General features: G+C 68.5%; 50 protein-coding genes (1 of these 50 cut by a window edge). 28 read left to right on the top strand and 22 right to left on the bottom strand.

Features of this window, described 5'->3' with window-relative positions; genetic code table 11:
- The 3 genes in view from LRA98_RS01910 to LRA98_RS01900 are tightly spaced (at most 6 nt apart) and all read right to left on the bottom strand, a layout consistent with a single transcriptional unit that may run on beyond the window.
- On the bottom strand, nucleotides 1–773 hold the 5' portion of the coding sequence (locus tag LRA98_RS01910) for a DUF1302 family protein (protein ID WP_238633208.1). It extends 574 nt beyond the left edge of the window; the window shows 773 of its 1,347 coding nt (coding positions 1–773); its start codon is at nucleotides 771–773; its stop codon lies beyond the left edge, outside the window.
- Nucleotides 774–779: 6 nt separating this feature from the next.
- Nucleotides 780–1,634, bottom strand: a complete 855-nt coding sequence (locus LRA98_RS01905) for an outer membrane lipoprotein-sorting protein (RefSeq protein WP_238633209.1) — start codon at nucleotides 1,632–1,634, stop codon at nucleotides 780–782.
- A 3-nt stretch (nucleotides 1,635–1,637) separates the two neighbouring features.
- Nucleotides 1,638–4,235, bottom strand: coding sequence for an efflux RND transporter permease subunit (locus LRA98_RS01900; protein WP_238633210.1), 2,598 nt, complete (start codon nucleotides 4,233–4,235; stop codon nucleotides 1,638–1,640).
- 126 nt (nucleotides 4,236–4,361) lie between these two features.
- On the opposite strand from LRA98_RS01900, the gene LRA98_RS01895 reads away from it, so the two are divergent.
- The 8 genes from LRA98_RS01895 (at nucleotide 4,362) to LRA98_RS01860 (ending at nucleotide 12,567) form a co-directional block, all read left to right on the top strand.
- Nucleotides 4,362–4,697 (top strand): ArsR/SmtB family transcription factor, encoded by a 336-nt coding sequence (locus tag LRA98_RS01895; protein ID WP_238633211.1) that lies wholly within the window; start codon nucleotides 4,362–4,364, stop codon nucleotides 4,695–4,697.
- 79 nt (nucleotides 4,698–4,776) lie between these two features.
- Nucleotides 4,777–6,087 (top strand): ATP-binding protein, encoded by a 1,311-nt coding sequence (locus LRA98_RS01890; RefSeq protein ID WP_238633212.1) that lies wholly within the window; start codon nucleotides 4,777–4,779, stop codon nucleotides 6,085–6,087.
- A 42-nt stretch (nucleotides 6,088–6,129) separates the two neighbouring features.
- The gene (locus LRA98_RS01885; RefSeq protein WP_238633213.1) at nucleotides 6,130–6,666 is read left to right on the top strand and encodes a response regulator transcription factor; all 537 of its coding nucleotides are present in this window, start codon (nucleotides 6,130–6,132) and stop codon (nucleotides 6,664–6,666) included.
- 93 nt (nucleotides 6,667–6,759) lie between these two features.
- On the top strand, nucleotides 6,760–7,197 hold the full coding sequence (locus tag LRA98_RS01880) for a DsrE family protein (RefSeq protein WP_238633214.1): 438 nt from the start codon (nucleotides 6,760–6,762) through the stop codon (nucleotides 7,195–7,197).
- A gap of 109 nt (nucleotides 7,198–7,306) precedes the next feature.
- A complete protein-coding gene (locus LRA98_RS01875; RefSeq protein ID WP_338018538.1) occupies nucleotides 7,307–7,966 on the top strand; it encodes an ABC transporter ATP-binding protein in 660 nt (219 codons plus the stop codon).
- The gene (locus LRA98_RS01870) at nucleotides 7,963–10,494 is read left to right on the top strand and encodes an ABC transporter permease (RefSeq protein WP_238633216.1); all 2,532 of its coding nucleotides are present in this window, start codon (nucleotides 7,963–7,965) and stop codon (nucleotides 10,492–10,494) included. Before LRA98_RS01875 ends, LRA98_RS01870 begins: the two co-directional genes overlap by 4 nt.
- A complete protein-coding gene (locus LRA98_RS01865; protein WP_238633217.1) occupies nucleotides 10,487–11,653 on the top strand; it encodes a lipocalin-like domain-containing protein in 1,167 nt (388 codons plus the stop codon). The genes LRA98_RS01870 and LRA98_RS01865 overlap by 8 nt, the downstream gene beginning before the upstream one ends.
- An 11-nt stretch (nucleotides 11,654–11,664) precedes the next feature.
- Nucleotides 11,665–12,567, top strand: coding sequence for a universal stress protein (locus LRA98_RS01860; RefSeq protein WP_238633218.1), 903 nt, complete (start codon nucleotides 11,665–11,667; stop codon nucleotides 12,565–12,567).
- A 15-nt stretch (nucleotides 12,568–12,582) separates the two neighbouring features.
- Here the strand turns inward: LRA98_RS01860 and LRA98_RS01855 are convergent, their stop codons facing one another.
- A complete protein-coding gene (locus tag LRA98_RS01855) occupies nucleotides 12,583–12,999 on the bottom strand; it encodes an acyl-CoA thioesterase (protein WP_238633219.1) in 417 nt (138 codons plus the stop codon).
- Nucleotides 13,000–13,050: 51 nt separating this feature from the next.
- Nucleotides 13,051–13,920 carry a MotY family protein gene (locus LRA98_RS01850; RefSeq protein WP_201170500.1) on the bottom strand — a complete coding sequence of 290 codons (870 nt, stop codon included), beginning with the start codon at nucleotides 13,918–13,920 and terminating at the stop codon, nucleotides 13,051–13,053.
- A 441-nt stretch (nucleotides 13,921–14,361) separates the two neighbouring features.
- On the opposite strand from LRA98_RS01850, the gene pufB (LRA98_RS01845) reads away from it, so the two are divergent.
- Entirely contained in the window at nucleotides 14,362–14,589 is a 228-nt protein-coding gene (pufB, locus tag LRA98_RS01845) for a light-harvesting antenna LH1, beta subunit (protein ID WP_011814200.1), read from the top strand.
- A gap of 12 nt (nucleotides 14,590–14,601) precedes the next feature.
- Nucleotides 14,602–14,796, top strand: coding sequence for a light-harvesting antenna LH1, alpha subunit (gene pufA, locus LRA98_RS01840; RefSeq protein ID WP_011814199.1), 195 nt, complete (start codon nucleotides 14,602–14,604; stop codon nucleotides 14,794–14,796).
- Nucleotides 14,797–15,063: 267 nt separating this feature from the next.
- Here pufA and def read toward each other — a convergent pair whose 3' ends face one another.
- From def to LRA98_RS01805, 7 genes are all read right to left on the bottom strand, one after another.
- Complete coding sequence (gene def / locus LRA98_RS01835) at nucleotides 15,064–15,552, bottom strand: peptide deformylase (RefSeq protein WP_238633220.1); 489 nt, start codon at nucleotides 15,550–15,552, stop codon at nucleotides 15,064–15,066.
- A gap of 90 nt (nucleotides 15,553–15,642) precedes the next feature.
- Nucleotides 15,643–15,858: a light-harvesting protein gene (locus tag LRA98_RS01830; protein ID WP_238633221.1), complete on the bottom strand. Its 216-nt coding sequence runs from the start codon at nucleotides 15,856–15,858 to the stop codon at nucleotides 15,643–15,645.
- Between the two features lie 14 nt (nucleotides 15,859–15,872).
- Complete coding sequence (gene pufB, locus LRA98_RS01825) at nucleotides 15,873–16,052, bottom strand: light-harvesting antenna LH1, beta subunit (protein WP_011814196.1); 180 nt, start codon at nucleotides 16,050–16,052, stop codon at nucleotides 15,873–15,875.
- Between the two features lie 600 nt (nucleotides 16,053–16,652).
- Entirely contained in the window at nucleotides 16,653–19,397 is a 2,745-nt protein-coding gene (gene acnA, locus LRA98_RS01820; protein WP_238633222.1) for an aconitate hydratase AcnA, read from the bottom strand.
- 65 nt (nucleotides 19,398–19,462) lie between these two features.
- Nucleotides 19,463–20,092, bottom strand: a complete 630-nt coding sequence (gene hflD / locus LRA98_RS01815) for a high frequency lysogenization protein HflD (protein WP_238633223.1) — start codon at nucleotides 20,090–20,092, stop codon at nucleotides 19,463–19,465.
- Nucleotides 20,089–21,237, bottom strand: coding sequence for a tRNA 2-thiouridine(34) synthase MnmA (mnmA, locus tag LRA98_RS01810; protein ID WP_238633224.1), 1,149 nt, complete (start codon nucleotides 21,235–21,237; stop codon nucleotides 20,089–20,091). Before mnmA ends, hflD begins: the two co-directional genes overlap by 4 nt.
- Before the next feature lie 84 nt (nucleotides 21,238–21,321).
- Nucleotides 21,322–22,329, bottom strand: coding sequence for a LysR family transcriptional regulator (locus tag LRA98_RS01805; protein ID WP_201170487.1), 1,008 nt, complete (start codon nucleotides 22,327–22,329; stop codon nucleotides 21,322–21,324).
- 272 nt (nucleotides 22,330–22,601) lie between these two features.
- Here LRA98_RS01805 and aceA point away from each other — a divergent pair, with 272 nt between their 5' ends.
- From aceA to clpA, 3 genes are all read left to right on the top strand, one after another.
- The gene (gene aceA / locus LRA98_RS01800) at nucleotides 22,602–23,870 is read left to right on the top strand and encodes an isocitrate lyase (protein WP_201170483.1); all 1,269 of its coding nucleotides are present in this window, start codon (nucleotides 22,602–22,604) and stop codon (nucleotides 23,868–23,870) included.
- 129 nt (nucleotides 23,871–23,999) lie between these two features.
- The gene (gene clpS / locus LRA98_RS01795) at nucleotides 24,000–24,320 is read left to right on the top strand and encodes an ATP-dependent Clp protease adapter ClpS (protein ID WP_201170480.1); all 321 of its coding nucleotides are present in this window, start codon (nucleotides 24,000–24,002) and stop codon (nucleotides 24,318–24,320) included.
- 83 nt (nucleotides 24,321–24,403) lie between these two features.
- Entirely contained in the window at nucleotides 24,404–26,674 is a 2,271-nt protein-coding gene (clpA, locus tag LRA98_RS01790; RefSeq protein ID WP_238633225.1) for an ATP-dependent Clp protease ATP-binding subunit ClpA, read from the top strand.
- Between the two features lie 53 nt (nucleotides 26,675–26,727).
- Here clpA and infA read toward each other — a convergent pair whose 3' ends face one another.
- From infA to aat, 3 genes are all read right to left on the bottom strand, one after another.
- Complete coding sequence (infA, locus tag LRA98_RS01785) at nucleotides 26,728–26,946, bottom strand: translation initiation factor IF-1 (RefSeq protein WP_201170476.1); 219 nt, start codon at nucleotides 26,944–26,946, stop codon at nucleotides 26,728–26,730.
- Between the two features lie 111 nt (nucleotides 26,947–27,057).
- Complete coding sequence (locus LRA98_RS01780) at nucleotides 27,058–27,768, bottom strand: arginyltransferase (protein WP_238633226.1); 711 nt, start codon at nucleotides 27,766–27,768, stop codon at nucleotides 27,058–27,060.
- Nucleotides 27,765–28,508: a leucyl/phenylalanyl-tRNA--protein transferase gene (aat, locus tag LRA98_RS01775; RefSeq protein ID WP_201241951.1), complete on the bottom strand. Its 744-nt coding sequence runs from the start codon at nucleotides 28,506–28,508 to the stop codon at nucleotides 27,765–27,767. The genes LRA98_RS01780 and aat overlap by 4 nt, the downstream gene beginning before the upstream one ends.
- A 54-nt stretch (nucleotides 28,509–28,562) precedes the next feature.
- Between aat and LRA98_RS01770 the strand changes: the two genes are divergently transcribed.
- The 4 genes from LRA98_RS01770 to serS all read left to right on the top strand — a co-directional run bounded on the left by LRA98_RS01770 (nucleotide 28,563) and on the right by serS (nucleotide 34,462).
- Nucleotides 28,563–31,130 carry a DNA translocase FtsK gene (locus LRA98_RS01770; RefSeq protein WP_238633227.1) on the top strand — a complete coding sequence of 856 codons (2,568 nt, stop codon included), beginning with the start codon at nucleotides 28,563–28,565 and terminating at the stop codon, nucleotides 31,128–31,130.
- 49 nt (nucleotides 31,131–31,179) lie between these two features.
- Nucleotides 31,180–31,815 (top strand): outer membrane lipoprotein chaperone LolA, encoded by a 636-nt coding sequence (gene lolA / locus LRA98_RS01765; protein ID WP_238633228.1) that lies wholly within the window; start codon nucleotides 31,180–31,182, stop codon nucleotides 31,813–31,815.
- Nucleotides 31,812–33,095, top strand: coding sequence for a replication-associated recombination protein A (locus LRA98_RS01760; protein ID WP_274519813.1), 1,284 nt, complete (start codon nucleotides 31,812–31,814; stop codon nucleotides 33,093–33,095). Before lolA ends, LRA98_RS01760 begins: the two co-directional genes overlap by 4 nt.
- Before the next feature lie 89 nt (nucleotides 33,096–33,184).
- Complete coding sequence (gene serS / locus LRA98_RS01755) at nucleotides 33,185–34,462, top strand: serine--tRNA ligase (RefSeq protein ID WP_238633229.1); 1,278 nt, start codon at nucleotides 33,185–33,187, stop codon at nucleotides 34,460–34,462.
- Between the two features lie 140 nt (nucleotides 34,463–34,602).
- Here the strand turns inward: serS and LRA98_RS01750 are convergent, their stop codons facing one another.
- On the bottom strand, nucleotides 34,603–35,283 hold the full coding sequence (locus tag LRA98_RS01750; RefSeq protein ID WP_238633230.1) for a Bax inhibitor-1/YccA family protein: 681 nt from the start codon (nucleotides 35,281–35,283) through the stop codon (nucleotides 34,603–34,605).
- Nucleotides 35,284–35,495: 212 nt separating this feature from the next.
- Between LRA98_RS01750 and thrH the strand changes: the two genes are divergently transcribed.
- The 4 genes from thrH to LRA98_RS01730 are packed head-to-tail and all read left to right on the top strand — an operon-like array spanning nucleotide 35,496 to nucleotide 42,712.
- Entirely contained in the window at nucleotides 35,496–36,104 is a 609-nt protein-coding gene (gene thrH, locus LRA98_RS01745) for a bifunctional phosphoserine phosphatase/homoserine phosphotransferase ThrH (protein ID WP_201170466.1), read from the top strand.
- Nucleotides 36,105–36,137: 33 nt separating this feature from the next.
- The gene (locus tag LRA98_RS01740; RefSeq protein ID WP_238633231.1) at nucleotides 36,138–36,674 is read left to right on the top strand and encodes a metallophosphoesterase family protein; all 537 of its coding nucleotides are present in this window, start codon (nucleotides 36,138–36,140) and stop codon (nucleotides 36,672–36,674) included.
- Between the two features lie 9 nt (nucleotides 36,675–36,683).
- On the top strand, nucleotides 36,684–40,619 hold the full coding sequence (gene hrpA, locus LRA98_RS01735; RefSeq protein WP_238633232.1) for an ATP-dependent RNA helicase HrpA: 3,936 nt from the start codon (nucleotides 36,684–36,686) through the stop codon (nucleotides 40,617–40,619).
- Nucleotides 40,616–42,712: a tRNA(Met) cytidine acetyltransferase TmcA gene (locus LRA98_RS01730; protein WP_238633233.1), complete on the top strand. Its 2,097-nt coding sequence runs from the start codon at nucleotides 40,616–40,618 to the stop codon at nucleotides 42,710–42,712. The genes hrpA and LRA98_RS01730 overlap by 4 nt, the downstream gene beginning before the upstream one ends.
- Here LRA98_RS01730 and LRA98_RS01725 read toward each other — a convergent pair.
- Nucleotides 42,698–43,975, bottom strand: a complete 1,278-nt coding sequence (locus LRA98_RS01725) for a hypothetical protein (RefSeq protein WP_238633234.1) — start codon at nucleotides 43,973–43,975, stop codon at nucleotides 42,698–42,700. The genes LRA98_RS01730 and LRA98_RS01725 overlap by 15 nt on opposite strands.
- Nucleotides 43,976–44,100: 125 nt before the next feature.
- On the opposite strand from LRA98_RS01725, the gene LRA98_RS01720 reads away from it, so the two are divergent.
- The 3 genes from LRA98_RS01720 (at nucleotide 44,101) to LRA98_RS01710 (ending at nucleotide 47,425) form a co-directional block, all read left to right on the top strand.
- Nucleotides 44,101–44,664, top strand: coding sequence for a hypothetical protein (locus LRA98_RS01720; protein WP_238633235.1), 564 nt, complete (start codon nucleotides 44,101–44,103; stop codon nucleotides 44,662–44,664).
- A 21-nt stretch (nucleotides 44,665–44,685) separates the two neighbouring features.
- Nucleotides 44,686–46,260, top strand: a complete 1,575-nt coding sequence (locus LRA98_RS01715) for a BCCT family transporter (protein ID WP_238633236.1) — start codon at nucleotides 44,686–44,688, stop codon at nucleotides 46,258–46,260.
- 82 nt (nucleotides 46,261–46,342) lie between these two features.
- On the top strand, nucleotides 46,343–47,425 hold the full coding sequence (locus LRA98_RS01710) for an SO_0444 family Cu/Zn efflux transporter (protein WP_238633237.1): 1,083 nt from the start codon (nucleotides 46,343–46,345) through the stop codon (nucleotides 47,423–47,425).
- 67 nt (nucleotides 47,426–47,492) lie between these two features.
- On the opposite strand, the gene LRA98_RS01705 is transcribed toward LRA98_RS01710, so the two are convergent.
- From LRA98_RS01705 to LRA98_RS01695, 3 genes are all read right to left on the bottom strand, one after another.
- On the bottom strand, nucleotides 47,493–48,290 hold the full coding sequence (locus tag LRA98_RS01705; RefSeq protein WP_201170447.1) for a response regulator transcription factor: 798 nt from the start codon (nucleotides 48,288–48,290) through the stop codon (nucleotides 47,493–47,495).
- Nucleotides 48,291–48,350: 60 nt separating this feature from the next.
- On the bottom strand, nucleotides 48,351–48,893 hold the full coding sequence (msrA, locus tag LRA98_RS01700; protein WP_238633238.1) for a peptide-methionine (S)-S-oxide reductase MsrA: 543 nt from the start codon (nucleotides 48,891–48,893) through the stop codon (nucleotides 48,351–48,353).
- 72 nt (nucleotides 48,894–48,965) lie between these two features.
- Entirely contained in the window at nucleotides 48,966–50,297 is a 1,332-nt protein-coding gene (locus LRA98_RS01695) for an OmpP1/FadL family transporter (RefSeq protein ID WP_238633239.1), read from the bottom strand.
- A 290-nt stretch (nucleotides 50,298–50,587) separates the two neighbouring features.
- Here LRA98_RS01695 and LRA98_RS01690 point away from each other — a divergent pair, with 290 nt between their 5' ends.
- From LRA98_RS01690 to LRA98_RS01680, 3 genes are read left to right on the top strand one after another with little or no spacing between them, the layout of a single operon-like run.
- Entirely contained in the window at nucleotides 50,588–51,046 is a 459-nt protein-coding gene (locus LRA98_RS01690) for a PaaI family thioesterase (protein WP_201241945.1), read from the top strand.
- On the top strand, nucleotides 51,039–51,503 hold the full coding sequence (locus tag LRA98_RS01685) for an acyl-CoA thioesterase domain-containing protein (protein ID WP_238633240.1): 465 nt from the start codon (nucleotides 51,039–51,041) through the stop codon (nucleotides 51,501–51,503). Before LRA98_RS01690 ends, LRA98_RS01685 begins: the two co-directional genes overlap by 8 nt.
- Entirely contained in the window at nucleotides 51,500–53,590 is a 2,091-nt protein-coding gene (locus LRA98_RS01680; protein WP_238633241.1) for a S9 family peptidase, read from the top strand. Before LRA98_RS01685 ends, LRA98_RS01680 begins: the two co-directional genes overlap by 4 nt.
- A gap of 52 nt (nucleotides 53,591–53,642) precedes the next feature.
- On the opposite strand, the gene LRA98_RS01675 is transcribed toward LRA98_RS01680, so the two are convergent.
- Together LRA98_RS01675 and LRA98_RS01670 are read right to left on the bottom strand one after the other, a co-directional pair.
- On the bottom strand, nucleotides 53,643–54,098 hold the full coding sequence (locus LRA98_RS01675; RefSeq protein ID WP_238633242.1) for a NapC/NirT family cytochrome c: 456 nt from the start codon (nucleotides 54,096–54,098) through the stop codon (nucleotides 53,643–53,645).
- Nucleotides 54,099–54,118: 20 nt separating this feature from the next.
- Nucleotides 54,119–55,720: an ammonia-forming cytochrome c nitrite reductase subunit c552 gene (locus tag LRA98_RS01670; protein WP_238633243.1), complete on the bottom strand. Its 1,602-nt coding sequence runs from the start codon at nucleotides 55,718–55,720 to the stop codon at nucleotides 54,119–54,121.
- A gap of 155 nt (nucleotides 55,721–55,875) precedes the next feature.
- Between LRA98_RS01670 and LRA98_RS01665 the strand changes: the two genes are divergently transcribed.
- Nucleotides 55,876–56,328: a hypothetical protein gene (locus LRA98_RS01665; RefSeq protein WP_201170431.1), complete on the top strand. Its 453-nt coding sequence runs from the start codon at nucleotides 55,876–55,878 to the stop codon at nucleotides 56,326–56,328.
- The last annotated feature ends 22 nt before the right edge of the window (nucleotides 56,329–56,350 follow it).

The following is a 56,350-nucleotide window of genomic DNA, read 5'->3' as shown; positions in this document are numbered from 1 at the left end:
CCGCGGTAGAAGTACCCGGCCAGCTCGGCGCTGCCGATGCGGTGGGTCAGCCGTGCCGCCAGCTCGCCGTCGTCGGGGAACGTGTCTGGGTCGTCCGCGGGGGGGGATGTTGCCGTTCTCTCGCCGTCTAACGGATTGAAAAAGCTCAGCCGCTCCCCGTCGGGGTAGTCGTCGGGCTCGAAGACCGGGGTCCAGACCAGGTCGAGGGTCACGTTGTCGCCGTACCAGGTGCCGCGTACCGCGTCGGACGGGCCCTGCAGATAGTCTTCGTCGCGGCCGGTGAGAAACGAGTTGAAATCCTTGGGGAAGAGGTCGTTGATGAAGAGCAGGTCGCCGGTGCCCCAGGCCAGCACCTGGCGGCCGACGCGCATGTCCAGTCGCTGCCCAAGCGGGAAGGCCACCCGGGCCTCGCGCAGTTCCCCGCGTACCTCCTCGGTGACCTGATCGGCAACGGCGTCGCCGCGGACGCGGAGATCGAAGCGGCGCCAGTCGCCCCGTGCCTCCAGGCGCAGGCGGGTCTCGGCCAGGTTGTAGTCCTTGTCGAGGAGGCGGTTGTCCCGGAGGTGGTGGCCGCCGGCGAGCTCCACGAAACCGTCCACTTCGAAGGGCAGCCACTGCTCTTCCTCCTCCCAGGGGTCATCGGCCCACGGGTCGTCGTCCCAGTCGGCGAGGGCCGGTGTGCCGGTCCCGGCCGCCAGGGCCAGGCCGGCCAGCCAGCCGGGCAGGGCGTGGCGTCGGCGGAGACGGACGCTTCTCGCGTGTGCCGGGCTCATCCTCGCTTACCTCCTCAGCCAGTCGCGGGGCGGGTTGCGCAGGCTGCGTTGGGTGAAGACGCTCTCCGGCAGGCCCAGGTCGTACTCCTGGCCGCGGAACTGGACCTCGGTGTGGCCCCCCATGCGCTCGTCCTCGACGCGCATGCGCATCGCGGTGGGGTAGCCGTCGATCTCTTCCACATCGGAGCTCTCGATGCGCCGGTAAACGGTGCCATCGTCGTCCTCGTACTCCGTGGTCAGTGGCAGGTAGGTCTCGCGGTCAATCCACGTGGTGTAGGCCGCGAACTCCACATTCCCGCCATCCCGCGGGGTAGAGCGCACCTTGTAATGGTCGTCGGTGACCTCCACCAGCTCGTGGTCGTCGTCCTCCAGGTGGCGGCCGGAGACGTCCTCGTAGAAGACGTGGGAGCCGACGAAGCTGGTCCGCTTGTCGCCCGGAGCGATGCGCCGCTCCAGGTCCTGATCCGGGAGGTAAAGCCAGCGGTCGTCATCACCGCCGGGGTGTTTCTCCACCAGGAAGACGACGCCGCGGAACTCCGACGGCCGACTGAAGACCACCAGATACTGCTGATCGCCGCCGTCCTCGACATCCCGGCGCAGGATGGTGAACTGCCGGGTCTGGGTGCGGTCGCGTTCGTCGACGATGCGCATGCGCGCCTCGGACCGGCCGTCCTCGCCGGCGTAGTAGGCGGCGAGGTTGGCCCGCTCGACGATGTCCCCCACCTCCGGCGTCTCCGCGGCCAGGGTGGCGAGGCCGGGGAAGGCGAGCAGCAGGGTCGTGAGCAGCGCGTTCCGCCCGCGCCGGCGCGGCGGGTTGCCTGCCGGGACGGAGTCCTTGGGGCTGTGCAGGGTTCGGTCCATGGCTTACACCTCCTGTTGCGGTTGCGCCGGTTGCCGGGCGTGGGGGAAGAAGAGGCCGGGGGCGAAGCTGATGATCGCCGGCAGCGCCAGCAGGGTCACCAGCGCCGAGGCGGCCATGATGCTGGCTAGGAAGGTGCCGACGGTGATGTACGGCACCAGCGGGGCTGCCAGCAGGGGCAGGAAGCCCACGGCGATGACGATGGCGTTGCGGGTGATGGCGCAGGCTGGCTCGCGGAAGACCTGGGTCAAGGCGCTGCGCCACTCGCCGGTCTGCTCCAGGGCCATGCGCAGGCGCTGGATGAAGTGGATGGCGAAGTCCACCGACAACCCGATAGACAGCGACGAGAGCACCGCCACCGGCATGTCGTAGTCCTTGCCCACCAGCCCCATGACCCCGTAGATGAAGGCGATGGTGACCGTCAGCGGGAGCATCGCCAGCAGGCCCAGTGTCAGGGAGCGGAATAGGGCGATCATCATCACCAGCACCACCGCGAAGGCGGAGAGCAGGGCGAAGAGCATCCCCTCGACCATCTCGCCCTGCCAGACCAGATTGATGTAGGTGGCGCCGGCCCAGTCTAGCTCGACGCCTTCCGGCGGCGGCTGGTCGGCGACGAAACGGTCCACGGCCTCGAGCACCCGGGCCATGTCCTGGTTGTCGCCGCTGGGCAGTTGGAGCCAGACGTTGGCCTCGGTGTAGTCCGGGGTCACGAAGCGCCACAGGTCGTGGGGGCGGTGGGAGCCCTGGAAGCTCAGGATCGCCTGGGAGACGCCGCCGGAGGTCCCGGGCAGGCGGTAGTCCTCCGGCTCGCCGCTGATCAGCTCCCGGTTGACAGTACGGACCAGATCGGCCAGCGAGTTCGCCTTGCCGACCACGCCGGCCCCCACGAGGTGCTCCTGCAGATCGATGATCCAGCCCAGGTGCTCCGGGCTCTGGAAGGCACGGGTCTCGGTCCGGGCCGCCTCGACGGCGTCGAGCAGGTCCTCCCAGTGCTCGGCCTCGTCGCGATCCACCTCGAAGAGCAGGTCATCGATCTCGGTGGCCAGTGCCTCCATGCGGTCGCCGATCGGGCCCTCGTCGGTCGTCTCGGCCTGCAGCCGATCCCAGCGCTCCGCCAGGTCGTATCCCTCGGCTTCGGCCGCCTCGAGGATCGCCTGAGCCTCGGCATCGAGCCGCTCGGCGACCTCCTCGAGGCCGGTCTGGCGCAGCCGGATGTACGCCTCGTAGGTCCCGGCGAATCGGTCATTGAGGACCTCGTCGGCGACACGGATATCGTGGTTGGCCTTGAACCAGCGGGTTGGATTGTCGTTGATCTGGATCTGGGTGATGCCGAAGACCGCGATGGCCACCAGGCCCACCAGTCCGCCCACGATCCAGGCGCGGCCGCGCACGGCCAGGCGGCCGGTGGCGTCGAGCACCGCGCACATGCGGGATCCTTCCGTGTCGTTCTGCTGGCGCCGGACCCGCTCGGCCATGCGATCGAGGTTCTTGCGCGAGAGGCTGCCGACATAGGCCGGGATGAAGGTCAGAGTCAGCACCAGGGCGAGCAGCACGCCGAAGCTGATAAAGCCGCCGAAGACCTGCACCGGCGGGATCGGCGTGAACATCAGCGAGGCGAAGCCGACGCCGGTGGTCAGGGCGGTGAACAGCACCGGCTTGTAGAGCCGCTCCATGACGCCGGCCATCACCGCACGCGGGTCGTCACCGGGTCGGTAGCGGTCGGCGAAGTTCGACAGCACGTGGATGGAGGCGACCACGGCGATGGGCATGAGGAAGATGGGGATCATCGAGCTCATGATGTGCACCGTGAAGCCGGTGCCGATGAGCAGTCCCATGGTGGCGATGACCGTGGTCAGGGCCAGGAGCATGGGGGCGATGACCAGCGGGATGTTGCGGAAGAAAAAGAGCATCACCAGGAAGATGATCAGCCCGGCCAGCGGTGCCGAGACGGCCATCTGCTGGAACATCTCCACGCCGAAGGTGTCCTGGGCGACGGGCTGCCCGGTGATGTGGAGCTCGTCCTCGACGCCGATCGCCTCGGCTGCGGCGCGGATCTCGGCGGCGATGCGGTGGCTGTGATCCTTGCTCTCGATGGGCACGAATATGCCCGCCGCGGTGCCGTCCTCGGAGGCGAGCGTGCCCTGGTACATGGGCAGCCGCTCCACGGCGGCGCGGATGCGGTCGGCCTCCTCCTGGCTCTCCGGTGGCGCCGGGATCAGCCAGTCGTAGTCGATGGTCCCCGGTGCCGCCTGCTCGACATTGTCCACGGCGGCCATGGAGAGCAGATCACGCCGGACGACGCCGTCGATCTGCTCGATAGCCCGGGTGAGCTGGTAGTGGGCGGCGAGGGAGTCCGGGTTGAAGACACCCTCGGAGTGGTCGTCGTTGACCTGGCCGACGACGATCATGTCGTGAAGGTTGAACTGCTCCTGGACCTGGTCGTGGAGCACGCGGTCGGCCTGGTCTGCCGGGAGCATGTTCTCGGGGTCGGTATCGATCTGGATGCGCGGGATCAGGGCGCCCAGGGTGATCACCAGCAGAGCCATCGCCGCGAAGATCCATCGCCGGTGGTCGACGCACCAGCGTGCCAGCCTCTCGCCCATCGGGAACTCCCTTTTCGATCTGCTCGCATTCAAGCGCCGTAATATGAGAGTATACGCATATTAGAGTTCACGCATCAATGAGGCCCTGCGTCGGGCCGGCGCACTGCGAAAAGCGAGGTCATGGGCATGGCACATTCGGAACCGGACGCGGAGACCCTGGCGTTCATTGCGGCTCAGTTCCGGGCTCTGGGTGAGCCGCTGCGCTTGCAGCTGCTCCACGCCCTGCGCGACGGCGAGAAGAGCGTCGGCGAGCTGGTAGCGCTGACCGGCTCGTCGCAGCCGAACATCTCCCGGCATCTGGCCGTGCTGCGCCAGCACGGGCTGGTTCGACGGCGCAGCTGCGGTACGTTGGCCTACTTCGCGATTGCCGCCCCGCACGTGTTCGATCTGTGTGATGCCGTCTGCGGCGTCGATGGCCGCATGCGCTCGGCGACCCCGCACGGGCCGTCCGGCGCGACCTGACCGCCGCGGGCCTGTCCGGTGGATCGCGCTTACCTGTTAGACTGAGCCGCCATCGACGGGTCGACAGAAGGCGAACAACATGGCCGCAGGAAAGGAGGGCGTGCCGCGTTTCGAGCCCGCCCAGGCGGTACGCATCCTGGCGTGGATGCGCATCACCGCCACCACAGGGCAGATGATCACCGTCCTCTTCGTCCACTTCGGACTGGGCCTGACCCTGCCGCTGGTGCCCCTGCTGCTGACCATCACCGTTCTGGCGTCGTGGAACGTCTTCGCTTTCTGGCGTTTGCGCAACACCCCCGAGCAGATCTCCCAGTCGGAGGTCGTGTTCAACGTCCTCATCGATGTCGTGGCACTGACGGTGCTGCTCGGGCTCACCGGGGGGCCCTCGAACCCGTTCGTCTCCCTCTACCTCGTCCCGGTTGCGCTGTCCGCCGTCGCCATGCCGGCCAATCTGGCGCTGGTGGTGGCGATCCTCTGCGTCGTGCTCTACGGCCTGCTGCTGGCGGTCTATCTGCCCATGGACGGGCCCCACCCGATCATCGGCGGGGATTTCAACCTGCACATGATCGGCATGTGGGTGAACTTCGTGATCTCTGCATGGATGATCACGGTGTTTGTCCGTTTCATGTCTTCGGTGCTGCGCCGCCAGGACTGGCGCCTCTCCAGGGCCCGGGAGCATACCCTGCGCAACGAGCAGATCGTGGCCCTTGGCACGGTGGCCGCCGGGGCCGCCCATCAGCTGGGCACGCCGTTGTCGACGATGTCCATGGTCGTCGACGAGTTGCGCCAGGAACGCCGGGACGATACCGAGCTGCAGCAGGATCTCGAGCTGCTGCATTCGCAGCTTGCGGTGTGCAAGGAAACGCTGGAAGATCTGAAGGACGCGGGCGCAGCCGGGAGCGATCAGGGCGGGCGCACGGTCTCTCTGCAGCGGCATGTGGCGCGTATCGTGGATACTTGGCGCCTGATGCACCCGAAGATCGAGCCGAGCGTGGCGTACCAGGAGCCTTTCGTGGACGTCGAGATCAGCCAGGATCCGACCCTCATGCATGCGCTGCTCAACCTGCTGAACAACGCCGCCGAGGCGTCTTTGGAGAATCACCGCAGCGGGGTCGAGGTCTCGATCAGCAGCGACGGCGAAAGGCTGACCCTGGTCATCGACGACGAGGGCACCGGCCTCGATTCCGAGCGAGTGCGCCATGCCGGCCGGGTGGTCCAGACAACGAAGCCGTCGGGCATGGGCATCGGGCTGGTGCTGGCCAACGCCACGGTGGATCGTTTCGGCGGGAGCGTCACCCTGATGGATTCGCCGAAGGGCCAGGGTGCGCGAACGAGGATCGAAGTCTCCCTCGAGCTGCTGCGGGCGGACAACAACCGCGGCGTTGAATGAGGGAGGGAGCCGGTGAGGCTTGAGGAGGAGAGGAGGTAGACCATGTTGAACGGGCCATCGATTCTGATCATCGATGACGATATGACGTTCTCCCAGGTGCTGGGGCGCTCGCTCTCGCGCCGGGGCTGTCAGGTGGATTCGGCAGAAGAGCCGGAGACCGCCTTGCAAAAGGCGCGCAGTCAGCAGCCGCAGTACGTGGTGCTGGATCTGAAGCTCGGCGAGCACTCCGGACTGAACCTGGTCGAGCCACTTCGGGATGCGCTGCCGCAGGCACGCATCTTGGTACTGACCGGGTATGCCAGCATCCCCACCGCCGTGGAGGCTATCAAGCGCGGGGCTTACAACTACCTGCCCAAGCCCACGGACGCGGACACCGTGCTTGCCACCCTGGAGGGCAAACCCACTGCAGAGCCGGAAAAGCCCCCGCAGAAGCCGATGTCGCTGCGGCGGCTGGAGTGGGAGCAGATCCAGCGGGTGCTCAACGAGCACGACGGCAACATCTCGGCGGCGGCCCGGGCACTCGGGATCCATCGGCGCACGCTGCAGCGCAAGCTCAGCAAGCGACCGGTCAAGCAATAGTCGCGCGCTGTTTGCACGGGCGTGAATGCTCCGATATGTTCCGGGGAGGGTCGCCGAGCGACCCGATCCGTGAACTCAAGGAGCGATGCCCAGATGCGAGCTTTTAACAAGGTTTTGGCAGGGGCCGCAATGGCCGCTGCCGGGGTAGGGCTGGCCCAGGCCGACGGTCACGGCCCGGACAAGCTGTTCGTCAGCGTGACCTCTGACGATCTGCAGACCCAAGGCATGTCCATGATCCTCGCCACCCAGGGTATGCAGCAGGGCCAGGAACCACGCATCCTGCTCTGCGGCCCCGGGGCCGAGATGGCCACGGACGACTACTCGGCCGATGCCCTGGAGCCGGCCGGTGCCAATCCGCAGCAGATGATGCGCAACCTGATCGATGAAGGCGTTCAGGTCGAGGTCTGCGCCATTTTCCTGCCCAACACCGACTACACCGAGGACGACCTGATCGAGGGCGTCGGTGTGGCGGAGGCGCCGGAGGTGGCCGAGTACATGGCTGACCCGAGTGTCCGCCACTTCTCCAACTGACGGCCAGGCTGCCGGCCCCTGCCCGACGAAGGGCCGGCAGCCGCCGCGATCGCCGGCGCAGGGCGGTGCGGAGCGGTCCGCGCAGGATCTGCTGATCCAGTTGCAGGGCGTGTGCAAGGGCTACCCGGAGGGCGGGGGCGTGCGCCTGGTCCTCGAGGATCTGGATCTGGCCATCCGTCGCGGCGAATCCGTGGCCGTGATCGGTCCGAGCGGCTCGGGCAAATCCACGCTGCTCAACCTGATCGGGGCCATGGAGGCACCGGATCGCGGGGCGCTGAGGTTCGACGGCATGGATCTGGCGAGGCTGGACGAAACCGCCCGAACGCTCTTCCGGCGCCGTCATCTCGGTTTCATCTTTCAACAGCTCAATCTCGTCCCGACGCTGACCGTGCTCGAGAATCTGCTCCTTCCGCTGGAGCTCAATGGGGCCCTGGATCGGGACGGAAGGCGCCACGCCCGGGCGCTGCTGGAGCGCGTCGGACTGCAGGGACGGGAGGGCACCTTCCCGGAACACCTCTCCGGCGGCGAGCGGCAGCGGGTTGCCGTCGCCCGGGCCCTGGTGCACGGCCCCGGGCTTCTCCTCGCCGACGAGCCCACGGGCAGCCTCGACAGGGAGACGGCCCGAACCGTACTCGGGTTGTTCAATGAGCTCCGCCGTGAGCGTGGCATGACCGCCCTGATCGCAACCCACGCCAGCGAGGTGGCGGCCGCCGCCGATCGGGTGGTTGCACTGCAGGGTGGCCTGCTCGATGAGGTGTCTGCAGCGTGATCCTGGCCCGGGCTGGATGGCGCCATCACCTGCGCCACCCCTGGCAGGCGGCGCTGGCGATCCTCGGCGTGGCGCTCGGGGTGGCGGTGGTCGTTGCCGTCGAACTCGCCAACGCCTCCTCGGAGCGGGCATTCACGCGTTCGGCGGAGGCCCTCACCGGGCAGGCTACCCACCGGATCACGGCCGGCACCGCCGGGGTGGAGGAAAGCCTTTACACCCGGTTGCGGCATGCCGGTATTCGCCCCTCGACCCCGGTGGTCGAAGGACACGTCACAGGTCCGGACGGGCCGTTGCGAGTGCTCGGCATCGATCCCTGGGCCGAGTCGGGGGTCCGCGAGGCGGTAGCCGGTGCCGCTCGTGCGGTGGATGCTGCCCTCTGGCTCGATCGGGACGATCTGGTGGTGCTCTTCCGGGACGATGCGCGGCGGCTGGGGGTGACTGAGGGAGACCCCTTGGCGGTGGAGGTCGCCGGGCGCGAGCACCGGCTGGAGGTGGCTGCGGTGGTTGAGGCTCCGGATCGCCTGACCGCTGAGGGGCTGCGGGATACCGTCGTAGTGGACGTGGCCACCGCTCAGGAACTGCTCGACCGGCTCGGGCGCCTCGACCGCATCGATCTGGTGATCCCCGAGGGAGCAGCCGGAGCGGTTCGCCTGGCTCGCGTGCAGGAATTACTGCCCGATGGCGCAGTGATCGGCGAGGCCCAGGAAGGCGCGGCTGCCCTCGACGAAATGACAGCGGCCTTTCGCCTCAACCTGACCGCCTTCAGCTTGCTGGCCCTGCTGGTGGGCGCGCTGCTCATCTACAACGCAATCTCCTTCTCCGTGGTCCAGCGCCGGGCGTTGATCGGTCGGCTGCGAGCCCTCGGAGTCGGTCGCGGGCGGCTGTTCCGCGCGGTGGTTACCGAGGGGGTCGTGCTCGGGATCGCCGGAACGCTGGCGGGTCTGCCCCTCGGCTACCTGCTGGCTGACGGATTGCTCGAACTCGTGACACGGACCATCACCGACCTCTACTTCGTCCATAACGTCCGTGAGGTTGCGCTTGCACCCACGGCGCTTTTCATGGCCGCGGCGCTGGGGGTGGTGGCGGCCGCACTGGCGGCCCCCGCGCCGGCCTGGGAAGCTGCCTCGGTTGCCCCGCGCACGGCCTTGGACCGCGCCACGCTGGAGGGGCGTGCACGTCGCTGGGTGCGCCCGCTGGCCGGGGGCGGGCTGTTGCTCGGTGCCGCCGGAGTCGGTCTCCTGTGGGGTGGCAGCGGCGGCCTGGTGGTGGGTTTCGGTGGCGTCTTTGCCCTGCTGGTCGGTGCTGCGCTCTTGGTGCCCTGGGCCGTGGGAGGGCTGGCCGACGCGCTTGCCGGTCCGGCCGGTTGGCTGCTCGGGGCGCCGGGACGCATGGCCGCGCGGGGCGTGGCGGCCGGGCTGTCGCGCAGCGGGGTGGCGGCCGTGGCGCTGGTGGTTGCGGTGACGGCGGTCATCGGGGTGACCGTCATGATCGACAGCTTCCGCGGCAGCCTGGCTACCTGGTTGGACAGCACGCTGTCGGCGGATGTCTATGTCAGCGCCCCGTCCCAGACCGGCGAGCCGCCGCCGGAGTTGCCGCCGCAGCTGCACGAGCGTTTGGCCGAAGTAGAAGGGGTCGAGTCGGTGGCGACCTCGCGCCAGTTGCGGGTTCCCTCCGAGTTCGGCGAGATCCAGCTCCGTGCCTTTGATCACGGTCCGGTTGGTGATGCCGGCATGGCGTACAAGGAGCGGGGGCCGGCGGCCTGGGACCGTTTCGAGCGGGGAGAGGGTGCCTACATCACCGAGCCCTTCGCTGCCCACCACAATCTCGAGGTCGGCGATCGGGTGGCCATCCGGACGCCCGCCGGCGAGCGGCACCTCCCGGTGCTCGCCGTGGTTCACGACTACACGACGAGTCAGGGTGCTGTGTTCGTGGCGCGGGGGTTCTACGACGAGCACTGGCAGGACGACGCCGTCGACGGCCTGGCCGTCCACGCCGGGGCGGGGATCGACACCGACGCCCTGATCGCTGCGCTGCGCGAGGCCACCGGTGACGAGGCCGGAGTGCTCACCTTCCGCTCCGATGCCGAGATTCGGCGCCTGTCGCTTGAGGTGTTCGACCGCACCTTCGCCGTGACGCGGGTTCTGCAGTTGCTGGCCACCATCGTCGCGGCTGTCGGCGTCTTCGGTGCTCTGCTGGCGCTCGCACTGGAGCGCAGTGGCGAGGTGGCGGTCCTGCGTGCCTTGGGACTGACGCCGGCGCAGGTCTGGACGCTGGAACTGGCCCGCACGGGATTGCTGGGTGCGTTTGCCGGCGTTCTGGCCATCGTGCCGGGCCTTGCCCTGGCACTTGCCCTGACCGACGTGATCAACCAGCGCGCGTTTGGCTGGAGCCTGCAGTTCCAGGTGGATCCGGCAGTGCTGGCACAGGCCGTGGCCCTGGCGACCGTGGCCGCCTTGCTCGCCGGGCTCTATCCCGCCTACCGTGCAGCCAGAGTACCCCCGGGGGAGGCGATGCGTGAGGATGGCTGAGCGACTCGGCAGGCTACTCCGCGGCGGCGTGGCTGTCGTCACGGTCTTGCTGCTGGCCGGGTGCACGGATCCGCCGGAGCAAAACGGCGCAGCCGGGCAGCAGGGGGTCACGGTTGCCGGGGCGCTCTCCGGCGAACAGGATGCGCAGGGCTTCGCCCGGGCCTTGGGGCCGCGGCCGCTGGTCTTTCCCCGGGATCACGGGCCGCACCCCGACTACCGTCACGAATGGTGGTATATCACGGGCAATGTGTTCGACGAGGACGGTCGTCACTTCGGATTCCAGGTCACCTTCTTCCGTTTCGCCCTGTCCCCCGAGCCGGCCCCGCGCCGTTCGGCCTGGGGGACCAATCAGTTGTGGATGGCCCACTTCGCCGTGACGGACACCGAGGGGGAGACCTTCCACCACTTCGAGCGGCTGGCGCGGGGCGCTGTCGGCCTGGCTGGGGCCCGACCCGACCCGTTCCGGGTGTGGTTGGAGGACTGGGAAGTCCGCGGTGCGCCAGGCCAGGGGCTGAACCGGTTGCGGACCCGGCTCGAGGCCGAGGGGGTCGAGCTGGAACTGGATCTGCGGGCGCGCAAGCCGATGGTGTTCCAGGGCGAGGACGGCTACAGCCGCAAGGGCGACGACCCCGGTAACGCCTCCTACTACTACACGCTCCCTCGGCTACAGGCGGCTGGGCGTCTGGCGGTCCCCGGCGGCGAGCACACGGTCTCGGGGAGCGCCTGGATCGATCGGGAGTGGGGCAGCAGCACCCTGAGTGAGGAGCAGACCGGATGGGACTGGTTCTCGATTCAGCTCGACGATGACCGCGAACTGATGTTCTATCACTTGCGCCGGGAAGATGGCAGCATCGATCCGAGAAGCAAGGGCGGCTGGGTGGAGGCCGATGGTCGTCACCGCGTGGTCACTCGAGACGACGTGCACCTCGAGGTGCTCGAGCACTGGACCAGCCCTGACGGCGAGGCCACCTACCCGGCGCGCTGGCGGCTAGAATACCCGGAGGAGGAGTTGACCCTGGAGCTCGAGCCTGTGCTGGCGGATCAGGAGCTGCGCGACGGGTTTCGATACTGGGAGGGTGCGCTGCGCGGTCGTGGCGAGGCTGCCGGCCGCCCGGTGAGCGCGGTCGGCTATGCGGAACTGACTGGCTACGTCGATTAGGAGGGGGAGTCGTGCGCAAGATCCTATATGCCACCGATCTCAGCGAACGGACCGAGGCAGCGGCGCAGCGCAGTCTGGATCTGGCTCGCTTGCACGGGGCTGAACTGCGGGCCCTGCACGTCATCGAGGCCGATCTCGAGGAGGAGACCTTGCGCCTGCTGTTCCGCGAGCAGGGCGGCGGCGCGCAGCAGGCGACCCGTGAGCTGGAGCGGGCCAGTGAGGCGCGAATTAACGAGCAGCTCAGTGCCATCGCCGGCGGTGGGGCGGACCCGGCGTGGTCGGTCGGTTGCCGGTGGGGACGTGGTGCGGCGGAGATCGCTGCAGAGGCGCGGGAGTGGGGAGCCGATCTGGTCACGATTGGTGCCCACGGGAGGCGCGTGGTACGGGATCTGTTCCTCGGCGCAACCGCGGAGCGCCTGGCCCACGAGCGCGCCGGGCCTATCCTGGTGGTCAAGCGCCCGCCGCAGGGCGGTTACCAGCGGGTTCTGGTGGCCGTGGACGGGTCCGGACGCTCGCGACACGCTGTCGAAGCGGCCGCCCGCCTGGCCCCGGACGCCGCGCTGCAGCTGCTCGGCGTTCACGATACGACACCGCTGGAGCGGATCTACGGGGCGGGCGAGGGGGCTGCTACAGAGCTCCAGGCGGCCCTGCAGGACGGGCGGCAGCAGACCGCCGAGGCCCTGGGTCGCCTCGTGGACGAGTTGCCGGTGCGGGATCGCGTAGACCACTTCGAGGCCCGCGGCGGCGATCCGGCGACGGTGATCCGTCAATTCGCCGAGGAGGCGGATGTCGATCTGGTTGCCATGGGGACGCGGGGCCTCTCCCGCTGGCAGGGTGCCCTGCTCGGTAGCGTTGCCCGCCGTGTCGCCCACGAGAGCGAGCGCGATGTCCTGCTGACCAGCGGCGAGGGCTGAGCGCCGGCGCGGATCTCAGGTGCTGAGGGCCTCGCGGAAGGGCTCCGGGGTGCGGCGCGGCCGGCGTGCGGTGTAGTCGAAGAAGGCGATGGTCGTCCGGGCACGGGCGACCTCCTTGGCGTCTGCCGGGCGCTCGACGCGGTAGAAGAGTTCGGCCCTACTACGTCCGATCGCGCCGGCGCCGACGGCGATGGTCAGGGCGTCGCCGTGGAAAGCCTCGGCCCGGTACGCTACCTCCAGCTCGCTGATGACGATACCGGCTCCGCCACAGTCCCCCTCACTGAAGCCGTAGTGGGCCAGAAAACCCACCCGGGCCTCGTGGAGCAGGGAGACTAGGGCGTCGTTGCCCAGGTGGCCGCCGTAGTTGACGTCGGTGATGCGCACCGAAAGCTCGGTGGCGAAGGGCAGATGCTCGGGCAGTTCGATCGTCATGGTGGCGATCATAAGGATCGGCGGTTGCCATCGCCAGCACAAGACGGGTGGCTAGAGGGCCGTCCGCAGCTCCACGCGGCGGTTGCTCGCCAGCTCGTGGATGTCCTGTTCAGCGTTGTCCTCGTCGATAAGCCGCGCCTCGATCTCGATCCGGTCCTCGGGTAGGCCGAGGTGCACTAGCTCGTCCCGGACCGCCGCAGCGCGCGCTTCGGCAAGTTGCTCGTTGATCTCCGGACTGCCCCGCGTATCCGCATAGCCGATGGATAGCACCACGCCCCAGTGCGGGTTGTCCTCGACGGCGCGGACGAACCGCCGGATCTCGTCTAGAGCGTTGCGGGTGAGGTCGTCGCTGCCCGTGGCGAAGTAGACCTCGGTGCGCGGCCCGCGTGGCAGGCGCGGGAGGTTGCCCTCCCAGGTTGGGCCGTCACTGTCCGCCATGGGTTCGCCGGTGCGGCCAGGGATAACCTGGCCGCGGGTGGCGGTGCCGGCGTCGACGCGCTCATGACGGGCGATGCACTCGCGGTAGTGGCCGAGCGCCCGCTGGAAGGCGGCCGGGGTCAGCCCGATCTCGATCAGCTCCCCGCTGTATCCGGCCTCGTAGCGGATCTGTGGCTCGCGCCCGTCGCGCAGGGCGTCGAGTAGCCACTGCGTCGTCCGGCGGCTGAAACGCAGTGTCCGCGTGTCCGGGTGCAGACGCACCGGCTCGACATGGCGGCGCCGATCCCCGCCCCAGGCTGGCTCGCCAATATAAAGATCCCCCTCGATTTCTTCCCGGGGAGGGCGATTGGCGAAGAAACTCAGATACTGTCGACCGTCATGCCGGTAGCTGATTAAGGCCACCCCTTTTCCGGGGATTTCGTGGGCCATATGGCACCCGGAACGCCCCTCGAAGGCGTGCCATTGCGCGCCATGCGGGTCCATGCGGTGCGTCTGCTGCCCACTGACAGCCCCGGCGCTTACGCAAATTGCCGCAGCGCAGGCGAAAACGATTGCAAGGGTCCGGGTACGATGATTCATCATGTCCACCATATCGGCATTTGCGCGGGAAACTGAAGTGGAGGGAAAGGGATTCCACAAGGGGGTACAGGGGTGCGGTTATACGCCACCACACAGCGCCCCCATTCCTGCGTTAGTGTTTAGGTCATCGTGGAGGTCGAGCGCTGGACCAGATAGGCAAGGGCTCGGCACACGAACGAACCTCGAAGACTGGGCGGGCCCAGCGTACCGACCCAGCGCTTTGAGGAAGGTCGGCACCCAGGTGCCGGCTGCACGGGAAGTCCCACGTTAGCGTGGGCGACCACCCCCTACCGCGCGGGGGTAGAGCGCGGTACCGGCTGAAACGCTGAACGGAGGACGAAACGTATGGCCGATAACATGTCGCTGACGGGCCTTAGCGATGAGGAAGCTAAGGAGTTCCACAGCATCTTCATGCAGAGCTTCCTGATCTTCACGGCGGTGGCCGTCGTGGCCCACTTCCTCGCTTGGGCCTGGCGTCCGTGGATCCCCGGTGCCGAGGGCTACGGCTCCGTCATCGAGGGTGTTCACAACGTGACCGCCGCTGTTTCCCAAATCGCGCCGCTTGCTGGTTAAGGAGATAGAACCATGTGGAGACTCTGGAAGCTTTACGATCCGCGCCGCGTCCTGATCGGCATCTTCTCCTGGCTGGCCGTGCTGGCCCTGGTGATTCACTTCATCCTGCTCAGCACCGACCGGTTCAACTGGGTTGGCGGTGCTGCGGTCAGCTCGGTGAGCGAGTCCGCTGAAGAGGTGTCCGCTCTGCCCCCGCGGCAGGTCTGACACCCGCTCCCGGAAGGTAGGAGGCTCTCCCGCTCTCTCGGAGTGGGAGAGGTTCCTCCCAGGGAGCCTGCCGGACGCGGCAGGTTGTGAAGAAAAACGGGGCATATGCCCCGTTTTTCTTTGTGTGTCCGCACCAGTCTCCTGTCTCCTCTGGGGGAGGTCTTCTATGCCGGCCCCCACCAGCCAAGCGCGGTGCCCGGGCGCCTACACGTCCGGGCACCCATTCCTTGCCCAGCGAGCGCCTGTATGGCGTCTGTGTGGTGCCCGCTAGCGGCGAAGGAGGCGGCCGGCGCGCATCCGCAGCCGTTGCCAGAAAGAGAGTCGGTCGATGAACAGGGTGCCGTCCAGGTGGTCGACCTCGTGGTGCAGGCAGACGGCCTCCAGGTTCTCCAGCTTGCAGTGGAACCGCTCACCGCTGGTGTCCTGAGCGCGGACACTGATCCGGGTGGGGCGCACCACAAGGCCTTGCCGACCGGGGACCGAGAGGCAACGCTCCTCGATGTAACCGGGCAGGCTGCTGCCGGTGATCTCCGGATTGATGAATACGCGCGGTGTCTGTTCCGGATCGGCGCAGCAGACGATAATGCGCCGGCGGACATCCACCTGCGGGGCCGCCAGTCCGATGGCGGAGGCGGCGCGCATGGTCTCGATCATGTCGTCGACCAGCTCACGGAGTTCCTGGTCGAAGGTCTCCACCGGTGCCGAGGGTTCCCGCAGACGGGGGTCGGGGTGCTCAAGGATGTTTAGCTTGGCCATGGGGGGTCCTAAGGAGAAAAAAAGGGGCGAGATCCGCAGACCCCGCCCCAGTGTCGAGCCGTCAATGGGCTGCTATCCGCGCAGGCGGATTTACACCATCGACTCGCGCGTTGCCAGCGCGTCGCTCTCGGCAATCTCCGAGGCCGGGATCTCGGCCGCGGCGTTGCCCTGGAAGTAGCTGGGATACCAGTCGGTGTTCGTCAGGATCGCGCCGTGCACCAGCAGGGCGATCAGCAGGACCACACCCAGCAGCAGCGGGAGACCGACGCTGGGCTTGACTACGAGCCAAATGCGAGCCTGGTTCATGTGTTAATCCTCCCTTAACCGAGCCACGGCGAGTAGGCGAAAGCCAGCACGTGCGCAACCACGGCGATGCCGAAGAAGATGCGCGCGCCGTCCAGCACGTAGCTGTGCAGCTCTTCCGCCTCCGGCAGGGTCAGCCCGGACGGCCAGACCCTGTTCGGGTCGTCGAAGTCCACGAAATCGTCGCGATCTCTCATAGTAGCTACTCCTTTTATGAAAGGCGTTAGCCTCCGAACCACCCGCCCAATCAACCGGACCGGAGATGGAGCGGGCACCATCCAAATGTCGCAGGGTTAGATAAACAAGAAGGGCGGGTGGCGGTCAACGCTCGGGGGCGCGGTGCCGCACGGGGTGCGCTGCCTTGCCGCGCCACCCTGCGCGGCTACTGCAGAAAAACGTATAAGTACGCGCCAACTGCCCGTTTGTGAAGGGTGTGCGGCGATTTGCCCAATCGTTATCGGTCGCCGCCGTTGGCGGCCACGGGAGCCGCTGGAGCGGTTTTATCGAAAAACCGGGGATTTGAATCGATATTCGCCCGGAAAATCCCGGCGGGCGCGGCCTGAGGAGGCTTTCGAATATCCGGTGGAAACACCGCTCGATGGGAATCATCGGAGGGTGCGACACTGAATCTGTCTCGGAAAAAGGGGGGCGATCCCCAAAGCTTCTTCCGGTGGGACGGACCGCGGTGGCGACGGCCCACAGCGGCCGTTGCACGTCGTATGAGGGGCGGTGGGGGAGAGCCCGGGGGCGGGGTGGGCTGTGGCCACCCCCCCGCCCATATCAACGCCTGAGGGGTCTCAGGCCGCGCCGGCGAGCCCGCGCAGGACGTAGTGCAAGATACTGCCATGACGGTAGTACTCCCACTCCTGCGGGGTGTCGATCCGCACACGGGCCTCGAAGGTCGTCTCGCCGCCATCCTCACGCCGTGCGACCACACGTACGCTGCGGGGCTGCTCGGTGATGCCCTCGATGTCGAAGGCCTCGTCCCCTGTCAGGCCGAGGTTCTCGGCGTTCTCGCCGTCGCGGAACTGCAGGGGGAGGACGCCGAAGCCCACCAGGTTGGAGCGATGGATGCGCTCGTAGCTCTCGGCGATGACCGCCTTGATACCCAGCAGCTTGGTCCCCTTCGCCGCCCAGTCACGGGAGGAGCCGGTGCCGTACTCCTTGCCGGCGAGCACGACCAACGGGGTGCCGGCCTGCTGGTAGCGCATGGAGGCGTCGTAGACGCTGGTTTGCTCGCCACTGGGCACGTGCGTGGTCCAACCCCCTTCGGTGCCCGGTGCCATGCGGTTGCGCAGGCGCACGTTGGCGAAGGTGCCGCGCATCATGACCTCATGGTTGCCGCGCCGCGAGCCGTAGGAGTTGAAGTCCTTCGGAGACACGCCCTGCTCCTGCAGGTACTGCCCAGCGGGGCTCTCCGGGTGGATGGCACCGGCCGGCGATATGTGGTCCGTGGTGATGGAGTCGCCGACGTAGATCAGGCAGCGGGCGCCGCGGATGTCCTGCAGCGGCTCCGGCGTCTTGCTCATCCCCTGGAAGTACGGGGGGTTCTTGACGTAGGTGGACTCACGCCAGTCGTAGAGTTCCCCCTGCGGGGCGTCGATGCCCTGCCAGGCGTCGTCGCCGTCGAAGACGTTGGCGTACTGCTCGCGGTACATCCCGGCCGAGATGTTGCCGCGGACGAGATCGGCGACCTCCTGCTGGGTGGGCCAGATGTCCTTGAGATAGACATCCCGGCCCTGGTTGTCGGTGCCGAGCGGCTCGTTGTACAGGTCCCGGGCCATGGTGCCGGCCAGGGCGTAGGCCACCACCAGCGGCGGCGAGGCCAGGTAGTTGGCGCGGACATCCTGGTGAATGCGGCCCTCGAAGTTGCGGTTGCCCGAGAGCACCGAGGTCACGCACAGGTCCCCCTCGCGGATGCCTTCGGTGACGGCGTCGGGGAGGGGGCCGGAGTTGCCGATGCAGGTGGTGCAGCCAAAGCCCACCACCGAGAAGCCCAGATGTTCAAGGTCGTCGAGCAGCCCGGCCTGCTTGAGGTAGGCGGGGACCACCTGGGAGCCGGGTGCCAGGCTGGTCTTGACCCAGGGCTTGGGCAACAGGCCGCGCTCGCGCGCCTTCTTGGCCACCAGGCCGGCGGCGACCAGCACGGCGGGATTCGAGGTGTTGGTGCAGGAGGTGATCGCCGCGATCACCACATCGCCGTGCTTGAGCAGCTCCTTGCGCCCGCCGATCTCGATCTCCACTGCGCCCCGCTCGTGGGCGTCGTCGATCCCCGGCGCGCTGTGGCCGCCCTCGTCCTCGAAGTGCTCCTCGGCCTCGTCGGCCGGCACCGCATGGTGGGCACGCAGGTGCTCCTGCAGGGTCTGCTTGAAGCTGGTCTTGGCCGCGTCCAGTGAGACTCGGTCCTGAGGCCGCTTCGGTCCGGCGAGACTCGGGACCACCGTACCCATGTCCAGCGACAGGGTGTCCGAGTACTCGGCCTCGCGAGCACCGGTCTCCCGCCACATGCCCTGGGCTTTGGCGTACTGCTCGGTGAGATCGATAAGCTCCTGGTCGCGGCCGGAGAGCTCCATGTAGGCCAGGGTCTCCTTGTCCACCGGGAAAATGCCGCAGGTGGCGCCGTATTCCGGGGCCATGTTGGCGATGGTGGCCCGGTCCGCCAGGGGGAGGTGGTCGAGGCCGTCGCCGAAGAACTCGACGAACTTGCCGACCACGCCCTTCTTGCGCAGTATCTCGGTGACGGTCAGCACCAGGTCGGTGGCCGTCGCGCCCTCCGGCAGTCGGCCCTCGAGGCGGAAACCCACCACCTCCGGGACGAGCATGCTGATCGGCTGACCCAGCATGGCGGCCTCGGCCTCGATGCCGCCCACGCCCCAGCCAAGGATGCCCAGGCCGTTGATCATGGTGGTGTGGGAGTCGGTCCCCACCAGGGTATCCGGGTAGGCCTGTGGCGTACCGCCATTCTCATTGCGGAAGACCACCTGGCCCAGATACTCGAGGTTGACCTGGTGGACGATGCCGGTGCCCGGCGGGACGACCCGGAAATTCGAGAACGCCGTCTGCCCCCAGCGCAGGAACTCGTAGCGCTCCCGGTTGCGCTGGTACTCGATCTCGGTGTTGAGCTGCAGCGCCTGACGGTTGCCGAAGTGGTCGACCATCACCGAGTGGTCGATGACCAGGTCGGCCGGGGAGAGCGGGTTGATCTTGCCCGGATCACCGCCGAGGTCGCGCATGGCGTCGCGCATGGCGGCCAGATCGACCACCGCCGGGACGCCGGTGAAGTCCTGAAGCACCACGCGTGCCGGCGTGAAGGCGATCTGGTCCTTCGGTGCCGCCTTGGGATCCCAATTGAGGACCGCCTCGATATGCTCGCGGGTGACGTTGACGCCGTCTTCCGTGCGCAACAGGTTCTCGAGCAGGATCTTCAGGGAGTAGGGCAGGCGATCGACGTCGTAATCGCGGCGCGGCCCGTCCAGGCTGTGGATCTCGTAGGCCTTGCCCCCGGCTTGCAGGGTGGTCCGCGAGTTGAAGCTGTCCGTCATGATCCCTCCAGTGGTTGTGCGATCAGCGTTGTTTGGAGTGTATCGAATCCATCCTGATGCGTCGCTTACGCCTCGGCAGGCAGCCGCTCAAGTAGTTCACGGGCAGCGCCGGCGATGGCCTGGCGCCGGAAGAGCAGCGTCATGCGCCCGCCCCCGTTGTCGCGCCACAGGCTGGCCCCCCGGATGCCGCAAAGGAGCAGAGCGCGGATCAGCGCCGCGTTGCGCTCGTTCTCGAGATGCTGCTGCTCGCCGCGGATCATCAGCCGGGGCCCCATCTGGCTGATGGTCTGGCTGTAGAGGTCACCGATGCCGTGGATGACGCTCATGTGTGTGGCCCCCTCGAAGTAGTCCGCCTGCCCCCGCGCCTGCTCGATCCCCTCGGCGATGCGCTGGAGCACCGCCGGGCGCTTCATCAGGCGGCGCTCGAGGTGGAGGATGCTCGCCACGTAGCGTGTGGTGTCGGCCTCCTGGGGGTCCTCGAGCTGCTCCACCACCCGCCGCAGCCCCGGGGCGAGGCGCGCTGCGCCGTAAAGGGCGTCGGTGCAGCCGTCGTACTCCCCAAGCAGACCCTCGATCAGAGGCTCATACCGGCTCGCCTCGGTATCCCCGGTGCGTGCTACCTCGCGGATGCACTGCACCGCCTGCATGATGACGGCGAGGGTCAGGGCCTGTTCCTGTTCGCGCGAATCGCTCACACCACCTCCGTTGAATCCGTCTGCAGGGTCGGCGGGGGATCCGGCTGGGCCGGGTCTGCGGCGGCAATCACGGCCCCGCCCAGGCAGTGATCACCGTCGTAGAGGACCAGGTGCTGCCCTGGGGTGGCGGCCCGCTGGGGGGTATCGAACCGAAACCGTACGCTGCCATCCGCGTTGTGGGTCAGTCGGCCGGCCTGGGGCTGTTGGCGGTAGCGCACCTGGGCCTGCAACCGCGCGCCATCTGCAGGGCGCGGCGCCAGCCAGTGGCAGGGTTCGGTCGTCACCGCCACGCTCTGCAGCCAGGGGTGGTCGTGGCCCTGAACAACGATGAGCGCGTTGCGCCCCGGGTCCTTGGCGGCCACGTACCAGGGTGTGGCATGGCGGTCCCGATCACCGCCGATCCCCAGTCCGCGGCGCTGGCCCAGGGTGTAGAAAGGCAATCCGCGGTGGTCGCCGATGCGTTCGCCGTCGGCGGTGATGATCGGGCCGGGATGAGGTTCGATGTAGCGCTGCAGGAAGCGGGTGAAGTCCCGCTCGCCGATAAAACAGATCCCCGTACTGTCGGGGCGGTCGAAGTTCGGCAGCGCCGCCGCGCGGGCCTCCTCACGGATGGCCTCCTTGGTGCTGTCGCCGAGCGGGAAACGCACGGTGTCCAGGGCCGTACGGGATACGCCGGCGAGGAAGTAGCTCTGGTCTTTGTCCGGATCGAAGCCGCGCAGCAGGGCCGGCCCGTCGTCACTGGCGCGTCCCAGGCGGGCGTAGTGGCCGGTGGCCACGGCGTCCGCCGCGAACTGCTCCCGGGCGTGGTGCAGGAAGCGGTCGAACTTGATGTGCCGATTGCACAGGATGTCGGGGTTCGGGGTGCGCCCGGCGCGCAGCTCCCGCAGCGCCTGCTCGAAGACCTCGCGCCGGTAGTGCACGGCGAAGTTCACCCGTCGAATGGGGATGCCCAAGTGCTCCGCCACCTCTACTGCCGCGGCGATGTCGTCCTCGGCCGAGCACTGCATCAGCGTGTCGTCGTCCTCCCAGTTCTTCATGAACAGGCCGATCACCTCGTGACCGGCGCGGACGAGGCGCAGCGCCGCCACGGCAGAGTCCACGCCACCGGAGAGGCCGACAACGATTCGCTTGGGGGATTCGGTCATGGGGCCGGATCTATCAGGTGTCCCGGGCGGAGAGCCTACCACAGTCCGCGGGTCACCCCGGTAGACCGGGGTGACCGCCACGGCTCACTCCGGGCCGCGGCCGGGGACAAGCACGCTCTCTTGGCTGCCCGGGACGCCGTCCCACTCCGCCGCCTCGCCGAAGCCCTCGGGGTCGATCAGCTCCAGGAAACGACGGGCCTGAGGGGAGAGGTAGCGGCCGCGACGCAGCATGACGCCGTAGGTGCGCCGCGGGAAGATCGCTGGCAGGTCGCGGATCGCCAGCTGCTCCTGCCCGGTCAGGCAGATCGCGCTGGCGATGCCGACCCCGAAGCCGAGCTCGACATAGCGCTTCATGATCTCCCAGCCGCCGACCTCCAGGCGCACCTGGTAAGGCACGCTGTGCTGCTGGAAGATCAAGTTCACCAGGCGCCAGGTGGTCAGCTGGCGTGGCGGAAGGATCAGCTCGCCGGCGGCCAGGTCCTCGAGGGTGATCTCCTCCTTCTCGGCCAGCGGGTGATTCAGGGGCGTGATCAGCTTCAGTTCGAAGGTGTGCGTGGCGCGATAGACCACGTCATCGGGCAGGTCCAGATTCGACCCGACGGCAATGTCCACGCGGTCCTGCTGCACGGCGTGGATCTGCTCCTCACCGATGAGGTTGTGCAGACGGACGTGGACCTTGGGGTGGTGTTCCATGAAGGCGCGTAGCAGATCGGGCAGGACATAGAGTGAGGTCGACTCGCCGGCGGCGATGTCCAGATGACCGAGCTGCTGCCGGCGGTTGCGCGCCACGAACTGCTCGGGCAGGGAGTCGATCCCCTCGACGAGTGGTGCGGCAACCTCGTACAGGCCCTCGCCATCCGGAGTCAGCCGAATCCGGGGGCCCCGGCGCTCGAACAGGGTGATTCCCATCTCCCGCTCAAGGGCCTGGATCTGCAGCGACACCGACGGTTGACTCAGCTCTAGCCGCTCGGCAGCACGGGAGATGCTGCGCTCCTGCGCGGCGTGGCAGAACGCGCGCAACTGCTTGAGCCGGTTGTGGCGGTAGTAGTGGCGGGGGGATTCGTGATCCAAGGCTTCTCGATCTTCGTCCATTGGGCCGATCAATATGCAATATAGTTTGGGAAATATTGTCAAATGCTGCGGCGCGCCATACTATCAGTGACGCGTTATTCAGGCGCGGCAGTACGCCACCCGGCTGCCGGCGCCTGGCGAACGTAGCGGTACGGGTTCTGGGCCCCGGGTTAACCCCGCCCGGGGTTCGTGCCCCACGAGGGCAACCGCGATGGCCCCTCGGGCCGACAGCAAGAGACCGTCATACAGGATTTTCGGGGGTACGGCGTACCAGCCCGATTGGGAGGAGCATGATGTTGAAAGATCAAGCGGCGATTGAGCGTGACTGGGCGGAAAACCCGCGCTGGAAAGGGGTGCAGCGGGGCTACGGGGCCGATGAGGTCGTCCGTCTCCGTGGGACCGTGCAGGTTGAGTACAGCCTGGCGCGCCAGGGTGCGGAGAAGCTCTGGAAGTCCATGCACGAGATGCCCTACGTCAACGCCCTCGGCGCACTGACCGGCAACCAGGCTCTGCAACAGGTCAAAGCCGGGCTCAACGCCATCTACCTCTCGGGCTGGCAGGTGGCCGCGGACGCCAACCTGGGTCAGACCATGTACCCGGACCAGTCGCTGTACCCGGCCAATTCGGTCCCCGCGGTGGTGGACCGCATCAACAACGCGCTGCTGCGCGCTGATGAGATCAACCACGCCGAGGGCAACCCGCCGTTCGACTTCATGAAGCCCATCGTGGCCGATGCCGAGGCCGGCTTCGGCGGTGTGCTCAACGCCTTCGAGCTGATGAAGGGGATGATCCGCGCCGGTGCTGCGGGCGTGCACTTCGAGGACCAGCTGGCCTCGGTCAAGAAGTGCGGCCACATGGGCGGCAAGGTGCTGCTGCCCACCCAGGAGGCGGTCCAGAAGCTGATCGCCGCGCGCCTGGCGGCCGACACCATGGATGTGCCGACCATCCTGGTCGCCCGCACCGACGCGGAAGCGGCGGACCTGCTGACCTCCGACGTCGACGACAACGACAAGCCGTTCATCACCGGCGAGCGCACGGCAGAGGGGTTCTTCCGCACCAAGCCGGGCATCGAGCAGGCCATCAGCCGTGGTCTGGCCTACGCCCCCTACGCCGATGTGATCTGGTGCGAGACCGGCAAGCCGGATCTCGGGTTTGCCCGCGAGTTCGCGCAGGCCATCCACGAGAAGTATCCGGGCAAGCTGCTCGCCTACAACTGCTCGCCCTCGTTCAACTGGGCGGGCAACCTGGACGAGGCCACCATCCGCAAGTTCCAGGACGAGCTCGGCGAGATGGGCTTCAAGTTCCAGTTCATCACGCTGGCTGGCTTCCACTCGCTGAACTACTCGATGTTCGAGCTGGCGCGCGGCTACAAGGAGCGGCAGATGGAGGCGTACTCCGAGCTGCAGCAGGCCGAGTTCGCCGCCGAGAAGCACGGCTACACCGCTACCCGTCACCAGCGGGAGGTGGGCGCCGGCTACTTCGACCAGGTCACCAACGTGATCCAGGGCGGTCAGTCCTCGGTCACGGCGCTGAAAGGCTCGACGGAGGAAGAGCAGTTCTGAGACGGCGCCTGGTCGCCACCGGCGTAAGCCGAACCCCGGGGTGGCGTGCAGCCGTCCCGGGGTTTTTTATGGTGGTTATGGGTGGCCTACATTGGCCGGTTGGCGCGCGACTCTATAAAATGAAGGGTGATGACCGACGAGCCGAACCAAGACGATCCGCAGGGCCCCGAGGTTGAAGCGGCCAAACCGTCGCTCAAGCAGCCCCCGATGTATAAGGTGGTGCTGCTCAACGACGACTACACGCCGATGGACTTCGTCGTGGAGGTGCTGCAGCGGTTTTTCAACAAGGACCGCAACCAGGCCACGCAGATCATGTTGCACGTGCACACGCGGGGGAAGGGTGTCTGCGGGGTCTATACCCGGGATGTCGCCGAGACCAAGGTCTCTCAGGTCAACGACTACGCCCGCGAGCACGAACACCCGCTACTGTGTACGATGGAGGAAGCTTGAATCGTTCCAGGAACCGTGGCGGTACTGGCCGGTCCAATCTCCGGGGAGGTACCCCGGTCGAGCCCCAGGCGAGGTAATAGGGCATGCTGAGTAAAGAGTTAGAGTTCACGCTCAATCTGGCCTTCAAGGACGCGCGTGAGAAGCGCCACGAGTTCCTCACCGTCGAGCACCTCCTGCTGGCCTTGACCGACAACCCCGCTGCCTCGCAGGTGCTCAAGGCGTGTGGCGCCGACCTCGAGCGGCTGCGCGGCGAGTTGCAGGCCTTCCTGGCCGAGACCACGCCGCTGCTGCCGGCCAACGACAGTCGCGAGACCCAGCCAACCTTGGGCTTTCAGCGCGTCCTCCAGCGCGCCATCCTCCATGTTCAGTCCTCCGGCAAGCGCGAGGTCACCGGGGCCAACGTGCTGGTGGCCATCTTCAGCGAACAGGAGTCCCAGGCGGTCTATTTTCTGCACAAGCAGAATATCTCCCGCCTGGACGTGGTGAACTACATTTCCCACGGCATCTCCTCGGTGGGGGGTGAAGAAGACATGGGCAAGGAAGAGAGTGGCCCGGCGGATGAAGAAGGTGCGGCCGAGCCGGCTCAAGGGGGGTCGCCCCTGGAGCAGTACGCCACCAACCTGAATCAGCGCGCCCGGCACGGGCAGATCGACCCGCTGATCGGGAGGCGCTACGAGATCGAGCGCACCGTGCAGGTGCTCTGCCGGCGCCGCAAGAACAACCCGCTGTTCGTCGGCGAGGCCGGTGTGGGCAAGACGGCCATTGCCGAGGGGCTGGCCAAGCAGATCGTCGAGGGCGAGGTGCCCGATGTGCTCAAGGAGAGCACCATCTACTCGCTGGATCTGGGCGCCCTGGTGGCCGGCACCAAGTATCGCGGCGACTTCGAGAAGCGCCTCAAGGCGTTGCTGCATCAGCTCAAGAAGGACAGCGGCTCGATCCTGTTCATCGATGAGATCCACACGATCATCGGAGCCGGCTCTGCCTCCGGCGGCGTGATGGATGCCTCGAACCTGATCAAGCCGATGCTCGCCTCCGGCGAACTGCGCTGCATCGGGTCGACGACGTATCAGGAGTACCGGGGCATCTTCGAGAAGGATCGCGCCCTGGCCCGGCGCTTCCAGAAGATCGATGTCAGCGAGCCGACGGTGGAGGACACCGTGCAGATCCTCAAGGGGCTCAAGAGTCGCTTCGAGGAGCACCACAACGTCCGCTTCACCGAGCCGGCGCTGCAGGCGGCGGCGGAGCTGTCGGCCAAGTACATCAATGACCGGCGCCTGCCGGATAAGGCCATCGACGTCATCGACGAGGCGGGCGCGCGGCTCCGGCTGCGGCCCCGTTCCAAGCGGCGCAAGACCGTGGGCCTGCCGGACATCGAGTCGATTGTGGCGAAGATCGCGCGGATTCCGCCCAAGCGAGTCTCCAGTCAGGACATGAAGATCCTCGAGAACCTCGAGGGCGAGCTCAAGGGGCTAATCTTCGGCCAGGACGAGGCCATCGAGAGCCTGGCGTCGACCATCAAGATGTCCCGTGCCGGACTGGGTACGCCGGATCGGCCGGTGGGGACGTTCCTCTTCGCCGGCCCGACCGGCGTGGGCAAGACGGAGGTCACCCGCCAGCTGGCCGACCTGACCGGAGTGCAGCTGATCCGTTTCGACATGTCCGAGTACATGGAGCGGCACACGGTCTCGCGGTTGATCGGGGCCCCGCCGGGGTATGTCGGCTACGATCAGGGCGGTCTGCTCACCGAGGAGGTGATCAAGCACCCGCACTCGGTGCTGCTGCTCGACGAGATCGAGAAGGCCCATCCGGACGTGTTCAACCTGCTGCTGCAGGTGATGGATCACGGCACGCTGACCGACAATAACGGCCGCGAGGCGGATTTCCGCAACGTGATCCTGGTGATGACCACCAACGCCGGCGCCGAGGAGATGAGCAAGCGCTCGATCGGCTTCACCAACGAGAACGACACCCAAGACAGCATGGAGGCGATCCGGCGCACGTTCTCGCCGGAGTTCCGTAACCGCATCGACGCGGTGGTGCAGTTCCAGCCCCTGGGGCAGGACACCGTGCAGCGCGTGGTCGACAAGTTCATCCGCGAGCTCTCGGTGCAGCTGGCCGAGAAGCGCGTCACGCTGGTGGTCGATGGCGACGCCCGGCGGTGGATCGGCGAGAAGGGCTACGATCCGCAGATGGGCGCACGCCCGATGGCCCGCGTGATCCAGCAGCACATCAAGAAGCCCCTGGCGGAGCAGCTGCTCTTCGGCGAGCTCACCGGCGGCGGCGAGGTCGAGGTCACGGTCGAGGACGGCGATCTGGCCATCCACGTCCGGGAAAAGGACACCGAGGGGGCGTAGCCCGGCGAGCGGGGCCCCCGTGGCCCCGGCGACGGGTGTTCCGGGGCGGGGCGTTACCGCTCTCGGTAGACGATGCGACCCTTGTTCAGGTCGTACGGGGTCAGCTCCACCGTCACCTTGTCCCCGGTCAGGATGCGGATGTAGTGCTTGCGCATCTTCCCGGAGATGTGGGCCGTGATCACGTGGCCGTTCTCCAGCTCGACGCGGAACATCGTATTGGGCAGGGTGTCGACGATCACCCCCTGCATGCGGATGGAGTCTTCCTTCGCCATGCGCCTCTCTGATTCGTGGTCGCTGCGGTCGGATGGAGTCCCGCTTGCACGGGACTTCTGAACGCGCGAACTATACCGGCCTGTAGCTCTGGCGGCAAGGCGGTGCGCCGTCTATGCGCCGGCGAGCCACCGGCGTCCGTCAAACACCTCGTGGGGACGGAACGTGGCCTTGTAGGCCATGGTCGGGGCGTCCGCAATCCAGTACCCGAGGTATACGTGCTGTGCGCCCAGCCGGCGTGCCTCCGAGAGTTGCCAGAGCACGGCCAGGTTGCCCAGGCCGCGGTGCTCGGCCTCGGGGGCGTAGAAGGTATAGACGGCGGACAGGGCGCCGGGGAGCACGTCGGTGACGGCCACACCGAGCAGGGGGCCACGCTCCGTGCTGCGCAGCTCATAGAAGACGGTGGTGCACCAGGGGGCTGTCAGGAACCCTTCGGCCTCCGCGCGGTCGGGGTCGGCCATGCTGCTATGGGGATGCCGATGGTCGATGTAGCGCCGGTAGAGCGCCAGCTGTTCGTCGGTGAGAACCGGCGGGCAGGCCGCGACGTGCAGGTCGGCGTTGTCGCGCCGGCAACGGCGGTGGCGGCGCCGAGCGCGGAAACGGGCCACCGGGATGCGCAGCGACTGACACGCCGCGCAGCCGGGGCACCGCGGCCGGTAGATGTAGGGTCCGCTGCGCCGGAACCCCTGCTCGAGCAGCAGCTGATAGCGCCGATCATCCAGCGCCAATTGCGGCGAGAGGAACTCGAGTCGCGCCGTTCGCCCGGAGACGTAGGCGCACTCATGGCAATCGGTGCGCAGCAGGGTGACGCGGTTTCGGGTCACGACCCCTCCCGGCTGCGGTGCTCGGTGGCGGGGTCGAGGTCGTTATCCAGGCGCCAGGGTGAGTCGCGATGGGAGGCCTGCAGTGCCCGGTCCAGGCGCGCCAGGTATTCGCTGCGAGGGATCTGGCGGACGCCCAGTCGGGCCAGGTGGGGGTTGCTCATCTGGCAGTCGAAGAGCTGAAAGCCCCAGCGCCAGAGCTGCGCGGTCAGCCAAGTCAGACCCACCTTTGAGGCGTCTTCCATGCGACTGAACATCGACTCCCCGAAGAAGGCCCCGTTCAGGGCCACGCCGTAGACCCCGCCGACCAGCTCCTCCTCCAGCCAGACCTCGGCGGAGTGCGCGCAACCGAGGTGGTGGAGTTCGGTGTAGGCGGCGATCATCTCGCGGGTGATCCAGGTGCCGTCCTGGTCGGGGCGTGGGGCGGCGCAGCCGGCCATCACGGCCTCGAACTCGGTATCCAGGGTGACCGTCATGCGGGTCTGGTTAAGCCGTCGGCGCAGGCTGCGGCTGACGTGGAAGTCCCCCGGCAGGAAGATCCCGCGGGGGTCAGGGCTCCACCAGAGGATGGGCTGCCCCTCGCCGTACCACGGGAAGATCCCATTGCGGTAGGCGGCCATGAGGCGCTCGGCGGAAAGATCCCCTCCGACGGCGAGCAGGCCGTTGGGGTCGGCCAGGGCCTGGTCCGCCGAGGGGAACGGCTCGTCCGGGGTGTGTTCGTTGAGCCAGCGTAGCCGCCGCATGGATGAAGCCGCTCTCTTTTGCTCGGGGCAAGTGGGCCTTGAGGGCACCGGAGCATGATACCGCCTGCTCACGCCGTCGTGCAGGCATCGCCGGGGCGACTTGCCGCTGCCGCGGTGGTCACTGACAATGGTGGATTGATTCCTGCAAAGGGTACGAGATCCGTGGCGGAGCCGGAAGAACAACACGGGGACGAGCCGTTCCTCGGTCATCAGCTGCAGCGCCGCCTGCGCGAGGCAACCATGGTGCTGCTCGCGGGCGTGGCCGCCTTCATGCTTCTGGCTCTGTGGAGTTACGACGCCGACGATCCGAGCTGGAGCCGGGTCAGCGCCGTCGCCGAAGTGGAGAACTTCGGCGGCATTGCCGGCGCCTGGTTTGCCGATATCGCCCTGGTGCTTTTTGGCTACCTGGCTTATCTGGTGCCGTTGTTTATGGGCTGGGCCGCCTATCGGGTGTTTCGGATGCTCGACGAGCCCGGTTTCGATCCGCTGGCGCTGGCGGTCCGCTCGGTGGGGCTGGTGCTCGCGCTTCTGGCGGGCGCCGCGCTGGCAAGCCTGCACCTGGAGGGTGAGGCACTGCCGCTCGGCGCGGGTGGGCTGCTCGGTGAGCTGAGCGCCGGTGAGCTCGAGAGCTGGCTGGGCTTCGTCGGGGCGTCGCTGATGGCCGGCGCGCTGTTTCTGGCGGCGCTGACCCTGGCCACGGGGTTTTCGTGGCTGGCGCTGGCCGAGCGCGTCGGACGCTGGACGCTGGAGTTGTTCGGGAGATTGCGTGCCTTGCTCGGGCGGATGCTCGTCGGCGGTGTGGTCGGGGGCGTGCGGGCCGCACGGGGGCGGCTAGAGCGGCGGCGCCAGTCGCGTGAGGAGCAGGGAACGGCCCGGGCCGAGCCCCCGCGGATCGCGCCACCGGCGCAGCAGGAGGCGGGTGGCGGCAAAGTGCGCAAGGCGATCCAGTTGCTGCCCCGGGCCCGTGCCGGGGATCCGCCGGAGCAGGTCATTGAGGAGCCGCCGGTCCAGCGCGAACCCTCCTCTGCCGCAGAGAAGCCGCGCCGGCAACGCAAGAGCGAGCGCAGCAAGCGCAGCGGACCCGCCGCAGGCGGCTCGCCGGTGCCGCCGGTGGATTTGCTCGACCAGCCGCCGGCGGGCAAGGGCGGTTACAGCCGCGAGGTGCTGGCGACCATGTCGCAGCAGGTCGAGGAGCGGCTGCGCGATTTCGGCGTCGAGGTCCAGGTCGAGACCGTTCAGCCGGGGCCGGTCATTACGCGCTTCGAGGTCTTGCCAGCCGCGGGCGTCAAGGTCAGCCAGATCTCTAACCTGGCCAAGGATCTGGCCCGCGCCATGTCGGTGCGCTCGGTCCGCGTGGTGGAGGTCATCCCCGGCAAGTCCACGGTGGGGCTGGAGATCCCCAATGAGCAGCGCGACGTGATCGCGCTCTCGGAGATCATCCGTTCCCAGGAGTACGCACGCATGAAGTCGGCGCTGACCGTGGCGCTGGGCAAGGATATCGGGGGCAATCCGGTCACCGCCGACCTGGCCAAGATGCCCCACCTGCTCGTGGCCGGTACGACCGGCTCCGGCAAGTCGGTGGGGATCAACGCCATGATCCTCTCGCTGCTCTACCGCAACACCCCCGAGCAGACCCGGCTGATCATGGTCGATCCCAAGATGCTGGAGCTGTCGGTCTACGACGGGATCCCGCATCTGCTCGCCCCGGTGGTCACCGACATGAACGACGCCGCCAACGCCCTGCGCTGGTGCGTGGCCGAAATGGAGCGGCGCTACCGCCTGATGGCGGCGCTCGGCGTGCGCAACGTCACCGGCTTCAACGACAAGGTGCGCGCGGCCCGCGAGGCCGGCGAGCCGCTGCTCGACCCGTTGTTTGATGCCGCCGACCCCAACGAACAGACCTTGGACGGCGAGACCCCGCAGGCCCCGGAGCTGGAGGAGCTGCCCTTCATCGTGGTGGTGGTCGACGAGCTGGCCGACATGATGATGATTGTCGGCAAGAAGGTTGAAGAGCTCATCGCTAGGCTGGCGCAAAAGGCCCGGGCGGCGGGGATCCATCTCATCCTAGCGACCCAGCGCCCCTCGGTGGACGTCATCACCGGGCTGATCAAGGCGAACATCCCCACGCGGATCGGCTACCAGGTCTCCTCGAAAGTGGATTCGCGTACGATCCTGGACCAGCAGGGCGCCGAGGCGCTGCTCGGCCACGGCGATATGCTCTACGTGCCGCCGGGCAGCGGCGTGCCGCAGCGCGTGCATGGCGCCTTCGTCTCTGACGCCGAGGTGCACCGTGTCGTCGAGCATCTCAAGGCGGTCGCCGAGCCGGAGTACGTCGACGAAGTGCTCCAGGATGCCAGCGAATCGGCCCCCATCCCGGGCCTGCCCGGCGAGGGCGGTAACGGGGGTGGCGGCGGCGGCGAGAGCGACCCCCTCTATGACGATGCCGTGCGCATCGTCACCGAAACCCGGCGCGCCTCCATCTCCGGTGTGCAGCGGCGGTTGAAGATTGGTTACAACCGGGCTGCCCGGCTGGTCGAGGAGATGGAGGCCGCCGGGGTGGTCGGGCCGTTGCAGTCCAACGGCGGTCGCGAGGTCCTGGCGCCGCCGCCGCCGGATGCCTGAGCGTTTCCCACGACGTGCCCATGCACGCAACCCCGGAGGCAAAACGCCCATGACGCCCATCCAACGAACCGCAATCGCGCTCGCCCTGGTGCTGGCGCTCGCGCTGAACGCCGTGCAAGCCGGGCAGCTGGCGGCACTGGAGGACTACTACCGCGATGTGGAGACGGTCCAGGGGGTGTTCAAGCAGTTCACTCTGGACGATCGCGGGCAGGTGATTGAGGAGTCCTCCGGTGACTTCGCCATCCACCGCCCGGATCGCTTTCACTGGTCCTACGCCGGCCCGTTCTCCCAGGAGATCATCGCCGACGGTGAGCGGCTCTGGGTCTACGATGTGGAGCTCGATCAGGTGACTGTCCGCGACCAGCGGGCCGTGCTCGGCAGCACGCCGGCGCAGTTGCTCTCCGGCGATTACGGCGACCTCGAGGAGCTCTTTGAGCTCAGTGAAACCGACGAGTATGTCCGGCTCACCCCACGGGATGGCGGCGAGGCCTTTGATGAGGCCCGGCTGGGCATGCGTGACGGGCGCCCGAGTGCGCTGGAGATCGACGACGCCCTGGGGCAGGTCACCCGCGTCGAACTCGATGAGGTGCGTCTGAACGAGTCCGTGGATGAGGCGCGTTTTCGTTTCGAGCCGCCGGACGGTGTCGATGTCTACGAGGCCGATCCGGACGAGGGGATCCGTTGAGCACGGCCCCCGGCGCCCCGCTGGCCGAGCGCATGCGCCCGCGGAGCATCGACGAGATGGCTGGGCAGGGGCACCTGCTCGACCCGGGGCGCGCGCTGGCGCAGAGTCTGGCCGCCGGCCGCCCCCACTCGATGATCCTGTGGGGGCCGCCGGGCAGCGGCAAGACGACGCTCGCCCGGCTGGTGGCCGAGCACGTGGAGGCCCGCTTTCTGACCCTCTCCGCGGTGACCGCCGGGGTGCGCGAGATCCGCGCGGCGATGGCCGAGGCGAGCGACCTCTGGCAGGCGGGTCGGCGCACGGTGCTGTTCGTCGATGAGGTGCACCGGTTCAACAAGGCGCAGCAGGACGCCTTTTTGCCCTACGTGGAGGACGGCACCGTGGTCTTTGTCGGTGCCACCACCGAGAATCCCTCCTTCGAGCTCAACAAGGCGCTGCTCTCGCGGGCCCGTGTCTACATGCTGCGGGCCCTGGACGATACGGCCCTGGCCGAGCTGCTCGAGCGGGCCCTGGCCGATGCACAGCGCGGTCTGGGGCAGCGGCGGCTGGCGCTCACCGATGAGGCCCGCGCGCTGCTGCTGCGCGCCGCCGACGGCGACGCCCGGCGGTTGCTCTCGGCCCTGGAGATCGCCGCCGATCTGGCTGATGGCGCCACCCTCGATGCCGACACCGTCGCCGAGGCCGTGGCCGGCGGGGCGCGGCGCTTCGACAAGGGCGGCGATGACTTCTACGATCAGGTCTCGGCTCTGCACAAGTCGATCCGCGGCTCGGATCCGGATGCCGCCCTCTACTGGCTGGCGCGCATGCTCGATGGTGGCTGCGATCCGCTCTACATCGCGCGGCGGCTGATCCGCGTGGCCTCCGAGGACATCGGCAACGCCGACCCGCGCGCCCTGCAAGTGGCGCTGCATGCTGCCGAGGCGTTCGAGCGATTGGGATCGCCGGAGGGGGATCTGGCCCTGGCCCACGCGGCCGCTTTCCAGGCCTCGGTGCCCAAGAGCAACCGCGTCTACACTGCCTGGCAGGCGGCCACGGAGGACGTACGCCGGCACGGCTCGCTGGAGGTGCCCATGCACCTGCGCAATGCCCCCACCGGGCTGATGAAGGAGCAGGGGTACGGGGACGGCTACCGTTACGCCCACGATGAACCGGAGGCCTTCGCCGCCGGCGTGCAGTACATGCCCGACGCCCTGGCCGGTACCCGATACTACGAGCCCAGTGATCGGGGGCTCGAGCAGCGGATTGCCGAGCGCTTCCGCCGCCTGCGCGCCCGGCCGCGGTGACACGCGCCCCGTGGCGCCGACCGTCCGGTCATCATTAGAATGCACGCCGCCCATCCGCCTGCCCAGGAACCAAGGAGCCTGCGACACCCATGATTGATCCCAAGCTGCTGCGTAATGATCCTGAAGGCGTTGCCGCCAATCTGGCGCGGCGCGGATTCGAATTCGACGCCGCCGGCTACCGTGCGCTGGATGCCCGGCGGCGCGAGCTGCAGCAGGAGACGCAGACGCTGCAGAACCAGCGCAACGAGCGCTCCAAAGAGATCGGCGCGGCCAAGAAGCGCGGCGAGGACATCGAGCCGCTGAAAGCCGAGGTGGGCCGCATCGGCGAGCGCCTGAACGAAGCAGAGAACGCCCTGAGCGAGGTGCAGGAGCAGCTTGAGGCGCTCCATCTTGGCCTGCCCAACCTCCTCGACGACCAGGTTCCCGACGGTGAAGACGAAGCCGATAACCGCGAGCTCCGCCAGTGGGGTGGGATTCCGGCGCTGCCCTTCAAGCCGCGGGATCACGTCGATCTGGGCGAGCTGCTCGGCGGGATGGACTTCGAGGCGGCCGCGCGCATCGCCGGCAGCCGCTTCGTCACCCTCAGTGGGCCTCTGGCGCGGCTGCACCGCGCACTGACCCAGTTCATGCTCGATCTGCACACCAGCGAGCACGGTTACACCGAGGTTTACGTCCCGTACCTGGTCAATGCCCGGGCGCTGACCGGCACCGGGCAGCTGCCTAAGTTCGAGGCGGATCTCTTCCGCGTCGAGCACGACCCCGATTTCTACCTGGCGCCGACGGCCGAGGTGCCGGTGACCAACCTGGTCCAGGAGCGCATCGTCGAGGACCCGGATATGCCGCTGCGCTTCGTCTGTCACACGCCGTGCTTCCGCTCCGAGGCCGGCAGCTACGGCAAGGACACCCGCGGTATGATCCGCCAGCATCAGTTCGAGAAAGTCGAGCTGGTCCAGGTGGTGCGGCCCGGGGAGTCCTGGGATGCGCTGGAAGCGCTCACCGGCCACGCCGAGGCGGTGCTGCGCCGACTGGCGCTACCCTACCGGGTGGTGTCGCTGTGCAGCGGAGACATCGGCTTCTCGGCGGCGCGCACCTACGATCTGGAAGTGTGGCTGCCGGCGCAGGAGCGCTACCGGGAGATCTCCTCCTGCTCGAACTTCACCGACTTCCAGGCGCGGCGCCTGCAGGCGCGCTGGCGCAACCCCGAGACCGGCAAACCGGAGCCGGTGCACACACTCAACGGCTCTGGACTGGCCGTGGGGCGCTGCCTGGTGGCGATCCTGGAGAACTACCAGGAGGCCGATGGCCGGGTGAGTGTCCCCGAGGCACTGGTCCCGTACATGGGCGGGGTGCGCGTTCTGGGCGACTGAGAGCGCCCGGCCCCTGGATCCCGATCACCGGCGTGCGGCGGGATCTCCGGTCGCGGACGGGACGCGGCAGTATCGGGAGGAAGCCCCGCAAGGGGCGGGCCGGGCATTGCGCCCGGCCCGATACGCACGGATCCGGCGGGTTACTCGTTGGCCAGCCCGAGCAGGTGCAGCAGGCTGGTGAACAGGTTGTAGATGGCCACGTAGAGGGTGATGGTGGCCATGATGTAGTTGTCCTCACCGCCGTTGATCATCTCGCTAGTCTGGTAAAGGATCAGCCCGCTCATCAGGATCATGAACATCACGCTGACCGCCAGCGACAGGCCCGGCATCTGCAGGAAGTAGGCGGCCAGGGCGGCGACGAACGCGACCAGGATCCCGGCGAAGAGGAAGCCGCGCATGAAGCTGAAGTCGCGCCGGGTAGTCAGGGCGTAGGCCGACAGGCCCAGGAAGATCGCCGCCGTGCCACCGAAGGCCATCATCACGGTCTGACCGCCGTTGGGCAGGCCCAGGTAGAGGTTGATGATCGGCCCCAGGGTGTAGCCCATGAACCCGGTCAGGGCGAAGATCGACGCCAGCCCCCAGACGCTGTTGCGCAGGTACTGGGTCAGGAAAAGAAGACCGAAGAACCCGCCGAGGACGACGAAGATGTTCAGACGCGGTGCGTCGGTGAGCACGGCCGCGCCGGCCGTCACGGCGCTGAACGCCAGCGTCATGGCCAGAAGGATGTAAGTGTTGCGGATCAGCCGGTTGGTGGCCAGCGCCTGGGTGGCGGCACTGCCGGTTGCCGTCGCGACGCGACTATCGGAATAGCGCTCGGACATAGGGTCTGCCTCCTTGTTCGGTTCCGCGATCGTGGGCCGCAGCGTCTACGGCTAGCGCGCCCATTATCGACGTTCTGGCCGGTCGACGCTACATTGTCCCGCGGGTCGTGCCGTTTCGCTTGCACCCGGCATCCAATATGAATAGATTGGCCGCGCAATCGCGCCAACCGGGGCAAGTGTGCCCGGGAAACGCTCGCCAGGAGGACAATCGCTTGAACATCGTCTGTCTCGATCTCGAGGGCGTGCTGGTTCCGGAGATCTGGATCAACCTCGCCGACATCACCGGCATCGACGCCTTCCGCGCCACGACGCGGGACGTTCCGGACTACAACGAGCTGATGACCATGCGCCTGGCGGACATGGACCGGCACGGCCTGGGACTGGCCGACATCCAGTCCGTGGTGGCCCGGCTCGAGCCGCTGCCCGGGGCCCGCGAGTTCCTCGACGGGCTGCGCGCCGACTATCAGGTGATCATCCTCTCCGACACCTTCTACGAGTTTGCCCGTCCGCTGATGGCGCAGCTCGGCTGGCCGACGCTGTTCTGCCACAGCCTGGAGGTCAGCGAGGCGGGTCGGATTGCCGACTTCCACATCCGCCTCGAGGATCACAAGCGACAGGCCGTGGAGTCGCTGCGCAGCCTGAACTTCCGGGTAGCCGCCGCTGGCGACTCTTACAACGACACGCGGATGCTCGGCGCAGCGGACCAGGGGATCTTCTTCTGCCCACCAGCGGAGATCGCCGGGCAGTTCCCGCAGTTCCCGGTTACCCACGATTACGCCGCGCTGCGCCAGGCCCTAGACGAGGCCTTCGCGCGCGGCTGATTGCGACCGCCCTGCGTCAGGGAAGGGGTCCCCATGCGAGTAGGTATCATCGCCGATACCCACGGCTTCCTCGACCCACGCATCGCCGACCACATCGCCGAGTGTGACCTGGCGGTGCACGCCGGCGATGTGGGCGGGGCCGATGTACTCTGTGCCATGCAGCCGCGCGAGGAGGTGGTGGCCGTACGCGGCAACGTCGACGGGCCAGAGACCTGGCCGGACCACGAGGCGCACATGCTCGAGAACCTGCCGGCGCACTCGGTCCTTGACCTGCCCGGCGGCGAGCTGGCGGTCATCCACGGCGATGGCTACGAGCCCGCCTCGCGCCGGCATGAGCGCCTGCGCGCGGCCTTCCCGCGGGTGCGGGCCATCGCCTGCGGGCACAGCCACCAGCTGAGCGTCGACGACAACACGCAGCCGTGGGTGCTCAACCCGGGGGCCGCGGGCCGTGTGCGGGTCAACGAGGGGCCGTCGATGCTCATCCTCGACTGCGAGGAAGATAGCTGGTCGGTGCAGGTGGTGCAGCTGCCGCCCCGCAAGTACCGGGCTATTACCGGCCACGAGGAGTAGCCGGCACTCGTGGGGGGCGTACCGCGCCAGCTCCGGGCGCTGCGTGAGCGCATTGAGGGGGCCTTCGGCCCGCAGCGCCCGATCCTGCGGCGCCGTCTGGCCGGGCTCGAACGGCGTGCCCGGCAGGGCAAGCCCTTCGACCGCGGGGTGGCGCGCCTGGAGCAGGATCTGGCCGCCGCCGAGGCGGAGGTCGCCCGGCGCCGGGACGAGGCCGTGGCGTTTCGCTACGACCCCGACCTGCCGGTGGTCCAGCGCCGCGAGGAACTGCTCGAGGCCCTGCGCGATCACCAGGTCGTGGTGGTCTGTGGTGCCACGGGCTCGGGTAAATCCACCCAGCTGCCCAAGATGTGCCTGGAGCTTGGCCTGGGCAGCCGCGGACTGATCGGCCACACCCAGCCACGGCGCATCGCCGCCCGGGCGTTGGCCGAGCGCCTGGCCGAGGAGACGGATACCCGGATCGGGGAGACGGTGGGCTACAAGGTCCGTTTCACCGATCAGGTGGGTGAAGAGAGCCGGATCAAGCTGCTTACCGACGGGATGTTGCTCGCCGAGATCCAGTCCGACCGGCACCTGGACGCCTACGACACCCTGATCATCGACGAGGCCCACGAGCGCAGCCTCAACATCGACTTCATCCTCGGCTATCTCAAGCGCCTGCTGCCGCGCCGGCCGGATCTGAAGGTGATCGTCACCTCGGCGACCATCGATCCGGAGCGCTTCGCCGAGCATTTCGACGGCGCACCGGTGCGCGAGGTGTCCGGACGCACGTACCCGGTGGAGATCCGCTACCGCCCCTACGAGGAGCGCGAGGGGGTTGAGCAGCCCCAGGCGGTGACCGAGGCGGTGCATGAGCTCGCCCGTGAGGGCCCGGGCGACGTGCTGGTCTTTCTCTCCGGTGAGCGCGAGATCCGCGAGTGCGCCGAGGCCCTGCGCAAGCAGCCGCCCCGGGGCACCGAGATCCTGCCGCTCTACGCCCGGCTCTCCAGCGCCGAGCAGCAGCGGGTCTTCCATCCCAGCGCCGGCGGGCGAAGGGTGGTGCTCGCCACCAACGTGGCGGAGACCTCGCTGACCGTTCCCGGCATCCGCTACGTGGTGGATACCGGGCGGGCGCGGATCAGCCGCTACAGCCATCGCACCAAGGTCTCGCGGCTGCCGGTCGAGCCCATCGCCCAGGCCTCTGCAGACCAGCGCGCCGGTCGCTGCGGGCGCGAGGCGCCGGGGATCTGCATCCGTCTCTACAGCGAGGAGGATTACGCGAGTCGGCCCCGCTATACCGACCCGGAGATCCTGCGCACCAACCTCGCCGGGGTCATCCTGCAGATGAAGGCCATGGGCCTGGGCGATATCGAGCGCTTTCCGTTCGTCGAGCCCCCGGAGCGGCGCTACATCAACGACGCCCTGCGCCTGCTCTTCGAGCTCGGGGCCGTGGATGAGCGCCGCGAACTCACCGACCTGGGCCGGCGCCTGGCGCGCGTCCCGGCGGATCCGCGCATCGGTCGCATGCTGCTCGCTGCCCGCGAGACGGGTGTGCAGCGCGAAGTCCTGATCATCGCCGCCGCGCTCTCCGTGCAGGATCCGCGTGAGCGGCCGATGGAGGCGCAGGAGGCCGCGGACCGGGCCCATGCGCGCTGGCACGATCCGAAGAGCGATTTCGCTGCCCTGCTGAGGCTGTGGGATGATTACCAGGCGCAGCGGCGCAGCCTGTCCCGGCGCAAGCTGACGCAGTGGTGCCGGGAGCACTTCCTGGCGCCACAGCGCATGCGTGAGTGGGCCGACATCCGCCGCCAGTTCGCGGAGATGCTCAAGGAGGCGGAGCGCCGCCGGTCCTCCGGCGACGAGGGCGGGCAGGGCGAGTCGGCGGGGCGGTCCGACAAGGCGGACTTCCCCTACGAGGCCGTCCACCGGGCCCTGCTCACCGGGCTGCTCAGCCAGGTGGCCACCCTGCACGAGGAGCGCACCTACCTCGGCGCGCGCGGCGTCAAGCTGCAGATCTTCCCCGGATCGGGGCTGGCGCGGCGTCGCCCCAAGTGGATCGTGGCCGCCGAGCTGATGGAAACCAGCCGGCTCTTCGCCCGCACGGTGGCCGAGATCCGCCCGGAGTGGGTCGAGCAGCTGGCCGGGCACCTGGTCTCGCGTAGCTACGGCAAGCCGCGCTGGGAGAAGCGGGCCGGGCGTGTGGTCACCGAGGAGCAGGTGAGTCTATTCGGGCTCACCCTGGTCTCGGGGCGCAAGGTCGACTACGGGCGGCTCGACCCGCAGGAGGCGCGGCGGCTGTTCCTGCGTGACGGCCTGGTCGCCGGCGAGATCCGTACCCGCGGCTCGTTCCTGGCCCACAACCAGGCCCTCGTCGACGATGTCGAGCGTCTCGAGGCCAAGGCCCGGCGGCGCGACGTCCTCGTCGATGAAGAGCAACTGGTGGCCTTCTACGATGCCCGCATACCGGCGGAGATCCACGATGCCGCGGCCTTCGAGCGTTGGCGCCGGCGCGCCGAACGGGACGACCCGCAGTGCCTGTATATGACCCGCGAGGCGCTGATGCGCCGCGATACAGAGGAGATCTCCGTCGATCAGTACCCCGACCGAATGACCGTCGGCGGGGTGGAGCTGGCCCTGGAGTACCACCTGGAGCCGGGCAGCGAGCGTGACGGGGTCACCGCCGTGATCCCGGTGGCGGCGCTGAAACAGTTGCAGCCCGAGCCGTTCGAGTGGCTGGTGCCGGGACTGCTGCAGGAGAAGGTAACGGCCTTGATCCGCGGACTGCCCAAGGCCCTGCGCAAGCACTTCGTGCCGGCGCCGGATTTCGCCCGCGCCGTGCTGGAGGCGGTGCCCCACCGGGAGGGGGCGCTGACCGACGCGGTGGCCCGCCACCTGCAGCGGGTTACCGGGGTGGAGCTGCCGCCTGGCGCCTTTGAGGCCGTGGAGCTGCCGGAGCACCTGCGCATGGCCTTCCGCGTGGTAGACCGCGAGGGCCGCACCCTGGAGGAGGGTCGCGATCTGCTTGCGCTCCAGTCCGGGCTGAGCGAGGCGGCCAGCGAGGAGTTTGCCGCCGCGGGCGGCGGCAGCGGCTCTGGCCCCGGCACCGAGTGGCACCGCGAGGGCATCACCGCCTGGGATTTCGGGCCGCTGCCCGAATCGGTGGTGCTGGAGGAGGGCGGTGTCCGCTTCCAGGGCTACCCGGCGCTCCGGGATGAAGGGGACTCCGTCACCCGGCTGCTGCTCGATGCTGCCGAGCCTGCTGTGGCACAGACCCACGCCGGGGTGCGGCGGCTGTTCATGCTGGCCCTGCCGCAGCAGGTGCGCGCGCTGCGTAAGCTCGATGAGCTCAAGGCCCTGCGGCTCAAATACCGCGGCCTGGGCAGCGATGATCAGCTGCGTGAGGCCTTGCTGCGGGCGGTCTTCGACCGCTGCTTCCTCGCCGACGGGCTGCCGCGGGATGCCGCGACCTTCGAGGCCCGCCTCGCCGCCGGGCGCGGCGAGCTGGTCTCCTGCGCCCAGGGCCTGTGTGCCGCCCTGGATGACGTACTGACCCGCTACCAGTCGCTGCGCCAGGCGCTGAAAAAGCTCAACAGTCCCGCCCTGCTGGAGAGCCTGCGGGATATCGACGAGCACCTGAACAGCCTGGTTTACCCCGGCTTCCTGGAAGACCTGCCGCCGCAGCGATTCGGCGAGCTGCCGCGTTACCTGCGGGGGCTCGAACGCCGGGTGGAGAAGCTGAGACTTGACCCGGCCAAGGATCGAGCGCCGCTGCGCACCATCCGCCCCTGGCACGAGCGGGTGCACCAACGCCTGGCGGCGCGGGCCGAGCGCGGCGTTCCGGATCCGGCACTGGAGCAACTGCGCTGGATGCTCGAGGAGTACCGCATCTCGCTCTTCGCCCAGGACGTCGGTGCCCGGGAGAAGGTCTCGGAGAAACGCCTCCAGGAGCTCTGGCGGGAGGTGGCGTGAGCCGCCGCACGGTGGTCCTCGCTGGGCCGCCGCACTGGGGGCGCGATACGGCGGCGCGACAGCTCCCCGCCGACGCCCGGATCTGCTGGATCGGCGAGCCGCCGGCGGAGGGGTTGCCCGATCGGGTGGAGCGGCTGGTGGCACGGGACTTCCGGCGCGTGCTCGGGCGCACCGTGGATCTCTTGGTCTACGACGCGCACGCCGGTGTCGATGCAGATGCCCTCGGTGCCGCGGTCGGATCATTGCGCGGGGGCGGCGTGCTGGTCATGCTCACGCCGGCCTGGGGGCAGTGGCCGAGCGCTCCGGATCCGCTGCTCGGTCGGCTGATCCCTGCCGGGCACCGGCGGGAGGAGGTCGGCACTCGCTTCCTCCGGCGCCTGATGGTCGGGCTGGAGCAGTCTTCGAGCGTCGCCTGCCTGACCCCGGCGCAACCGCCCCCCGACCTCGAGCCGGCGCCGCCGCCGGTGCCCCATGGTGACCACCCCTACGGTTGCCGAAGCGCCGATCAACAGCGCGCCGTGGAGGCGGTGATGCGGGTGGTCGACGGTCACCGCCGCCGCCCGGCGGTGCTAACCGCCGATCGTGGTCGCGGCAAGTCCGCCGCGCTGGGCATTGCGGTGGGTGAGCTCCTGCTTCAACGCCGGGTGCAGCGGGTGGTGATCACCGCGCCGACGATCCACGCCGCCGACGGTCTGTTCGAGCACGCCGCCGAGCGCTGCGGCGGCGTGCGGGTCGAGCGCCGCCGCCTGTGCTGTGCCGGTGCCGAGGTCGTCTACCGCGAGCCCGAGGCACTGATCGACCGTCCGGAAACCGGCGATCTGCTGCTGGTGGACGAGGCCGCGGGGCTGCCGGTGGATCTGCTTCGGCGTCTACTCGAGCACGCCTCGCGCATCGCCTTCGCGAGCACGGTGCACGGCTACGAGGGCAGTGGGCGTGGCTTCGACCTGCGCTTTCGAGGCGTGCTCGATGCCGAGGCCCCCGGATGGCGGGCAGTCCGGCTGGAGACGCCGATCCGCTGGGAGCTCGACGATCCCCTGGAGGCGTGGCTGGGGCGCGTGCTCTGCCTCGACGCCGAGCCGGCCGAACTCGGGGACACCGCAGAGGCCCCGGCAGCGCGGATCGTGCCGGTCAGCCAGGAGGCTTTGGCGCAGGATGAGCAGCGGCTGCGCCAGGCCTTTGGGCTGCTGGTGGCGGCCCACTACCGGACGCGACCCTTCGACCTCCACCAGCTCCTCGATGGCCCGCGGCGGCACCTGTTCTTGGCCGAGGAGGCAGGTGCCGTGGTCGGCGTGGCGGTGGCTGCCGAGGAGGGCGGGCTTGATCCGGCAACGGCCCACGAGGTGTGGGCCGAGCGACGTCGGCCCCATGGCCACCTGCTGCCCCAGGCCCTGGCCACCCACGCCGGCATCGAGGCGGCACCCACCGGCCGCGCCCTGCGCATCCAGCGCATCGCCGTTCACCCCCGGCGACGGGGGCGTGGGCTGGGCGCCGCGCTGGTCGATGCCGTGACCAAGCGTGGCCGCAGGAACGGCTGTGCCCTTGTCGGCACCAGCTTCGGCGCTACGCCGGGGCTGATCCACTTCTGGCGGGCCTGTGGCTTGCACGCCGTGGCGGTGGGGGCCCGGCGGGATGCGGCCAGTGGCGAACACTCGGCGCTGATGGCCCGGGGCCTCGATGCGAAAGGTGCCGCGTGGGTGGAGCAGGCCGGCTTTCGGCTCGGTGCCGGGGCCTCGGCGCTTCTGGCCGAGCCGCTGGCGCGCATGGATCCGCAGGTCGCCCTGGCTGTGGTCCGCGCTGCGCAGGGCGCCGAGCCGCCGGCGCCGAGCGACTGGCAGCGGCGGGAGCTGGCCGGCTTCGCCCACAGCCTGCGCGGGTACGCTGCGGCGCTGCCGGCGTTGCGTGTCCTGGCCGAGGCCGTGCTGATCGACCCGGACCGGTCGCGCGGGCGCATGTCGCACTGTGAGGCGGCTTTCATCGGCAAGGTCCTGCAGCACCGACCCTGGGTGGACGCCGCGCAGCGGCTCGGCGTCTCGGGGCGTCGTCCGACTTTGGCCGCCCTGCGCCAGGCGGTGGCCGATTCACTCCCGGAATGACCGGCCCAGGGCCTCCATCCGCGCGCGCTGTTCAAACTGCTCCTGACGCTCGACCTCCTCGGGATCATCCGGGCTCGCCGGGCAGCGGCCGGGGTGGACCAGGGTCAGCCGGCTCAGGCACTCCTCGTAGAGCTCCGGAGTCTCGTAGTGGCACTGGCCGCAGTCCGGCATGTGCTGGGTCAGGGTCTCGTTGCCCTCATTGAGGGCGATCCGCACCGAGGCGTCGTTCTTGCAAATGTGGTCGTGATCGGTGACCACCACCTCGCCGTTGCCCTCGGGGATCGGCGTCAGGCAGCGGTCGCACAGCTCGCGCGTGCGGCGCTGGACCTCCTCGACGATGTGCGGATGCCGCGGGGCGAGCAGGTTGAAGCGCTCCCAGCTCTCGCGATCGTGCTGGCGCCGGCCGCGTTCGGCCGTGGTCTCGCTGCGCACCGGGACGTGGTGGCGCGGGTCGCCCTCGCTGGCGGCGCGAGCGGCTTCGCGGGCTTCGCGTCGGCGCCGCTCCGAGCGCGCCGCTAGATCGAACTTCTTGACCGCTTCCGCCAGGTGGATGTCCTTGCCTTCGACGATGTACGGCCGCAGCTCCGAGCCGCTGTCGGCGGCGTAGCCCTGAGGGGTACCGTGGCCGGGCAACGGGGCCCAGAGGATGGGCCGGCCGGCGAAGGCGGCGGCGGTCTCGCAGGCCCGCTGCACCGCGTTGGGGTTGACCCCGCGGCCGCCCTCCAGATGCAGGTGCTCCCGGGGGAGGGCGTAGATGACGTAGCGCTGCGACTCCATGGAGGAGTCGATGAGCAGGCTGGCATGGTGGCCTTCGGCGGAGCGCTGGTCGGTGGTGACCTCAAGCTCGGGGAGGCACTGCTGGATGCTCTCGGCCAAGGCAGCCGAGAGCTCGGGATAGGGGCCGCCCCGGGCGGCGATCTGGCGGCGGCGCTGCTCTTGCTCGCGCAGCTCTCGGTGACGACGCCAGGCCGGGATGAGCTTGCTCAGTGCCGCGGCGAAGCACAGCAGGCCGAAGAAGAGGAAGATGGGTGCCAGGGCACTGAGGGTCTCGTAGACTGCCCTGGGGAGATCCGGTGTGGGGCGGCTGACCAGCCCGGGCAGCAGGCTGATGATGAAAAAGATGGCCGCGCCACGCTGCCAGTACTTCACATCCCGCGCCACGGCGGCGCTAAAGCCCTCGGCCTGGCGTTCGTAGGTGGCGGCGATGGTCCATATGAGCAGGGCGAGGACGGCCGCCAGGATGCTGATGCCGGTCACAGCCATGGCCCTGATCATAGAGCGGGCATCCGGCGGCGGCAATGGACGGCTCGCCGGGGCTGCGATGGACCGGCTTGGGCGATACGTGCATTTGCAGTACCATCATCGGGTTACCCAAACGCGGAGGCAGTATGAGTGAACCGGAGCAGAACGCCGTGAGCGAGGAATACGCCGATCCCCGGTCGCTGAGCGTCGGTGAGATCGTCGAGCAGATGCGCATCGTGCGGGTACGTTACGCGCTGGCGGACACCTCGGCCTACGTGCGCTACCTGCCTCGCTTCAACCCCCAGCCGGAGGATCTAACCGTCCACGTGGACCCCTTCGCCGAGCACCACGAGGGCGCCGAGGTCACCGGCGAGTTCCGGCTGCCGGAACTGGTCAACGAGCTGATCCACGCCTACATCCGCGTTCACGTCTTCGCCAGCCGTGAGCAGCGCAACTACTTCGTCGGTGGCTTCGACGAGGCGCTCACCCAGCTCGACTTCGTCGGCGGCGGCTTCGGCTTCAACCGCCTGTGGATCACCGTGGGAACCACCAACATCGGCGTGCCGGTCTGCATCTACCTGGGCCAGCGCACCGCCGTCAATCGCCAGCCCACGGTCTCCCTGGTCGATCACCGGGAGAATCCAAGGGGGGATGTCGTCTACCGGGCCGTGGGTGGCTACGGCGACCACGTCGGTGAAGAGTACTTCTAAGGGCAGCCGGGGGAACAAGACGTGCGTGCACAGAGAGGCCCGCTGAAAGGGTTGAACGTCCCGCTGACCGGCACGGCCGCGCTGATCGTGATCGGGTTCCTGATCTTTGGCGCCTGGGATCCGGAGTACGCAGAGACAGTCTTCGAAGGGGTCAGCGGTTGGGTCCTCGATACCTTCAAGTGGTACTACATCGGGGTTGTCGCCTTCTTCCTGCTGTTTGCGCTGTTCCTGATGTTCAGCCGCTTCGGCGATCTCAAGCTCGGCGACGACGACCGTCCGCCGGAGTTCAGCTACTTCGCCTGGTTCTCCATGCTCTTCGGCGCCGGCATGGGCATCGGTCTGCTGTTCTGGAGCATCGCCGAGCCGGTCTGGCACTTCCAGGGCAACCCCTTTATCGACGAGGGGGAGACGGCCGCTGCGGCTGAGTCGGCCATGCGCCTGACCTACTTTCACTGGGGATTCCATCCCTGGGCGATCTACGCCATCGTGGCGCTGTCGCTGGCCTTCTTCTGCTACCGCAAGAAGCTGCCGCTGGCCATCCGCTCGGCGCTCTACCCGCTGATCGGCAACCGCATCTACGGGCCGCTGGGGCACGCGGCGGACGTGCTGGCGGTCTTTGGCACCATCTTCGGGGTGGCCACCTCGCTCGGGTTCGGTGCGATCCAGATCAATACGGGCCTGGACGAATTGTTCGGGATCGGGCTAAGCACCACGAATCAGCTGCTCATTGTCGCCGTGGTGACGCTCATCGCGGTCGGGTCGGTGGTCTCCGGGGTCGGGCGAGGGGTGAAGGTCCTCTCGCAGCTGAATCTGATCCTCAGCGCCGTGATCCTGCTCTTCTTCCTGACCCTGGGGCCGACGCTCTATCTGCTCTCGAGCTTTGTCCAGGGTATCGGTGACTACCTGCAGAACGTGGTCTACCTGAGCTTCTGGACGGACGCCAGCGGCGCCCGCGAGGCCGATGGGTGGCAGAAGTCCTGGACCGCCTTCTACTGGGGCTGGTGGATCGCCTGGGCGCCGTTCGTGGGCATGTTCATCGCCCGCATTTCGCGCGGTCGGACGATCCGGGAGTTCCTCGGCGGTGTGCTGCTGGTGCCGACGCTGCTTGCCCTGGCGTGGCTGACCGTCTTCGGCGGCACCGGGCTGTATCAGGAGCTCTTTGGTGCCGGCGGGCTGGTGGACGCGGTGGCTGAGGACGAGACCATCGCCCTCTACTACACCATCGAGGCCGTCGCCCCCGGGGTGATCGCGATCATCTTCGCGACCATCGCAACGGTGCTGATCGCCACCTACTTCATCACCTCGTCGGACTCGGCGACGCTGGTGGTGACCATGCTCCTGTCCGTGGGCAATACCGAGCCGCCGACGTACCAGCGTGCCTTTTGGGGTGTCGCTGAGGGGTGTGTGGCCGGTGTCCTGCTAATCGCCGGCGGACTGGCGGCGCTGCAGGCGGCGGCCATCGTCTCGGCGTTGCCGTTCTCGCTGCTGATGCTGCTGATGTGCTACGCCCTGATCCGCGGCCTGCAGGAGGAGAAGCGGCGCATGCAGCTCTCCTGGCAGCCGGGGCAGGGGCCGCCGGCGGCGCCGCACCTCTAGGGGGTGACCCGGACGCCCGCCGCGCGATGCGGCGGGCGTCTCCGGACATCCCGCGGCCTGCAAGCAACCGGCGGAGCGTCCGATGATCGCCACAGCCATCGAAGCCGGCACCAACATCCTCGACGTCACCGCAACGGTGGCGCCCTGGCTGCTCATCGGCCTGGCGCTGGGGGCGGTGGTCCAGGTGTTGATCCCGACCCACCGGCTCCGTCAGTGGCTGGGCGGTTCGGGGGTTGCGCCGGTGGCCCGTGCCGCGGTGATCGGAGCGCCGCTGCCGCTGTGCTCCTGCGGCGCCATCCCCACCGCGCTCTCCCTCCACCGCGGGGGGGCCTCGCGCGGGGCCTCCACGGCCTTTCTGGTGGGCACGCCGGGGATCGGCATCGACTCGGTGGTGTTGACCTGGGTGCTGATGGGTCCGTTCATGGCGGTCTCACGGGTGGTGGGTGCCGTGGCCACGGCCATCGCCACCGGGCTGGCCGTGGGCCGGGTGCCGCCGGCCGTGCCGGCGACGGTCGGAGAGGCCGGCTGCGCGTCGGGGTGCACGGGGTCGACGGACCATGCCGAGTGCGCCCCGGACCCCGGGCCGGTGCGCCACATGGGCCGGGTGATGCTCCGGCTCATCGATGACATTGGCACCTGGCTGATCATCGGCCTGATCCTCGCCGGGCTGATGATCACCTTCGTCCCGCCCGGTTCGCTGGCGGCCTGGGGCAGCGGGCTGCTGGCCATGGTTGTGCTGGCCCTGGTGGGGATCCCGCTGTACGTCTGTGCCACGGCGGCCACGCCGGTGGCCGCGGCGATGCTGATCGCCGGGGTGTCGCCGGGGGCGGTGCTGGTCTTTTTGATTGCCGGGCCGGTGACCAGCCTGGCCACGCTGCTGGTCCTGCGCCGGGAGCTGGGCACCCCGGCCGCAGGGGTCTATCTGGGCAGCATCGTCGTAGCGGCCCTGATGGTCGGACTGGTCGTCGATGGCTTGGTGGCCTTGGGCGGGCTCGAGCCGGTGGCCATGGCCGGTGCCGCCCGGGAGATCTGGCCGGAGTGGGTCGAGCGTGCCGCCGCCGGTGTCATGCTGACGTTGATCATTGCCCCGGCGCGCCGGGCGGTGCGCCGCGCCGGCCACTGGGCCTGGTCGGTTGCCCGGGGCGGGCGTCGGGTCCGGACCTGAGGGATACGCCCCTGGGGAGGCCTCGGCGGGCGTTGGAGCGGGGCGGCCCCCAGGAGGGTGGGTGCGCTCAGCTGAACAGGCGCAGCAGGGTCTGGCGCGCCGTCTCCGGCTCGAACGGCTTGTCGCAGATGGTGTCCACCCCGGCCTGGGTCACCCCGGCCAGGCTGGCGTGGTCGGGACGGGAGCTGATCATCAGGATGGGCAGGTGCAGGAACTGCGGCTGTTCGCGGACATAGCGGACCAGCTCGGCGCCGTCCATCTCCGGCATGTTGTAGTCGGTAACGATCAGATCGAAGCTCGAGCGGTGCAGTGCCTCCACCGCCTCGCGCCCGTTGGCGGCCTCGACGAAGTGCTCCGCCCCGAGGGTCTCGAAGACCCGGCGCAGGTAGCTGCGCGCCATGCGGCTGTCGTCCACCAGCAAAAAGCGCAGGGTGGTGATGTCCACGTGGTCGAGTTCGAGCTCCTGCTCGCTGAGCAGGTCCACGCTGGCGCGCACCGCCCGGTCCAGATCATCGGCGGTGAACGGCTTGGGCAGGATGGCCATGACCCCGGACTGGCGCAGGGTCTCCAGCTGCCCGCGGTCGCGCACGCTGGAGACCAGCATGAAGGGCTGGTCGGCGGTGGCCGGCTCGTCGCGGAGTTCGAGCAGGAAGTCCTCGGCGGTCCCGTCGGGCAGGTACATGGCGCTGACCACCAGATCGGGCCGCATGGCCCGGAACCGCTCGCGGGCGTCGGCCAGCGTGCCGGCCTCCTCCAGGTGGTGGATGCCGGCCTCGCGCAGGCTTTCGGCGAGGATCCGCCGCTGCACGTCGGAGGGCTCCACCAGCAGGACGGCGAGTTCGGAGACGGTGATGGTCGGGGTCATACCCTGGCTCCTTGCATGGATTCCGGCTGCCGGCAGTATGCCCCCGCACGATGACTGCGGCTAGTCCCGCTCGAAGCGCTCCGGGTAGCGTTCCCGGGCGCGGGCGATCTTCGGCGCGATCATGGCCCGGCAGTAGGGGGCCTGCGGGGCGCCGTCGTAGTAGCGCTGGTGCTCCGGCTCGGCGGGGTAGAAGGCGTAGAGTGGCTCGACCTCGGTGACCACCGGGCCGGTCAGGGCGCCGGACTCATCCAGTTCGCGGATGAGCTCCACGGCGGTGCGCCGCTGCTCTTCGTCGGCGTAGAGGATGATGGAGCGGTATTGGCTGCCGACATCCGGCCCCTGGCGGTTGCGCTGGGTGGGGTCGTGGATGGTGAAGAAGACCTCGAGGAGCTCGCGGTAGCCGATCTGCTCGGGGTCGAAGCGCACCTGGACCACCTCGGCGTGGCCAGTGGTACCGCTGCACACCTGGCGATAGGTCGGGTGCTCGGTCGCGCCGCCGGCGTAGCCGGAGACGGCCGCCTCGACCCCGTGCAGGCGCTGGAAGACCCCCTCGATGCACCAGAAACACCCGCCGCCGAAGGTCGCCGCCCGGGTCTCTGCCATGGTCCTGTCCCTCCGTTCTACGGTCGCCTTCGACAGTGTGGCATCCCGCGGCGGCGGGTGCGTAGCCGGCGCCTAGAAGCGCCAGTTGGCGGAGGCGGCGAAGATCTGCACGTTGGATTCGTACTCGCCGGTAACGTCTCCGTCGGCCACCTCGATATCGGCATCGTCCAGCCAGATGTAGGTGTAGCCGAAGTCGACGCTCAGCTGCTCGGCCGCCGCCGGGTACCAGCTGCCGCCCACCGCCAGCCAGGTGCGATCCTCGTCGGGGATGCGCGGCGTCCGATTGCTGTCGCCGGTGGGCGTCTGGTCGTAGGCCACCCCGGCGCGTAGATCCCAGCGCTCGTTGAGGTCGAAGCGGGTGCCCAGGGAGAGCAGCCAGGTGTCGTCCCAGTCGTAGTCTTCGTAGGCCTGATCATCATCAACTGCGTAGGATTCATCGCCTTGAGGAATTCCTACAACCCCGTCATCGAACTCGATAGCCAGCTCCTCGAAATCGTTCCACTGGGTCCAGGTGGCGTCGGCGAGCAGGGTCCACCGTCGGTCGAGCCGGTGGCTGACGCCCAGGTTGAGGCTGGCCGGGATGTCCAGATCCGCCTCGCCGCCGGTCTCGTCCACCCGGTTGCCGTCGTCATCTACCAACTCGGCGTCGCCGGAGAGGGTGTGGCCCATCCCGTGGCGGTAGGCGATGCCGACTTGGGTGGCTTCGCTGACGGCGTAGTGGGCGCCCAGATTGAAGCCGTACGACCAACTGTCACCTTCTACGGTTAGCTTCCCGTCGGTTTGGGGTGTGAGAGTTGGGTCAGGAGGAGCCTGGCTGAAATCGGTCTTAGGTGCCATCGTTGATAGCGTCGCATCGGCGTACTGCGCCGACACCCCAAAGCCCACGGAGAGCCGCTCGTCCACCCGCCAGCCGAGCTGGGGGTTGATGTCGATGGTGACCAGGTCGGTGTTGACGGCGTCGTAGCGGCCCACCCAGTCCTCCGGATAGTCGGTCTCCAGGCCGTAGGGGACGTTGATGCCGAGCCCGGCGCGCAGGTCCGGGGCCAGGTCGAAGCCGGCGTAGAAGACCGGGGCCAGGGCGCTCTCGCCACCACTGGCGCTCGCATCGGAGCCAAGCGCTCCGGCGGCCTGCGGGTCATCCGCCTCGAAATCGAAGGTCGGGTCGATGTAGCTGAGGACCAGTTCCGCCTCGGCGTCGCGACCGGCGTGTACGCCGAGGGTGGCCGGGTTGAAGAAGGTGTGGCTGACGTCGTGGGCGTCGGCGCTGCGCCCGGCGAAGGCGCTGCCGAGCAGTGAGGCGCTCTGCTCCTGGAGCTGAAAGGCGGCCCCGTGGGCGCTGGTGGCGGCCCCGCCGAGGGCGAGCAGGCAGGGCGCGAGGTAGACGGCGCGACGTGTCGGGTGCATGGTTTTCCTCCTGGCGCTGGGTGTTGTTGTGTCGTTATCAGCGGTGTCCCCGGGGCACCGCGGGTGCACTCGGTGGCGAGCCACGGCACAACGGTAGGCCGGTCTTTGCTGCGGGATCAATAGGTTGGCCGAGCGCGTTGTGTGCACCTGCAGCATCGACGGCGCGGGGGGTAGTTGTGGCGCCGCGGCGGCTGGTTGATCTTCGCCGGCGGGCTCGTAGACTGGGCGGCACCATCCAGACATGACGGCGGTCTCAGTTGCGGACGGCCGCCGCAGGGCAGGGACGAAACATGACCGCAGAGACGGACAACGGTGCCGGGATCGGCCTCGAGCACGCCCGGCGCCTCTTCCGGGGCTCACCCCACGGGGCGCTGATCGGCCTGGAACTCGTGGAGCTCGGGGACGATCATCTCATCGCCCGGGTGCCGTACCGCCCGGAGCTGGTCGGCAATCCGGAGACCGGCCACATCCACGGCGGCGTGATCACCACGCTCATCGACCAGAGCTGCGGGGCGGCGGTGCTGATGGCCACCGGCCCGGCGGAGCGGATCGTCACCCTCGACCTGCGGGTCGACCACCTGCGCCCGGCGGCCGCCGGGCGGGACGTCTACGCCCGCTGCGAGTGCTATCGGCTGGCCGGCGAGGTCGCCTTCGCCCGGGCCGTGGCCTACGAGGACGACCCGGCGGAGCCCTTCGCCACCAGCATGAGCGCCTTCATGCGCCTGCGCGAGGGGGTGGGCCGTGGCTGAACTCCTGGAACAGGTCCGCGCCGCGCGTGCGGCCGGCGACTGCCAGCGCCTGACCGACCTCGTCCCCTACGCCCGGCTGATCGGCATGCGCTTCGAGCCGTGTCCGGAGGGCGAGGGGCTGTGCATCCGCCTGCCGTACCGCGACGATCTCATCGGCCGGCCCGGCAGCGGCTCGCTACACGGCGGGCTGCTCGGCGCCTTCCTCGAGCACGGGGCGATCATGCAGATCCTCTGGGAGGGGCAGAGCTGCTACCTGCCGCGGATCATCAACTTCCACGTGGATTATCTGCGCCGCGGGGCGCAGGAGACCACCTACGCCACGGTGGAGATCCGCCGTCAGGGGCGGCGTGTGGCCAATGTGCACGCCAGCGCCTGGCAGTCGGAGCCGCAGCGGCCGATCGCCGCCGCCCGCGGCCACTTCCTGCTGACACCGCCGGAGGGGAGCGACGGAATATGAGCGCATCGACGCCGCAGCCGCCGCGGGCCGCCGAGGCCCCCCAGGTCATCGAACGCTTCGGGGTGCAACTGAACGATCCCTACGCCTGGCTGCGCGACCCGAACTGGCGGGAGGCAATGCTCGACCCCGAGCGGTTGCAGCCGGCCATCCGCGCCCACCTGGAGGCAGAGAACGCCTACACCGAGGCAGTGCTGGAGCCGGTGGCGCCGCTGCGCGAGCGGCTCTTTGCCGAGCTGCGCGGGCGGATCAAGGAGGAGGACGCCTCGGTCCCGGATCCCGACGGTCCTTACGAGTACTACGTGCGCTACCGAGCCGACGGGCAGCACCCGGTGGCGTGTCGCCGCCCGCGCGGCGGGGGGGGCGAGGAGGTCCTGCTCGACGGTGACCGCCTGGCCGAGGGGCACGCCTACTTCCAGCTCGGTGACTGGGCCCACAGCGACGATCACCGCTACCTGGCCTACGCCGTGGATACCAGCGGTGCCGAGGCGTACACCATCCGCATCCGCGATCTCGAGCGCGGGGTCGAGCTGCCCGAGTGCCTGGAGCAGGCCCGCGGCGACTTGGTCTGGGCCGGGGACGGGTGCACACTCTTCTACACCGTCCTGGACGATGAGCACCGGCCGCGCTGGGTCTACCGGCATCGGCTGGGTGATCCGGCCAGCGCGGACGAGGTGGTCTACGAGGAGACCGATCCCGGCTTCTTTATCGGCCTGGAGCGCACCGAGAGCCGGCGGTTTTTGCTCATCGAGACCCACGATCACACTACCTCGGAGGTCCACGCCGCGCCCGCCGACGATCCGGAGGCCGGATTCCGCTGCCTGATGCCCCGCGAGCGCGGCGTGGAGTACACGGTCAGTGACAGCGGCGAGCACTGGCTGATCCTGACCAACCGGGCGGCGCAGGACTTTCGCATCGTCCGCGTGCCGCTCGAGGCCCCGGAGCCGGGGCGTTTCGAGGAGCTGGTCCCGCATCGCCCCGGTGTGCTGATCCACGACATGCTGCTTTTCCGCGATCACCTGGTGCGCCTGGAGAGCGAGGATGCGCTGCCGCGGATCGTCGTCCGGCGTCTGGCCGATGGCGCCGAGCACAGCGTCGCCTTCGAGGAGGCGGCGTACGCGCTGGGCCTCGCCGGCGGGCTCGAATACGAGACCACCCGGCTGCGCTTTAGCTACTCCTCGCTGACCACGCCGGGACGGGTCTACGACTACGACATGGAGACCCGGGTGCGGAGCCTGCGCAAGGAGCAGGAGATCCCCAGCGGGCACGACCCGGCGGCTTACGTGGCGCGGCGGCTCTACGCCACGGCCGCCGATGGGGAGCGGGTGCCGATCTCGCTGCTCCACCGGGCGGACGTGCAGCCGGGGGCGGAGACGCCGCTGTGGCTCAACGGCTACGGCGCCTACGGCATCAGCCAGCCGGCCGCCTTCTCGCCGCACCGTCTCTCGCTGGTCGATCGCGGCTTCGTCTACGCCATCGCCCACGTCCGCGGTGGCAAGGAGCGTGGCTATCGCTGGTACGAGGCGGGCAAGCTCGAGCACAAGCCGAACACCTTCAGCGACTACGTCGCCTGTGCCGAGCACCTGATCGAGGCCGGTTACACCGGCGCCGGGCGGGTGGTCGTCCACGGTGGGTCGGCCGGCGGCATGCTCGTCGGCGCCGTGCTCAACGAGCGCCCGGAGCTCTTCGGGGCGGCCGTGGCCGATGTCCCCTTCGTCGACGTGCTCAACACCATGAGCGATCCGAGCCTGCCGCTGACCCCGCCGGAGTGGCCGGAGTGGGGCAATCCGCTGGAAGACGAGCAGGCCTTCCGTACGATCCTCGGCTACTCGCCCTACGAGAACGTCCAGGCCCGCGCCTATCCACCGATCCTCGCCACCGCCGGGGTCTCGGACCCGCGCGTGACCTACTGGGAGCCGGCCAAGTGGGTGGCCCGGCTGCGCGCGCTGAAGACCGACGACAATCCGTTGCTGCTCTACACCAACATGAGCGCCGGCCACGCCGGCCCGGGCGGACGCTTCGACTACCTGCGCGAGGTGGCGTTGCGCTACGCCTTCGTGCTCTGGGTCTTCGGTCGCCCCGACGGCTGAGCGCCGGCCCCGGAGGGCGGCGGCTCTGCGGCTGGGTCGGTCGCAGAGCCGCCTAGGGGCGTTTCATCCGCTGCAGCTGCCGTTCGTGGCCGGAATCGTGGCAGGCCATGCACGTGGGGGCATGCTCCATGTAGCGGTTGTGCCGGGCGATGAAAAAGGGCTGCTCCTCGGCGATGGCGTCGGTGATGTGGCAGTCCACGCAGTTCTCGCTGGTCTCCTCGGGGTAGCGGGGCAGGGGGTCGTTGTGGGGGTTCACCTGCCCGGTGACGGTCAGCCAGACCTTGCGTGTGCCCTGGATCTTGTCGTAAGCGAAGCCCTTGGTGTGGCAGGCAATGCAGTCCACCTGCCGGTGCTCGCTCTGATCCCAGGAAGTCTTCTCGTAGGCGTGGCACGCGGCGCAGAAGTGGTTGTTGATGGTCAGCTGATGGGCGCCGTAGCCGCCGCCGAGCAGGAGGGCCAGTAGCACGATCAGCAGCGCGATGATGCCAAGGGGGCCGAAGCGTCTCATCCGTGGGTCCTCCGCGTGGCTCAGCGCAGCCGCTTCTGGCCGTCCCAGACCTTGTCAGCCTCCGGCAGCGGGTCCAGGTACTCCAGCCACGGGTGGGAGGCCAGGTGCTCCTCATCCATCTGCAGCGCCCGGCTGTGCTCCATGATCGGTGGCACCAGCTCCTCGATGGGAGCGGCGAACAGATCCGAGGCGATCGCGTAGTCGCTGGCGCGCAGGGCCAGCTCCACGGCGCGGTTGCTGTACTGCTGCGAGGAGGCCAGGGTATCGAGCGCCTTGCTCGGGTTGTGGGCGCCGGCGCTGTTCTCCGCCGAGACGTAGTCCCAGTACCACTGCCCGCGGCGGATCATCTGCCGGGCCTCATCCAGCAAGTCGGCGTCGAGCTGTTCCTCGTCCAGCTCCCGGGCCAGGCGGACGGCCTCGTGGGCGCGCACCGACTTCTCCTGGGCGATGTTCAGCTGCCGCCAAACCCGCTCCTGGTGAGACTCGGTGCGCTCGCGCAGCCAACTCGGCGACTTGTCCTCGTGGCAGCCCTGGCACGATTTCTTGATCATCTCCTCGCTACTCAGCGGCGAGGTCAGGTGGTGGGAGGTGATATCGGCCCGGCCCTTGCTCACCCGCGGCATGTGGCAGTCGGCACAGGCGACGTCCGCCTCGGCGTGCACGCTGCCCTGGTACATCTCGAACTCCGGGTGCTGGACCTTGATCATGGGTGTCTCCGAGACCGGGTGCACCCAGTCGACGAACTGCCCCTTGAACCCGTCGCGCTCCGGGTCACCGTCCTCCTTGAACTCGAACATGTCCCCCGGGTCGAGGCCCTCGTCCCAGGGCAGGTGCGGCTTGGCGGCCACGCCGTGATCGCCGTCCTCGAAGTAGTACTCCACGTGGCATTGGGCACAGACCAGCGAGCGCATCTGCTGAGTGGACTTGTTGCGCCAGTCCTTACCCTGGCGCTCCAGGTACGCCTTCAGCGGGACGCTGGTGATCCGTAGCCGCATGTCCTCGTTCGGGTCGTGGCAATTGGTGCAGCCAATGGCGTGATCCGCCGGATCGTGGATCTTGCGGTAGTCGTGGAAGTTCGAGGACCAGAAGTCGTCGCCCTTGGCCTCGAGCAGCTGCGGCATGGTGTTGCCCTTGCAGTTCCAGCAGGTGGCCGGCAGGTCCGCCTCTTCGCTGTAGCGGTTGATCCGGTCGGTGGTGGTCACGTCGATGACCGCATAGGTGTGGCCGCGGGCGCGCTCGTAGTGCCACGAGAAGGGGTAGCCGAGCCACAGGTTCTTCAGGTACGGCTGGGCGTGCCGGTAGCCCTCGGGCAGCGGGCTCTCGCCGTCGTGCTTGTGGTGGGGGACCGAGCCGCCGTACTCGGTCATCACTGTGTCGTCCCAGTTCTTCTGGTACGAGCGATACTGCGGCAGGTGCCGGAAGGCGCTGTTGCCGATGCCCAGATCCCACGCGTCGATCTCCTCGGCGGAGGTGTCGGCGTCGCCGTCGTGATGCGCCGCTGCGGCCCCGGTGGGGGCGCTCCCATCGCCGTTGCCGGCAACGGCCAGGGTCAGGCCGACGATACCGCCGATCAGGATGAGACCGAGTATCACTGTCGTGAACCGAGTTGCCCGCTCGCCCATCGTCCCACTCCGTGGTAGATCGGATTGATCACGATCATCGTAGTGCTCGATGAGCGGAACCGTCCAATACAGAACCTTGCATGTTCCTTCGCCCGGCGGCAGCCTTGGATGCTGGTTCAGTCCGACCATCCATTGCAGAGCAGGGGAGGAGCAACATGGCCGAGACCAGGCAGGGGCCGCCGGGCGGGAAGAAGCAGCGGCCGAGGAATCTGCCGCGCTGGGCCAGCTGGCTGCTGGCGCTGGGGATCATCTTCGGTGCCGCGGGCCTGATCTGGCAGAGCTTGCCGGGGGGCGGTTTCAGCACCGACCTGACCCGGATCGGGCAGGGGGAGCCGATCGGCGTGCTCACGCACGAGACCGCCAACCCGACCAGCATGGGGATCATGGATCAGCTCGATGGGCTCAGCGAAGAGGAGCGGGCCGGCGTGTCGTTCATCGTGGCCGACCTGGGGACCCCTGAGGGGCAGGCGTTCGCCGAGCAGTACGGGGTAAGCACCGCCGGGGTGTTGATGTTCTTCGACGGCGAGGGCGCGTTCCAGGATGCCCTGGCTCCGCCGCGGGATGCGTCGGAGATCCGCGATATGGCTCAGGAGGTGGCGGACAACTGATTCATTCCCGCGTCGGGGGGGG

Source organism: Halorhodospira sp. M38 (assembly GCF_022227985.1).
GTDB classification, from domain to species: domain Bacteria; phylum Pseudomonadota; class Gammaproteobacteria; order Nitrococcales; family Halorhodospiraceae; genus Halorhodospira; species Halorhodospira halophila_A.
This window is presented reverse-complemented; position numbering and strand designations above follow the sequence as displayed.

What these genes read in the sequence shown, in the direction of transcription:
- LRA98_RS01675 (WP_238633242.1), bottom strand. Translation starts at nt 54,098, where the DNA reads ATGAGACGCTTCGGCCCCCTTGGCATCATCGCGCTGCTGATCGTGCTA.
- LRA98_RS01880 (WP_238633214.1), top strand. Translation starts at nt 6,760, where the DNA reads ATGCGAGCTTTTAACAAGGTTTTGGCAGGGGCCGCAATGGCCGCTGCC.
- aat (WP_201241951.1), bottom strand. Translation starts at nt 28,508, where the DNA reads ATGCGGCGGCTACGCTGGCTCAACGAACACACCCCGGACGAGCCGTTC.
- LRA98_RS01750 (WP_238633230.1), bottom strand. Translation starts at nt 35,283, where the DNA reads ATGTCCGAGCGCTATTCCGATAGTCGCGTCGCGACGGCAACCGGCAGT.
- LRA98_RS01710 (WP_238633237.1), top strand. Translation starts at nt 46,343, where the DNA reads ATGATCGCCACAGCCATCGAAGCCGGCACCAACATCCTCGACGTCACC.
- pufB (WP_011814200.1), top strand. Translation starts at nt 14,362, where the DNA reads ATGGCCGATAACATGTCGCTGACGGGCCTTAGCGATGAGGAAGCTAAG.
- infA (WP_201170476.1), bottom strand. Translation starts at nt 26,946, where the DNA reads ATGGCGAAGGAAGACTCCATCCGCATGCAGGGGGTGATCGTCGACACC.
- LRA98_RS01690 (WP_201241945.1), top strand. Translation starts at nt 50,588, where the DNA reads ATGACCGCAGAGACGGACAACGGTGCCGGGATCGGCCTCGAGCACGCC.
- pufA (WP_011814199.1), top strand. Translation starts at nt 14,602, where the DNA reads ATGTGGAGACTCTGGAAGCTTTACGATCCGCGCCGCGTCCTGATCGGC.
- LRA98_RS01900 (WP_238633210.1), bottom strand. Translation starts at nt 4,235, where the DNA reads ATGGGCGAGAGGCTGGCACGCTGGTGCGTCGACCACCGGCGATGGATC.
- LRA98_RS01665 (WP_201170431.1), top strand. Translation starts at nt 55,876, where the DNA reads ATGGCCGAGACCAGGCAGGGGCCGCCGGGCGGGAAGAAGCAGCGGCCG.
- LRA98_RS01770 (WP_238633227.1), top strand. Translation starts at nt 28,563, where the DNA reads ATGATACCGCCTGCTCACGCCGTCGTGCAGGCATCGCCGGGGCGACTT.
- aceA (WP_201170483.1), top strand. Translation starts at nt 22,602, where the DNA reads ATGTTGAAAGATCAAGCGGCGATTGAGCGTGACTGGGCGGAAAACCCG.
- lolA (WP_238633228.1), top strand. Translation starts at nt 31,180, where the DNA reads ATGACGCCCATCCAACGAACCGCAATCGCGCTCGCCCTGGTGCTGGCG.
- acnA (WP_238633222.1), bottom strand. Translation starts at nt 19,397, where the DNA reads ATGACGGACAGCTTCAACTCGCGGACCACCCTGCAAGCCGGGGGCAAG.
- pufB (WP_011814196.1), bottom strand. Translation starts at nt 16,052, where the DNA reads ATGAGAGATCGCGACGATTTCGTGGACTTCGACGACCCGAACAGGGTC.
- LRA98_RS01905 (WP_238633209.1), bottom strand. Translation starts at nt 1,634, where the DNA reads ATGGACCGAACCCTGCACAGCCCCAAGGACTCCGTCCCGGCAGGCAAC.
- clpA (WP_238633225.1), top strand. Translation starts at nt 24,404, where the DNA reads ATGCTGAGTAAAGAGTTAGAGTTCACGCTCAATCTGGCCTTCAAGGAC.
- LRA98_RS01895 (WP_238633211.1), top strand. Translation starts at nt 4,362, where the DNA reads ATGGCACATTCGGAACCGGACGCGGAGACCCTGGCGTTCATTGCGGCT.
- LRA98_RS01680 (WP_238633241.1), top strand. Translation starts at nt 51,500, where the DNA reads ATGAGCGCATCGACGCCGCAGCCGCCGCGGGCCGCCGAGGCCCCCCAG.
- def (WP_238633220.1), bottom strand. Translation starts at nt 15,552, where the DNA reads ATGGCCAAGCTAAACATCCTTGAGCACCCCGACCCCCGTCTGCGGGAA.
- LRA98_RS01850 (WP_201170500.1), bottom strand. Translation starts at nt 13,920, where the DNA reads ATGGACCCGCATGGCGCGCAATGGCACGCCTTCGAGGGGCGTTCCGGG.
- LRA98_RS01805 (WP_201170487.1), bottom strand. Translation starts at nt 22,329, where the DNA reads ATGGACGAAGATCGAGAAGCCTTGGATCACGAATCCCCCCGCCACTAC.
- LRA98_RS01855 (WP_238633219.1), bottom strand. Translation starts at nt 12,999, where the DNA reads ATGACGATCGAACTGCCCGAGCATCTGCCCTTCGCCACCGAGCTTTCG.
- mnmA (WP_238633224.1), bottom strand. Translation starts at nt 21,237, where the DNA reads ATGACCGAATCCCCCAAGCGAATCGTTGTCGGCCTCTCCGGTGGCGTG.
- LRA98_RS01725 (WP_238633234.1), bottom strand. Translation starts at nt 43,975, where the DNA reads ATGGCTGTGACCGGCATCAGCATCCTGGCGGCCGTCCTCGCCCTGCTC.
- serS (WP_238633229.1), top strand. Translation starts at nt 33,185, where the DNA reads ATGATTGATCCCAAGCTGCTGCGTAATGATCCTGAAGGCGTTGCCGCC.
- LRA98_RS01740 (WP_238633231.1), top strand. Translation starts at nt 36,138, where the DNA reads ATGCGAGTAGGTATCATCGCCGATACCCACGGCTTCCTCGACCCACGC.
- LRA98_RS01720 (WP_238633235.1), top strand. Translation starts at nt 44,101, where the DNA reads ATGAGTGAACCGGAGCAGAACGCCGTGAGCGAGGAATACGCCGATCCC.
- LRA98_RS01695 (WP_238633239.1), bottom strand. Translation starts at nt 50,297, where the DNA reads ATGCACCCGACACGTCGCGCCGTCTACCTCGCGCCCTGCCTGCTCGCC.
- msrA (WP_238633238.1), bottom strand. Translation starts at nt 48,893, where the DNA reads ATGGCAGAGACCCGGGCGGCGACCTTCGGCGGCGGGTGTTTCTGGTGC.
- clpS (WP_201170480.1), top strand. Translation starts at nt 24,000, where the DNA reads ATGACCGACGAGCCGAACCAAGACGATCCGCAGGGCCCCGAGGTTGAA.
- LRA98_RS01705 (WP_201170447.1), bottom strand. Translation starts at nt 48,290, where the DNA reads ATGACCCCGACCATCACCGTCTCCGAACTCGCCGTCCTGCTGGTGGAG.
- LRA98_RS01830 (WP_238633221.1), bottom strand. Translation starts at nt 15,858, where the DNA reads ATGAACCAGGCTCGCATTTGGCTCGTAGTCAAGCCCAGCGTCGGTCTC.
- LRA98_RS01890 (WP_238633212.1), top strand. Translation starts at nt 4,777, where the DNA reads ATGGCCGCAGGAAAGGAGGGCGTGCCGCGTTTCGAGCCCGCCCAGGCG.
- LRA98_RS01885 (WP_238633213.1), top strand. Translation starts at nt 6,130, where the DNA reads ATGTTGAACGGGCCATCGATTCTGATCATCGATGACGATATGACGTTC.
- LRA98_RS01670 (WP_238633243.1), bottom strand. Translation starts at nt 55,720, where the DNA reads ATGGGCGAGCGGGCAACTCGGTTCACGACAGTGATACTCGGTCTCATC.
- LRA98_RS01865 (WP_238633217.1), top strand. Translation starts at nt 10,487, where the DNA reads ATGGCTGAGCGACTCGGCAGGCTACTCCGCGGCGGCGTGGCTGTCGTC.